Below are 57,007 nucleotides of genomic sequence, written 5' to 3' on the forward strand. Positions count from 1 at the left end.
CGGCGCCACCGACGTTCAACACCCGACCAGCGAATCGGCGCCACTGACGTTCAACACCCGACCAGCGAATTGTGCACCGACGTTCAACACCCGACCAGCGAATTGTGCACCGACGTTCGACACTCGACCAGCGATTTGTTGCAGCGACCTCGGGCAGCAGTAATCGGATGGCGCCGAATCGGGATGCCTCAGAAGCGGATCGTCGTGGTCCCGCGTCGGCGTGCACGGTAGGTGAACCGCCGCTCGGTGATGTCGCCGTGGCCATCGGCGCCCACTCGCAACACGGTCGACGCGCGCGTGCCGTAGCCGCGCACGTCGATGAACATCGGCGAGAGGTCACGTTCGCGCTCGATTGGCACTCCTGTGCTGGGCAGAGCGTCGTCGGCCGGGCGATCGCGGTCGGCAAGCAACTCGAGATACGGATCGACGGACTCCGGATCATCGAGCAGTAACTCCGACAACGCATCCCGCCCACGGTCGACCTTGGGCCAGTGACTGTCTAGCAAACCGTTGGACAATCCGTGAACGCCGTCGGGAACCTGCTGTAGCCGGGGCCGCGGCCAGTTCGTCGCCCACCAGAACTCCTCGGCATCGCCGATCAACACGTTCACCGGCGCATAACCCTGTGCACGGGTGAGGAGTTCGCCGGCGAACTCTGCCGGACTCATCGCACCGAGCAGGAACTGCACCGGCAGTTCCCCACGCGATCTCGGACCGGTAGCGGGTATTCCGTCGCGAACATTGGTGACCATGGCCACGCGGGAAGGGGTCTCGGCGTTGACGCCCATCCAGGTGCCGCCCGCCTCCCCGTCACGACCTCCGATGATCGGTGCGTCCGGCCATCGCGACAACGCCCGGGTGCGTCGCGCGTGGAACTCGTCCCGGTTGGCCGCGACCACCAGTGGCGTGTCGGGCAGGACGTTCCAGCCGAACAGGATCAGGCACATGACAGCTCAGTCGGCGACCGGTAGATAGTGGCTCATGTTGGTCATCTTGCGCTGTACACCGGCGATCTCGCGAACCGCCTGCGCAACGAGGCTGCGATCGAGCGGCGAGAGTCGTTTCATGTCCAGGGTGTCGCCCACCGGCTCGCCACGATCGAACTGCGCCACCTGGTAGGTGAGGCGCACCCGTTGCAGCACGTCGAACACCTCGACGAGTTCGGACGCCTGCGCTTCGCTGAGCATCGTGCTGCCTGCCGCCGCACGCAGCCGCGCACGGGTGTCGAGTTCGGTGGCTCCCACGCTGAGCGCCGCCCAACGCGCAATGTTCACCAGCGGGGTGAGAGCGTGCTCCTTGATCTCGAAGGTATCGGCCCGACGGGTCAACACATCGCGCATAGACCGCAACCGGGCCTTGTACGACAATGCTTCGGCCAGCAGCAATCCCACTGTGCCGGGATGGTTGCGGAGCTCGGCGAACAACCCACCGAGCGCGTCTGCGCCCAACACTCCCCAGATCGGCCGACTGTCCAGCAGCAACGAGGTGAAGATCATGCCCTTGTTCTCCAGCGGCGCCTGCACCCAGCCCTGCGCAGCAGATCGCCACTGCGACCGGGTGCGAGCAAACAAGGGCTTGGAGGCGATGGCACCGTTCTCGTCGATCCGGCGCCCTGCACCCAGGAGTACCTCGTTGACCTCACCGAATGCGATTCGGTAGGAATCGATCTGCTCATCGGGGACGGCGTCGTCGAGTGCCACGGCGGAGTCGATGTCGGAGGTGAGAACCGGCTCACGCCGGGCGTTGCTGCCCAAGGACAGCCAGGTGAGCGCGCCGGGGTCGAGTTCCGGGTGCCGCTCGAGTACCAGGTCCAGCGCCCGCCGGACCACGGCGTCGTGGATCAGCGCGCCGATCGCGGTCACCTCGTGAACGGGTTGTTCCCGTCGCACCATGTCGGCCATCAGATACGGGATACGACGTGCACGGGCCGTCAGATCGCCGATATTGCCTGCCCGGGACACCTGCGCACGCAGTGACATTCCCGGTCCTGCCGGGGCCGCGATGAAGTCGACCGCGGCCACCACCCCGACCACTGCGCCGGCGGGATCCACCACCGGCATGGCCGTCAGATCACGGTCGAACAACACGGTGAGCGCGTCCACCGCAGCGGTGCCCTGAGGCACCACCGGAACCGGCCCGGCGACCAGTTCACCGACCGGCGTGTCGATGTCTCGACCGACCGCGACGACCCCGGCCCGAATGTCGGCGTCGGTGAGCAATCCGTACGTGCCTCCGGTCAGCGGGATCACAAGATGATCCTGGCCTCGCTCGGTCATCAACGCCGCTGCCTCACGAACGGGCATGTCTGCTGAACCGATGATCGGCCGGGTGACCAGCAGATCGTCGACGATTCCCGGGCCGGAACCACTTCGATCGCGTCGACGTGCGACGGTGAGCTTGTTGCCCGATGCGCCATCCGGATCGGACACGGCGTATTCCCTCCCTGACTCGACGAATCTCATTGCTTAGATTAGCCGTGAGACGGGCGTGACCCGTCGCCCGGAATCGGGTGACGGGTCACGCAGTGTGTCCGATGATCAGGCGTCGGCGGTGGCGTCTGCCTTCTCGTCGCTCGTGGCCGTGTCGGCCTTGGCTTCGTCGTCGACCGGCACCAGGCTGATCTTGCCGCGGTCGTCGATGTCGGCGATCTCCACACGGAGCTTGGAGCCAACGTTGACGACGTCCTCGACCTTGTTGATCCGCTTGCCCTTGCCGAGCTTCGAGATGTGCACCAGGCCGTCGCGACCCGGCAGCAGCGACACGAACGCACCGAAGGCGGTGGTCTTGACGACCGTGCCCAAAAACCGCTCGCCCACCTTGGGCAGCTGCGGGTTGGCGATGGAGTTGACCTTGTCGATCGCGGCCTGCGCGGACTCGCCGTCGGAGGCGCCGATGAACACGGTGCCGTCATCCTCGATGGAGATGTTGGCGCCGGTGTCCTCGGTGATGCCGTTGATCGTCTTGCCCTTCGGGCCGATCAGCTCACCGATCTTGTCCATCGGGATCTTGATGGTCGTGATGCGCGGTGCATACGGGCTCATCTCGTCCGGCTCGTCGATGGCCTCGGCCATCACGTCGAGGATGGTCAGCCGGGCGTCCTTGGCCTGGCCGAGGGCACCCGCAAGCACCTTCGACGGGATCCCGTCGAGCTTGGTGTCGAGCTGCAGCGCGGTCACGAAATCCTTCGTGCCGGCCACCTTGAAGTCCATGTCGCCGAAGGCATCCTCGGCACCGAGGATGTCGGTCAGCGCCACATAGCGGGTTTCGCCGTCGACGGTGTCGGACACCAGACCCATCGCGATACCGGCGACCGGAGCCTTCAGCGGCACGCCGGCGTTCAGCAGCGCCATGGTCGACGCACAAACCGAACCCATCGAGGTGGAACCGTTGGAGCCCAACGCCTCCGAGACCTGACGGATGGCGTAGGGGAACTCCTCGACGCTCGGGATCACCGGCACCAGGGCACGCTCGGCGAGGGCACCGTGGCCGATCTCGCGACGCTTCGGCGAACCGACACGACCGGTCTCACCGGTCGAATACGGCGGGAAGTTGTAGTGGTGCATGTAACGCTTGGACGTCTCGGGTCCGAGCGAGTCGATCTGCTGCGCCATCTTGACCATGTCGAGGGTGGTCACGCCCAGGATCTGGGTCTCACCGCGCTCGAACAGGGCACTACCGTGTGCGCGCGGGATCACCGCGACCTCGGCCGACAACGACCGGATGTCGGTGATGCCACGGCCGTCGATCCGGAAGTGGTCGGTCAGGATGCGCTGACGCACCAGCTTCTTGGTGAGCGAGCGGTAGGCCGCACCGATCTCCTTTTCGCGGCCCTCGAACTGCTCGCCGAGCTGGGCGAGGATGTCCGCCTTGAGCTCGTCGGTCTTGTCGTCGCGCTCCTGCTTGCCCGCGATGGTGAGGATCTCCGAGAGACGATCCGAACCGGCGGCGGCGACGGCGTCGTAGGCGTCCTGCGCATACGGCGGGAACAGCGGGAACTCGCCGGTCTCCTTGGCCGCCTCGGCTGCGAGCGACTTCTGTGCCTCGCAGAGGCGTGCGATGAACGGCTTGGCGGCCTCGAGTCCCTCGGCGACAATCGCCTCGGTCGGTGCCTGCGCACCGCCGGCGATGATGTCGATGACGTTCTCGGTGGCTTCGGCCTCGACCATCATGATCGCGACGTCGGCGCTGTCTCCTTCACCGGAGACGATCCGCCCCGCGACGACCATGTCGAACACGGCACCCTCGAGCTGTTCGACGGTCGGGAACGCAACCCATTGACCGGCCTTGTTCTCCTCGGTCGGGATCAACGCGACGCGCACGCCGCCGACCGGCCCCGAGAACGGCAGTCCGGCGAGCTGGGTGGACGCCGATGCCGCGTTGATCGCGACGACGTCGTAGAGGTCCTTGGGATCGAGCGACATGACCGTCACGACGACCTGGATCTCGTTGCGCAGGCCGTCGACGAACGACGGACGCAGCGGACGGTCGATGAGGCGGCAGGTCAGGATCGCGTCGGTGGAGGGGCGTCCCTCGCGACGGAAGAACGAGCCGGGGATGCGGCCCGCAGCGTACATGCGCTCCTCGACGTCGACGGTCAGCGGGAAGAAGTCGAAGTGTTCCTTCGGCTGCTTGGATGCCGCGGTCGTCGAGAGCAGCATGGTCTCGTCGTCGAGGTAGGCGGTGACGGAGCCGGCGGCCTGCAAGGCAAGGCGGCCGGTCTCGAAACGGATGGTGCGGGTGCCGAAGCTCCCGTTGTCGATGACGGCGGTCGCTTCGGTGATCGTGTCGTCATAGTCGGCGTCGGTGTCGACGCCGGGGGTGGTCACATCTGACATGTGGTCGGAAGAATCCCTTCGTGTAGCCACCGGTGACCGGCGGCCGGTTGGTCGGATGCGGATCAGCTCTTCGCCGAACCCACCACACATTGCGGTGCGCGTGCACCACAGAGGTGGCGACGTCTGCGACAGCAGAGTCGACCCGGAACGGAGCCATGAGAGAAGTGCCGGTCGTGCGGATGCGCATCCGGAGCGCATCCTGAAGTAGCGCAGACGGCCTTCGATCGAAGCGGCCGGAATCAGGTCGGAACAGGTTCCGGCGGCCACTACCGAGGACCGATCTGCTCGAGTGTCACGTCCAGCAGGACTTCACGGCAACGATCAGTGGCCAGCCTATCATTACGGGCTGGCCTGCAGAAACGACTCGGCCGCCCCCGGGATGCGGAGGCGGCCGATCATCGGAGAATCGTCGATCAGCGACGCAGACCCAGACGCTCGATCAGCGAACGGTAGCGGTTGATGTCGACCTTCGCGACGTACTTCAACAGACGGCGACGGCGACCCACCAGCAGCAGCAGACCACGACGGCTGTGGTGATCGTGCTTGTGCGTCTTGAGGTGCTCGGTCAGATCGGTGATGCGCTTGGTGAGCAACGCGACCTGCGCCTCGGGCGAACCGGTGTCGGTCTCGTGCAGCCCGTACTCGGCGAGGACGTCCTTCTTTTCGGCGGCAGTCAGTGCCATGGAGATACTCCTGGATTCTCAGTCCCGCGTTCTTCGGTTACCGCCGGACACCTACCCCGGTACCGCGACAGTCGGCGCGCCACCGCGGACCGCAGCAACGCCGATCGACAATTTTACCAGCGCAAACGAACGCGGCCAAAATCGCCGACGGTCAACCCCGCTCGGCCAGCACCCGGCGGGTGTCCTCGACGTCGGTGGCGATGGCGGTGATCAGGTCTGCCACGTCGGGGTAGTTCTCCATCCCGCGCAGTCGGCCCACGAAGTCGATCGCGACGTGCTGCCCGTAGAGGTCGGCGCTCTTGTCGAGGACGAACGCCTCGACCGTCCGGGTCCGACCCGAGAAGGTCGGGTTGGTCCCCACCGACACCGCGGCCTGATACCGCTGTCCCGGCTCGACCTGTCCGACGACGGGTCCGACCCCCAACACCGAGAACCACGCGGCATACACCCCATCGGCGGGAATGGCCGCGTACATCGGCGGGGCGACGTTGGCGGTCGGAAATCCGAGCTCTCGACCGCGTCCGTCGCCGCGCACCACAACGCCTTCCACCCGGTGCGGACGCCCGAGCGCCTCGGCAGCGGCCTCGACGTCGCCGGCCGCGACACACGAACGGATGTAGGTCGACGAGAAGGTCACCGCATGCTCACCGAACAACGAGATGGCCTGCACCTCGAACCCGAACATCTGCCCGAGCTCGGCGAGTTTGGTGACGTCGCCGGCCGCCTTCTTACCGAAGGTGAAATTGTCGCCGACCACGACATCAGCCGCGTGCAGGGTCTCGACCAGGATGTCGTGGGCGAAGTCCTTGGGGGAACGCGACGCCAGTTCCGGCGTGAACGGCATGACGCAGAAGACGTCGATGCCGAGCTGTTCGGCCAGCTCCGCCCGCCGGGTCAGCGTGGTGAGCTGCGGCGGATGCGTGCCGGGCCGCACCACCTCGGCCGGGTGCGGGTCGAAGGTCATCAGCACGGCGGGCACGCCGCGTTCTTTCGCCGCTGTGGTCGCGGCATGGATCAACTGGGCATGGCCGCGGTGCACTCCGTCGAACACACCGATCGTGACCACGCATCTACCCCAGTCCGCGGGGATGTCCTCGAGACCTCGCCAACGCAACACGCGCACCAGCCTACGGCCCGCCGCGACGACAAACCACATCCGGCCGTCGGTGGTGAACAGCGTGTTTCACCGGACCTCGGATGGTTGAACGCAGCGGGAACTGCCGACGACGCGACGGCTGCTGTCGCCGGCCGGGCGGGCACACCCTAAGCTCGAAGAATGCCCCAGTCCCGCGCGGCCCGAGCCGACATGCCCGCATCGGGCGGAGATGTCGACGCCCGAACCACGTCGGCCGAGCGACCGGTGACCGAACTGTCCAATGTCACCCAGGACTACCTGAAAGTCATCTGGACGCTTCAGGAGTGGGCAGACGTGAAGGTCACCACCAAGATGCTCGCCGAACGTCTCGGGGTGTCGGCATCGACTGCATCGGAGGCCATTCGCAAACTCGCCGATCAGGGTCTGGTGTCGCACGAACGGTACGGGTCGGTCACCCTCACCGACGAGGGGCAGTCCGCGGCGGTGCTGATGGTCCGCCGACATCGACTCATCGAGACCTTCCTGGTGCGCGAACTCGGCTACGGCTGGGATGAGGTGCACGACGAAGCCGAGGTGCTCGAGCACGCGGTATCGGACCGGCTGATGTCCCGGTTGGACGCGAAACTCGGCTTCCCCAGTCGGGATCCGCACGGCGATCCGATCCCGGCCCTCGACGGTTCGGTGCCCAGCCCGGACGCCAGGCTGCTCTCCGAGCTCGAGGTCGACGAATCGGGCACGGTGGCACGGATCTCCGACGACGACCCGGAGATGCTGCGCTACTTCGACGAGGTCGGGGTCGCCCTGGACCGCGTGGTCACGGTCGTGGAGAAACGACCGTTCGCCGGCACGATTTCGATCTCGGTGGACGGCAGCGAGCAGATCGACCTCGGTGACATCGCCGCCCGGGCGATCTTTTTGGTGACGCCGCCATGATCGTGGGGCGGTCGCTGACCCCGGGGTCAGCGTAGCGTCGCCGGCCGCACCACCATCACCGAACTGGCGCGGCGCCCCTTCTCCTGTACGAGTGCGATAGCCCGACCGTCCGGGTCGATCACCACGTAGGTCTCCTTGCGGCCGATCGGGGTCAACCATCGCCCCTGACTGATCGACTCCGCTTCGTCGGCATCGATGTCGCGGTGCGGGAAGGACAGTTTCGCAGCCTCATCGATCGTCAGCGACAGACCGGGGCCTTCGCTCAGCATCTCCAGCGTGCGAGCGTTCTCGAGAGTGAACGGCCCGACGGCCGTGCGGCGCAGCGCCGTCAGGTGGCCGCCGACCTCCAGTGCGGAACCGAGATCGCGAGCCAGCGAGCGGATGTAGGTGCCGGCCGAACAATCGACCTCGACGTCCACATCGACGAAGCCGTCGTCGGTTCGCCGGATGCCGACGATGTCGAACCTGCTGACCGTCACCGGCCGGGCCGCGAGATCGAACTCCGCGCCGGTACGCACCAGGCTGTGTGCGCGTCTGCCGTCGACCTTGATCGCACTGACCCGGGCCGGAACCTGTTCGATGTCACCGGTCAGGGCCGCGATGCCGGCGGCGATCTCGTTGTCGGTCAGATGTGCCGCATCAACACGCGAGATCGTCTCGCCCTCACGATCGTCGGTGTCGGTGGCCGCACCGAGCCGCATGGTCGCCACGTAGGACTTGGTGGTCAGCGAAAGCAGTCCCAGCAGCTTGGTGGCCCGTTCGATACCCACCACCAGCACGCCGGTGGCCATCGGGTCGAGCGTGCCGGCGTGTCCGACCCGCCTGGTGTTGAACAGCTTTCGGCATCTCGACACGACATCGTGGCTGGTCATGCCGGGGTCTTTGTCGACGACGATCAGGCCGGCGTTCTCAATCGATGCATCGGCCATGTCAGAGGTGCGCAATCGTCGTCGTGATGAGTCCCTGGTCGATCAACCATCGTCCGCGGAGTTCCACCAGCGGCGCCCCACCATCGACCGCGGCTGGATCGATGAGGATTGCCGAAGTGAACGTGCCGGCCCGTTCGGACGTCTGGTCAAACGTGATGTGGGCGTCCTCGAAACCGAGCCACCGCTGCGTCAGCGGGAACCACGCCTTGTAGGTGGCCTCCTTGGCGCAGAACAGCAACCGATCCCAGTGCACTCCGGCCGGGCGGGTGGCGAGCACCGCACGTTCGGCCTCCAGGCTGGTGTGCTCGAGAACTCCGGCGGGCAGGCGATCGTGTGGTTCGGCGTCGATACCGAGAGACCGGACCTGCAGCGCGTAGGCGACCACGGCCGCCCGATATCCGTCGCAGTGGGTCAGACTTCCCACGACCCGGTCGGGCCAGACCGGCATCCCGCGCTCACCGCGCATTATGGGAGCGGGTTCGATTCCCAACTGCCCCATGGCCTGTCGCGCACAGTACCGCGCGGTGGTGAACTCGCGCCGCCGCTTCTCCACGGCCCGTTCGATCAGGGACCGTTCGGCGGGCAGCGGTTCGATGCCCGGTGGGTCCTCGAACGCCTCGGCCGCGGCGACACCGCTCGGCACGAGCTGTTCGATCATCTGTCGCCCTCCTGGGGACGTGTGGTGGGTCGTGCGGCCCGACGCTCGCGCCGCTCGGCGATGCGGCGCGCGAACTCGGCGGCCCGTTGCTCGTAGTCCGGCGGCAGTTCGAACCGTGCGCCGTGACCGGGCAGGTCGTCCTCGGTGAGCCCTGGGTCCGGGATGATCGGCCGCAGCAAGGGATCCGGTAGCCCGCGGCGCTTCCATTCGCGCGGATACCCGACCGACACCTCTTCGAAGCGTACGCCGTCGTACCAGGTGGTCCGCGGGATGTGCAGATGGCCGTACACGCAGCACGCTGCGTTGTACCGGGTGTGCCAGTCGGCAGTGAGTTCGCTTCCGCACCAGAGCGCGAACTCCGGGTACATCAGGGCGTCGGTGGGTTCCCGACGCAACGGCCAATGGTTGATCAGCACAGTGGGTTCGGCGGTATCCAGTGCATCGAGGCGCCGGCGCGTCGACTCGATGCGCGCCCGACCCCACGCATCGCGGGTGGGGAACGGCTCCGGCGAGAGCAAGAACTCGTCAGTGGCGACGACGTTTCGTTCGCGGGCCAACGCCAGCGCGGTCAGCGTGGTGGTGGTGCCCTCGGGACGGAAGGTGTAGTCGTAGAGCAGGAACATCGGCACCACCCGAACGCCCGGCGATCCGTCGCCGGGGTCGAACAACGGGTAGATGTCCTCCGGCGTCACGACACCGATGTCTCGGCAGGCCTGCACCAGATAGTCGTAGCGCGCGACGCCGAAGATCTGCAGCGGGTCCTTCGCGGTGGTGTAGAGCTCGTGGTTGCCCGGCACCCACACCACGGTGTGAAACCTCGTTCGCAGCCGCCGCAACGTGTCGATGATGTCATCGGTGCGTTCGGCGACATCGCCCGCGACGATCAGCCAGTCATCACTGCTCTGCGGCCGGATCTGGTCGACGATGTGCTCGTTGCCCCGATGCGCGACATGGAGGTCACTGATCGCCCACAACGTCGCCATCCGTTCAGCCTAACGATGTGGCCGCGGTCACCTCGGAGCAGCCCGACCGCCGCGCCTCGGTCAGCGGACCGGCGCCCCGGGGAGTGCGGACTTCTCGTAGGTGAGCACACCGTCGGGCTCGGTGACGTACTCGCCGACGCAGCGTCCCGTGATGGCCGCGACCGTGACGTCCCAGATCTTGGGGTCGAACGGTTCGAAGGTGTGCTCGAGCCCGAGCGCCGGCAGCGACTCGTTGGCCGGGATCGGAGTGACCCGGCACTGACCTCCGTCGAGGTGGCCGTCGACCCACTCGCGGGCGCTGCGGACGCCGTAGTACTGCGTGGAGCCCGGGGTGTCGTCGCCTTCGTTCAAAGCTGTCAAGAATGGGGTTCCAGGGCACACCTCGGGGGCGGCCGGTTGGCCACAGGCGCCCGGCGAGCCGTACTGCGGGCTGCCGAACGCGAGGTAGGTGGACACCTTCTGGTGTCCACCCATCTCCTTGAGATACAGGCGGGAGCTGACACCGCCGATGCTGTGACCGACCAAGGCGACCCGGACCCCGGGATGCTCGCGGTGAAGTCTGTCCACCGCGGCGCCGATCTGCTTCGCCTCGGCGGTCATGTCGGCGCCCGGGAGGTCGAGGACCGTGGTGGGATATCCGCGCGCCGTCAGGTTCTGGGCCATCGGCTGATACGGCAGGGCCCCGAGGTACTGCCCCGGGACGATCAGGACGTGCGTCGTCGCAGCCGGCGCGGCGCCGGCCGGAGCGGCGCCGGTGGACAGACACATCGCGAACACGCCGCACACGACGGCGACGAGGAATCGGATCGACATGAGGTAAGGGTAACCGAAGCCGCGGCACGAACTTACCCTTTGGTCAGGTCTGCATGCCCGTGCGGCGCCAATGACCCGATCGCACACGATGGGCGACGGCGACCAACCGGAGAACCATGAACACCACCAGGCCGCTCCAGATGCCGGCGAGACCCCAATCGAACACCAGCGACAACCAGATCAGTGGCAGGAATCCGCCGAGCGCAGCGGCCAGCGTGGCAGTGCGCAGGAATCGGGCGTCACCCGCCCCGAGGAGCACCCCGTCGAGCGCGAACACGACGCCCGCGATGGGCAACATCGCGACGAAGAACCACCACGGCGTCTCGATCGCGTCGAGGATCGCCGGGTCCGAGGTGAACAGCCGCGGGATCAGTGCCGCGCCGAGCGCGAAGACCGCCGCCGCTGCGCCGGCCGCGGCCACCGACGCCACGGTCACGCGACGCGCCGTACCCACCGCGGAGCCGACGGCTCCCGCACCCAGCGCAGCCCCCACCAGCGACTGCGCGGCGATGGCGAGCGAGTCGAGAAACAGCGACATGAACTCCCACAGTTGCAGCACCACCTGGTGGGCCGCGACGGCGTGAACGCCGAACCGTGCTGCCACCGCGGCAGCAGAGAGGAAACACACCTGGAAGGACAGACTGCGCAGCACCAGATCCCGCGCCATCACCAGTTGCGCCCCGATCACCCGTCGATCCGGGGCGATCCGTGGCGTGTCCGACCGACGGACCGCACGAACCACCCGGATGGCGAACAGCAGCCCCGTCAGGCCCTGTCCCACCAGGTTCGCCACGGCGCTCCCAGGCAGGCCCATCCGGGGAAACGGGCCGACACCGTGGGTCAGACCGACCACCAACACCGCCGCCACCGACAGCCCGACCACGACGTAGACAACCGGTCGCCGGGTGTCCTGCACCCCACGCATCCAGCCGTTGCCGGCCATCGACAACAGGATCAGCGGAACGCCGAACATGGCGATCCGCAGCCAGCCGGCCCCGTCGGCGACGACCTGTTGCGAATCCGCCGAGCCGGTACCGACGAGCACCCGCATCACCACCGGCGCCAGTGGGTACATCACCGCCACCAGCGCAACACCGACTCCGAGCGCGATCCAGCTCGCCTGTACCCCTTCGGATATCGCACCCGATCGGTTGCCTGCGCCGAATCGACGGGCCGACCGCGCGGTGGTTCCGTAGGAGAGAAAGGTGAGCTGGGTGCTGATCACCGACAGCACCAACGTTCCCACGCCGAGCGCAGCCAGTTCGTTGCCGCCGAGGCGACCGACCACGGCGAGGTCGAGAAGCAGATACAGCGGCGGCGCGATGAGTACCGCCAGCGCCGACACGGTGAGCACCGCGATGCGCCCACCGCTCGGCGTCGACGGCGGCACGCTCGTGACGTCCGACTCTCTCAGAGGGACTCCACCAGTCGCGCGACGACGGCGTCGGCGGTGCCGGTGTCGCTGTATCCCGATGCGTGCCGATGGCCACCACCACCGCGTGCCGCGACGATGGGAACGAGGTCCACGGCGCGTTTGGATCGCAGCGACACGGCCCATTCTCCGGGCGCGGTCTCTTTGAAGACTGCGGCGACCTCGGCCTCGACGGCCGTGCGCACGATGTCGATGACGCTCTCGGATTCCTCCCAGCTCATCGCGGAGAGTACGTCGTGACCCACCACCGCATAGACGATCCCCTCGCCGTTGCAGGCGTGCGGGTCGAGACGCGCGGTCGCGAGCACCTGCGACACCAGGGAGAACCAGGCGAACGGGTGACTGTCGATCAGTGCGCGGCTCCACGCCCGTCCGTCGACTCCGGCGTCGAGCAGCCGTGCGGCCACCCGGAACGACTCGGGCCGGGCCCAGCGGAACGAGCCGGTGTCGGTGACGATGCCCGCGTAGAGGCAGGTGGCGATGTCGACGTCGAGTTCGACACCGAGTTCGTCGAGCACCGCCAACACCAACACAGCGGTACAGTCTGCCGCCGGATCGATCAGGTCGTGGTCGCCGAACCCGTTGTTGGAGGCATGGTGATCGATTGTCACCGAGCACTCCGCAGCCGAGAACACCGGCGCCAGCTCATCGAGCCGCCCCAGGCTGGCTGCGTCCACCGACACCACCACCGGATGCCCCACCACCTCGGCCGCCGGCACGAGCAGCTTGCTACCGGGAAGCTCGCCCAATACCGCCGGCAATGCCACGGTGTCGGGAAACGCGACCTCCACCTCGGTGCCGAGGCGGGTCAGTGCCAACCCCAGCGCCAGCCCGCTGCCGATGGTGTCCGCGTCCGGGCGCACGTGGCAGAGGATTGTCACGGCGGATACCCCGGTGAGAGCACCGGCGACCGCCGTGCTGGTCGCGGCCGTCACTCCGGCGAACCGTCCTCGTCGCCGGGCTCGTCGTCGCGGCTGCGGTAGGGGTCGGCCTCACCCGCGGGGGTCGCGGTCGCCGCCTGACGCGCCACCAGCTCATCGTTGGCGCGGGCGCGCGCCACCAGTTCCTCCATTTGACGCGCCGCATCGGGCACGGTGTCGAGCGCGAAGGTCAGCGTCGGGGTGAACCGAACGCCGGTGCCCGCACCGACTTTGGATCGCAGAATGCCGGTGGCCTTGGCCAAGCCGGCTGCAGCGGCGTCGTAGTCCGGTTCGGCGTCTATGGATTCGCCCATCACGGTGTAGAAGATCGTCGCATCGTGCAGATCGTTGGTGACACGTGCGTCGGTGATGGTCACGTGTGCGAGCCGCGGATCCTTGATCTCGGTGCCGATCGCCGATGCGACGATCGACGAGATGCGCTTCGCCAAACGGGCGGCTCGTGCCGAATCAGCCATCTGTCGTCCTTTCCACTGGGAAACTACTCCCCTTCGGTCTGCGCGCGCAGCGGCACGCAGACCGAAGGGGAGGTGGGTTGTCGCGGCGGACTCAGTCGCGCGGCTTTTCCTGCAATTCGTAACTCTCGATGACGTCGTCGACCTTGATGTCGCTGTAGGTGAGCGTGAGACCACATTCGTAGCCTTCGCGGACCTCGGTCGCGTCATCCTTCTCGCGCCGCAGTGAGGCGATCGACAGGTTCTCGGCGATCACCACGTTGTCGCGGAGCAGGCGGGCCTTGGCATTACGCCGCATGATGCCCGACTGGACCAGACAGCCGGCGATGTTGCCGACCTTCGACGACTTGAAGATGGCCCGGATCTCGGCGCGGCCGAGCTCCACCTCTTCGTAGATCGGCTTGAGCATGCCCTTGAGCGCGCTCTCGATCTCGTCGATGGCCTGGTAGATGACCGAGTAGTACCGGATGTCGACGCCCTCGCGGTTGGCCAGCTCGGTGGCCTTGCCCTCCGCACGCACGTTGAACCCGATGATGATCGCGTCCGACGCTGCCGCGAGGTTGACGTTGGTCTCGGTGACACCACCGACACCGCGGTCGATTACCCGCAGCGAGACCTCATCGCCAATGTCGATCCCCAGCAACGCCTCTTCGAGCGCCTCGACGGTACCCGAGTTGTCGCCCTTGAGGATGAGGTTGAGCTGGCTGGTCTCCTTGAGCGCCGAATCCAGGTCTTCCAGACTGATCCGCTTACGGCTGCGCGCGGCCAGCGCATTGCGCTTGCGCGCGTTGCGCCGGTCGGCGATCTGCCGGGCGGTGCGGTCCTCTTCGACGACGAGCAGGTTGTCGCCCGCGCCGGGCACCGACGTGAATCCGATGACCTGAACCGGACGCGACGGTAGCGCCTCGGCGACGTCGTCGCCGTGCTCGTCGACCATGCGGCGGACACGTCCGTAGGCGTCACCCGCGACGATCGAGTCGCCGACCTTGAGGGTGCCGCGCTGCACGAGCACGGTCGCCACCGGTCCGCGACCACGGTCGAGGTGTGCCTCGATCGCGACACCCTGGGCGTCCATGTCCGGGTTGGCCCGCAGATCCAGCGAGGCATCCGCGGTCAGCAGGACCGCTTCGAGCAGCGCGTCGATGTTGTCGCCCTGCTTGGCGGAGATGTCGACGAACATCGTCTCGCCGCCGTACTCCTCGGGGATCAGGCCGTACTCGGTGAGCTGACCACGGATCTTCGCCGGGTCGGCGCCCTCCTTGTCGATCTTGTTGACCGCCACCACGATCGGCACATCCGCCGCCTGCGCGTGGTTGACCGCCTCCACCGTCTGCGGCATGACGCCGTCGTCGGCCGCGACCACGAGGATCGCAATGTCGGTGGCCTTCGCGCCACGGGCACGCATGGCGGTGAACGCCTCGTGACCCGGGGTGTCGATGAACGTGATCAGACGATCGTCCCCGTTGAGGTGGGTGTTCACCTGGTAAGCGCCGATGTGCTGGGTGATGCCACCGGCCTCCGCCTCACGGACATTGGCCTTGCGCACGGTGTCGAGGAGTCGGGTCTTGCCGTGGTCGACGTGACCCATGACGGTGACCACCGGCGGACGCTGCTCGAGATCCTCTTCGCCGCCCTCGTCCTCGCCGTAGGACAGATCGAAGCTCTCCAGGAGCTCGCGATCCTCGTCTTCGGGGCTGACGACCTGGACGGTGTAGTTCATCTCCGAGCCGAGCAGCTCCAGCGTCTCGTCGTTGACCGACTCGGTCGCCGTGACCATCTCGCCGAGGTTGAACAACGCCTGGACCAGCGATGCCGGGTTGGCATCGATCTTGTCGGCGAAGTCCGACAGCGAGGCACCACGAGCGAGACGGATGGTCTCGCCGTTGCCGCGCGGCAGCCGAACGCCACCGACGGCCGGAGCCTGCATGTTCTCGTACTCGGCGCGTTTTGCCCGCTTCGACTTGCGTCCTCTGCGCGGGGCACCGCCGGGACGACCGAACGCACCCGCGGCACCGCCGCGACCGCGACCGCCGCCGCCACCTGGGCGTCCGCGGAAACCGCCGGGCGCGCCGCCGCCACCGCCGGGTCCGCCACGGAAGCCGCCACCACGGCCGCCGCCACCGCCGGGTCCGCCGCGACCGGGACGTCCGGCGTCCGGACGCGCGGCACGGCTCGGCATCGCGCCCGGGCTCGGACGTGGGGGCATGCTACCGGGGCTGGGACGGGGTCCGCCCTGACCGGGAGCGGGACGACCGCCTCCCTGACCTGGGCGTCCACCGGCTCCGGGCCGACCGCCGCCGGGACGCGGGCCACCCTGCCCCGGACCGGGACGAGGACCCTGCGGCCGTGGAGCGGGCGCCGGCGCGGATGAGTACGGGTTGTTGCCGACACGCGGTGCGCGCGGGCCGGGCTTGGGACCGGGACGCGGGCCGGGTCGGGCCGCGGGAGCGCTGCCGGCGTCTTTCGCGGCCGGAGCTTCCGGCTTGGGAGCCGGGGCGGGCTTCGGCTTCGCCGGGGACGGCGTGGGGGCCGGGGCCGGAGACGGAGACGGAGTCGACGACGGGGCCGGGGTGGCGTCGGCCGCCGCGGCCGGGGACGGGCCCGGGGTCGGTGCGCCGGGCTTGGGGCCGGGCCGTGCCGGTCCGGGTTTGGCGCCGGAGCCGTTGGCGCCGGGCTTGGGTGCACCGCCGGGCTTGGGCGCCGACTTGGCGCCTTCCTTGGACCCGGAGGACTTGGGGAATGATTCGCGGAGTCGACGGGCCACTGGGGCCTCCACCGTCGACGACGCAGATTTGACGAACTCGCCTTGCTCCTTCAGTCGCTCGAGCACCTGCTTGCTCGTCACGCCGAGTTCTTTGGCCAGTTCATGCACGCGGGCCTTGCCTGCCACTGCTCTCCTCACTTGTGAGGTCGAACGGGCTGCCCGCTACGACCTCGGTTTACGTCCGATACGCGCTCATCGTGGGTACTTCACGGTGTGCTCATAGTCTTCTGCTACCTGTTCCGGCCGCTACGGCCATCTTCTTCGGTGATCTCGCCGATCGCTTCGGCGAGGTCGTCGGGGTCCACGGTCAGACCGGGAGCCCGTAGCGCCGAGGGAAACGCCTTGCGTCGCACCGCGGCGGTCACACAGTCCCTCCGCGGGTGCAACCAGGCACCTCGTCCCGGCACGGTTCGCGCGACGTCCACAACCAGTTGTGGCGTGTTGTCGTCCTGTCGGACGGCAACCCGGACCAGATCGGCTGCTTCGGCGCGCTTGCGACAGCCGACACACATCCGGACCGGCCCGAGGTGGGCGAAACCGTCCTGCTCGCTTCGATCCGGGGGTGGCGTCAACAGTCTTCGCTGAACCATCGATCAGTCTAGCGCGCCGTAGGTGTTCTCGGGCAACCGGCTGCTCAGTCGGCGTGCGACAGGCCCGGACGGCCGCTGTGCGCGGCCGGTGGCGCCGGATCGGCGTCGGACCGAATGTCGATCCGCCAGCCGGTCAGCCGGGCAGCGAGTCGAGCGTTCTGGCCTTCCTTGCCGATCGCCAGAGACAACTGATAGTCGGGTACCACGACTCGTGCGGCCTTGGCGGCGAGGTCGACGACCTCCACCGACACAACCTTCGCCGGCGACAATGCATTCCCGACGAACACCCCCGGATCGGTGTCGTAGTCGATGATGTCGATCTTCTCGCCGGCCAGTTCGCTCATCACGTTGCGCACACGCTGCCCCATCGGTCCGATGCACGCGCCCTTGGCGTTGAGTCCGCTCACCCCGGTGTGCACCGCGATCTTCGAGCGATGTCCGGCCTCCCGGGCGACAGCGACGATCTCCACCGATCCGTCCTCGATTTCCGGGACCTCGAGCGAGAACAACTTGCGCACGAGATTCGGGTGCGTGCGCGACAAGGTGATCTGCGGCCCACGCGGTCCACGAGAAACGCCCACGACGTAGCACTTGATGCGGTCGCCGTGCTCGTACGTCTCGCCCGGCACCTGCTCGGCGGTCGGGATGACCCCCTCGGCGCTGTTCGCGTCGCTGCCGATCTGCACCACGATCATCCCGCGGGCGTTGGCGCGGGCGTCCGCCTGCACGACGCCACCGACGATCTCACCCTCGTGGGTGGCGAAGTCGCCGAAGTTCTTCTCGTTCTCCGCGTCGCGGAGGCGCTGCAGGATCACCTGACGTGCGGTGGTGGCGGCGATCCGGCCGAAACCCTCCGGGGTGTCGTCCCACTCGTGGACCACATCGCCGTTGTCGTCGAGCTCCTGCGCGAGCACCCGCACCGCACCGGTCTTGCGATTCACGTCGATGCGGGCGTGCGGCGCGAAGCCGTCGGTGTGCCGGTAGGCCGTCAACAAGGCGGTCTCGATCGCGGTGATCACCGTCTCGATGGAGATGCCCTTGTCGGCCTCGATCATCCGCAGCGCATTGATGTCGATGTTCATCTGGCAGTTCTCCTATTCATTTGTGGCTCCTATTCACTTGTCTGGGCTGTTCACTTGTCTGGGCTGTTCAATTGCTTGGGCTGTCCACTTGCTTGGGCTGTCCGCTTGCGTTCGGGCGTTCTGTTGTCCGATTTGATTGTGCGCAGTTACACGCGATTTGTGAATGCGTCGGTGGTGGTGTGTCCGCTCAGGGCGCCTGGCGACGCCGCGCGATTTCGTCGGCCTCGAGGCCACACAGCTCTAGTTCGGCGGAACTCGGGCGGGAGAAGTCCACGCCCACCACGGCGTTGGTCACCGACTCCAGCATCACCCGCATGGCACTCAGGCGACCACGGTTGTTGACGACGATCTCCACCGCGTCCTCATCGACCGATCCGACCCGACCATCGAGGTGCGCCGGGGCACCGGCGGCATCGACGTAGTCAACCGACACCTTGCGGCCGGTGGCGCGCCGCCAATGCCGGCGCAGGGTGAGGGGGCGGTCCACACCGGGCGAGGTGACCTCGAGCACGTAGGCGGCGTCAGCGGTCTCGGGCGCCGCGTCGAGAACGTCGGAGATCTGTCGACTGAGGTCGGCGAGGACGTCGAGTTCGCCGCCACCATCGCGGTCGACGACGATGCTGACGTCGGTCCGGCCGGTGGAGCCGGTGACATGTACATCCTCGAGGTCGAAGCCCTCGGCGGTGACGACCGATTCGACGAGTCGGTGCACCTGTTCGGCGGTGAGCGGCACAAGCGCCTCCTCGTCTTCAGTTGTCGCGACGATGCTGTGGACTGATGGTCACGGCGGTGATGGACCGCTCGTGTGCAGTGGCCCATCGTAGACCATCGTGATGGCACCGACGACCAGCCGACCGGCTCGTGCTCTAAAGCGGGAAGTCTGCTGGCATCATGTCTCGCGTGACCACACCCCTCCCCCGCCGTTCGGTCCTGCGCGGCAGTCTGGTCGTCGTAGCCGGAGGTGTCGCGACATCCATGGTGGTGGCCTGCGACCGAGGCCCGACTGCCGATCAGATCACCGCCGCCGCCCTGGCACCGCTCGCCGATGCTGCGCTGGCCGATCAGGCTGCCGCGCAGGCATTGGCTCCGCAGGTGCCGGAGTACAGCAATGCCCTCGGGGTGGTCGCGAACCAACGCGGTGAGCACGCCCAGGCCCTGCGCGAGGAGATCACCCGACTCGACGAACGCACCGCCGCACGCCTCGGCACGGCGGGAGCTGCAGGATCGGGGTCGACGCCGGGGACTCCGACGTCGGGGACGGCCCCGGCTCCGTCGGCGCCTGTTCCGACCGTCTCCACGGTTGCCGGGATGCGCGGGCTGCTACAGCAATCGGCACGCACCTCCGCGGACGCGACGGTGTCATTGACCGGTTACCCGGCCGGACTCGCCGGCGCGATCAGCGCCTCGGTGACGAGCATGGTGGAGGTACAGCTCGCATGACCGCCCCGACTGACGCACTTGCTGCCGCCGTCGATGCCGAGGACGCCGCGATCTTCACCTACGGCGTGTCGACCGCCTACGTTTCCACTGCACGGCGTTCGATGGTGGCGGAATACGTTGCCGCCCATCGAGTTCGACGCAACGAACTGGTGACTGCGCTGACTGCGGCCGGCGCGACGGCACCGCAAGCGGCCGCCGGCTACACACTGCCCGTGGATGTCGATGATTCGGTGACGGCGGTCCAGGCGCTCCTCGCCGCCGAAGTCGACTGCACGGTCGCCTATCGCGCGCTCATCGAGCAGAGCGAGGATGCCACGGCGCGCCGCATGGGACTCGACGGACTCACCGAATCATCGGTGCGCGCGGCCAATTGGCGTGTGGCACTGCGTGAATCACCGGTCACCGTCCCGTTCCCCGGACGCGCCGGCTGAGCCGATTGAAGGCTCGGGCCAACCACGACGCGCAGCCGCGCATGTCGCGAGGTGCGCGGATGCCGATCGCGTGCGCGGATCGATCCGTCGTCGGCGATCACCTGACCCCGCGACCGTGCCCACCGCCTATCGGGCAGCCTCGGTCACCCGTACCACGGCGTCGTCGACCGGCACCTCGGTGGCCTCCCCGGTGAAGCGGTCGCGGATCTCGATGGTGCCGTTGGCATATCCGCGGCCAACCACGACGACCACGGGCATCCCGAGCAGTTCGGCGTCCTTGAACTTCACGCCCGGCGAGGCCTTGCGATCGTCGAGCAGCACCGACAACCCTGCCGCGTCGAGATCCTCGGCCAACTGGTGGGCGCCGGCGATGGCGGCCTCGTCCTTGTTTGCGATCACGAGGTGGACCGCGAAGGGTGCCACCGACCGAGGCCACCGCAGACCCTTTTCGTCGTGGCACTGTTCGGCGATCACGGCGACCAGGCGCGAGACCCCGACGCCGTAAGAGCCCATGGTGAGGCGCACCGGTTTTCCGCTCTCGCCCAGCACATCCACCTCGAAGGCATCGGTGTACTTCTGACCGAGCTGGAAGATGTGGCCGATCTCGATGCCCTTGGCCGAGACCAGCGGCCCCTTGCCGTCCGGAGACGGGTCCCCGTCGCGGACCTCGGCTGCCTCGATCGTGCCGTCCGGGGTGAAGTCGCGTCCGGCGACGAGGTTCACGAAGTGCTTGCCAGGCTGGTCGGCGCCGGTGATCCAGGAGGTGCCGTCCACCACCCGCGGGTCGACCAGGAAACGGACGCCGTTGGCCGCCAGTGCCTTCGGTCCTATGTATCCCTTCACGAGAAACGGGTTCGCGGCGAAATCCTCGTCGGAGAGGATCTCCACCTCGGCCGGTTCGAGCGCCGCCTCGAGACGCTTCATGTCGACCTCACGGTCGCCGGGCACACCGATACCGGTGATCTCCCAGTCGCCGCCCGGTTGGCGCACCTTGACCAACACGTTCTTCAAAGTGTCGTGTCCGCCGAACGTGCCGTCCAGAGTGGCGTTGGCCCACTGCACGAGTGAGTCGATGGTCGGGGTGTCCGGGGTGTTGTAGATCTCGGCCTCCGGCAGACCGTCGAACGGGATCGGTTCGGGAGCCGGGGTGACCACCGCTTCCACATTGGCGGCGTACCCGGACTCGATGCACCGGACGAAGGTGTCCTCGCCCACCTCGCTCTCGGCGAGGAACTCCTCGGACGCGCTGCCGCCCATCGCCCCGGAGGTGGCCGCGACGATCACATACTCGACCTCGAGGCGACGGAAGATCTTCTGATAGGCCTCGCGGTGGGCGGAGTAGGCCCGCTTCAACCCGTCGTCATCGAGGTCGAACGAATAGGCGTCCTTCATGACGAATTCGCGCCCACGCAGGATTCCGGCACGCGGCCGCTCCTCGTCGCGGTACTTCGTCTGCACCTGATACAGGATCACCGGCAGATCCTTGTAGGAGGAGTACTCCCCCTTGACCAGCTGGGCGAACAGCTCCTCGTGGGTGGGTCCGAGAAGCATGTCGGCGCCCTTGCGGTCCTTGAGCCGGAACAGGTTGTCGCCGTACTCGGTCCATCGCCCGGTGGATTCGTAAGGGTCGCGCGGCAGCAGCGCCGGCAGCAGGATCTCCTGCGCCCCGATCGCGTCCATCTCCTCGCGCACCACCTGCTCGACAGCGCGCAGCACCCGCAGACCCAGCGGCAGCCAGCTGTACACCCCGGGCGCCGCTCGGCGGACATAGCCGGCCCGGACGAGGAGTTTGTGGCTGGGGACCTCCGCGTCGGCCGGGTCATCACGGAGTGTGCGCAGGAACAGCGTGGACATGCGAGTGATCACAGGTGACCAGCTTAGACGTGCCGATCTGCGGCTCGTTATGGTGTTGCGGTGCTCGTCATCCTGCCTCCCTCCGAGACCAAATCCGACGGTGGGCGTGGTGCGCCGCTCGACCTGGACACCCTGGTGTTTCCGGAGCTCAATCCCATCCGCAAACGCATCGCCGAGTCGCTCGTCGAGTTGTCGGCAGATCTCGACGCCAGCCGAGCCGCCCTCGGGTTGGGCCGTACCCAGCTGGCGGAGGTGGACCGCAACGCGGATCTGTGGCTCGCCCCCACCCGACCGGCGATCGAGCGCTACACGGGGGTGCTCTACGACGCACTCGACCACGGTGCCATGACCCGCGCACAGAAGACCAAAGCCGGCGAACGCCTCGCCATCGGCTCGGCATTGTTCGGCGTGGTCCGTGCCGGCGACATGATTCCGGCGTACCGACTGTCGGGCGGCTCCAAGTTGCCCGGCATGTCGACGCTGGCGTCGGTCTGGAAGCCGGAGTTGTCGAACAGTCTCGCCGCTGTGGACGACTTCATCGTCGACCTACGGTCCGGGGTGTATCAGCAACTTGGCCCGGTTCGCGACGCCGTCACCGCCACCGTGGTGACCGAGGCCGCCGACGGCAGCCGGAAAGTGGTCAGCCACTTCAACAAGCACTACAAAGGGCTGATGGCCCGCGCCCTGGTGCACACTCGCCGAAACGTGCGAGACATCGACGGTCTCGCCGCCGTGTTGTCCGACGCGGGCCAGCGGGTCGAGATCGAGGGCTCCGAGCAGATCGTGGTTATCACCGACTGACCGCAGCACTCCGCCGCCGGGCCAGCGGCCTCAGTGCTGGGTGCGCTCGTCGACGTCGAGGTTGGCGTTGGCGGCTTCCTGCGCCGCCTGACCTTCGGCCACTTCCTCCGGGGTGAACCGCATGAACAGCACCACCACGGCGGCGAGCACTGCGATCCCGGCGCAGCAGGCGAAGGCGAGACCGTAGCCGCTGGCCTGCGCGGCGAGTTCGGTCGGGTTCATCTCCTCGACGGGCCGGGTGGTGCCACCCTCCGACAGCGCCCGCGAGGTGACTGCGGCGCCCACGGCCACCAGACCGATCGCACCACCGAGGTTCTGCGCCACCTGGGCGAGCGCGGTCAGCGGGCCGATCTCGGTGGGGCCCACTCCGGCGACGACCGACAGGGTGAGCGGGATGACGGCGAAGCCGACACCGAAACCGATCACCACCACGGGCAGGCCGATGCTCGGGAAGTATCCGGGACTGCCGGTGGCGATCGACGATGCGTACAGGCAGCCGGCCAGGATGATCGCGCCACCGAGCAACACCAGCCACCGAGGCTGGATGATCAGCGCCAGCTTCGAGGCGATCGCGGCCGCGATGCCGAGGCCGAACGCGAAGGGCACCACGGCCATCCCGCTCTGGATCGGCGAGTACTTGAGAATGCCCTGCAGATACAGCGAGATGAACACCGCCATGCACATCATGATCATGCTGGCGAAGAAGATCGCGACGAGCGCGGCGACACGGCTGCGATTGTCGAACAACACAAACGGCAGGATCGGATTGGCGGCCTGTCGTTCGACGATGACGAAGGCGGTCAGGGCGAGGCCACCGAGAATGAACGATCCCACCACCAGCGGGCGCGCCCACCCGTCGGGTCCCTCGTTGACCGCCAGCACCAGCAAGGTGCAACCGAGTGTGCCGAGGATCGCGCCGGGAATGTCGAGCGACAACCGCTCACCCTGCGACTCGCGCAGTACCGCGACCGCACCGACGGCGACGAGCACCCCGATGGGCACGTTGATGAGGAACACCAGCCGCCACGACACCTGGGTGAGGACGCCACCGAGAATGAGTCCGGCGACCGAGCCGACGCCGGTCATCGCCGCATAGATGGCGAACGCCTGACTGCGCGCCTTTCCGGGTGCGAAGGTGGTCGCGACCAGCGCCATCGCCGTCGGCGCGGCGATCGCCGCCGAGGCCCCCTGCAAGGCGCGCCCGACGATGAGACTGGCCTCGTTCCATGCGACACCGCACAGCAGCGAGGTGACGGTGAAGGCCACCACACCGATGACGAACATCCGCTTTCGCCCGAACGCGTCGCCGAGACGGCCGCCGAGCAACATCAGCCCGCCGAATGCGAGGACATAACTACTGATGATCCAGTTGGCACCGGACTCCGAGAGCGACAGCGCATCGCGGATCTTGGGCAACGCGAGGGCGGCCACGGTGCCGTCGAGCACCATGAGCAGCTGCATTCCGCTCAGCACCAGGATCGCGGGCCCGAAGACGTTGCGGTAGGCCGGCACGCCGGCGTGCGCGGGGCTCGACGTTTCGGGGGCTGACATAAAGTTCGACGGTACCGTCCGGCGCCCCGAATATGCCAATCGCCGTTGGCCCGTTTCGGTCGGTTGTGCCGGCGCTACGTAGCCAGGCCGGTGAATCCGGCCACGTCGCCGATCACGACGATCGCCGGCGGCCGCAATCCGTGCTCGTCGGCGGTGGCCGCGGCATGCTCCAGGTCGGTACGCAGGACACGCTGCGTGGGCAGCGACCCGTTCTCGATCATCGCGACCGGGGTGGCAGGCGGTTTGCCGCCGGCCAGGAGCGCATCGGCGAACACGTCGACGCGTTCGACCGCCATCATCAGCACCAGCGTCCCGCGCAGTTTACTGATCGCCGGCCAGTCGATCAGCGAATCGGGATGATCCGGGGCGACATGACCGGAGGCGATGACGACCTCGTGGGTCACGCCCCGATGGGTGACCGGGATGCCGGCCGACGCCGGGGCGGCGATCGGGCTGCTGATGCCGGGGACCACCGTCACCGGCACGCCTGCCTCGACACACGCCTGCACCTCTTCGAAGCCGCGTCCGTAGACATAGGGGTCGCCGCCTTTGAGTCGCACCACGAACTTGCCCGCCTGCGCGCGCTCCACCAGCACCGAGTTGATGGCGTCCTGTTTCATGGAGCGGCCGTAGGGCACCTTCGCGGCGTCGATGATCTCCACCTGCGGGCCGAGTTCGGCGAGCAATTGCGCGGGCGCCAACCGATCGGCGACAACGACGTCGGCCTGAGCCAGCAGTTTCTGGCCGCGCACGGTGATCAGGTCGGGATCGCCGGGACCACCGCCGACGAGCGCCACCCCCGCGGCATGCGGTGCGTCGTCCTCGACACGCAGCGACCCGTCGGCCAGCGCCCGGCCGATCGCGGCCCGCAACGCCGCCGACATCCGGTGGTCGCCACCGGCGAGCACACCGAACTGCAGATCCCGATGTCGGCCGGACGCCGGGGTGACCGCGGTGCCGAAGCGCGCGTCGTCGGCGCGGACACAGAAGGTGTGGCGGGCCTCGGCGTCGGCCACGACCTGCGCGTTGACCGCCGGGTCGTCGGTGCAGGCCATCACGTACCACGCCCCGTCGAGGTCGCCGTTCTCATAGGCTCGGTGCGACACCGAGATCCCGACGGTGGACTCGACCGCGGGTGTCGGGTCGATGGCGATCACGTGGACGTCGGCGCCGGCAGCGATCAGATTGGGCAGTCGGCGCTGGGCCACCGACCCACCGCCCACCACGACCACCCGGCGACCGACCAGGTCGAGACCGACCAGGTAGTGACCGCCGGAGCTGTCGTTCGGCGACCCGGGGGTCGGGGACGTTTCGGTTGCGGGACGGGCACCATCGGCACCGTCGGACACGCCTGAGGACATGACCCACGAGCCTACCGACCCTCCATCGGTCGGGCCGACCAGTGCCGGTCTCCCTTCCTCGCCGCCCGCTCAGGCCACCCGGTCAGCCCGGCAGCCGGCCGCTCCGCCGGGCGAGTTCCCACACGTCGGCGACCGGAACTCCGAGACGGTGAGCCGATGACCGCAGCAGCTCCGCGAGCAGCACCGATGTCGCGTACTCGCCGAGCGCCGGATCCTCGGGTTGCATACGGATCGAGTTCCACCAGCTCACGTTGCCGCAGCTGGCCGCCTCGGCCATGGCGATGGCGGTGTCGAAGCCGGCGATCGGGGCCTCGGCGATCGGGGCCGCGGTGTCGGTGTCGGTCACAGCAGCGCGTCCGAATCGACCCCGCGTGCCCGCTGTCGCTGCAAGGCCCGCTCACGCGACTCCTCGAACCTGCGGACCTTGACGTCCATCTCGTCGAGGAACCGGCCCAGCAGGTCGCGGTAGTGCTCGCCGAGCGGTCCGAAGTCGTCGCGCTCGAAGATCCGCCACTTGCGCAACACCGGCATCACTACCTCGGACAGGTGTTGCGGGAGGTCGTAGATGCCACCCTTCGCGATGAGCACGGCGTTGCGTCGGAAGTTCGGCATCGTGGCACCGGGCATCTGGAAGTTGGCGACGATCCCGTAGATCGCGGCCATCGTCTGATCGGGCAGCAGGTCGAGCGCACCGGCGACGATGTTGCGGTAGAAGAGCATGTGCAGGTTCTCGTCGGCGGCCACCCGCGCCAGCATGCGGTCGGCGACCGGGTCACCGCACGCCTTGCCGGTGTTGCGATGTGACACCCGCGTCGCGAGTTCCTGGAAGCTGACGTAGCTGACCGCATAGAGCATGTCGTAGCTGTGGTCGCGTTGCCCGTCGTCAGCGGGCAGCGGGTTGAACCCGTGGGTCATGTGGGCTATCCGGGTGTTCTCCAGCTCCACCGGATCCACCCCGCGGGTCACCACCAGGTAGTCGCGCATGACGACCGAATGCCGCATCTCCTCGGCGGTCCAGCGTCCCACCCAGAATCCCCACGCGTCGTCGAGGCTGAAGTTCTCGGCGATGACGCGGTGATACGAGGGCAGATTGTCCTCGGTGAGCAAGTTGGTGATCATCGCGGCCTTGGCGGTCTCCGACAGCTGCGATTGCGACGGGTCCCAGTCCACCCCGCCCAGCGCGGCGAAGTTGCGCCCGTCGTCCCATGGCACGTAGTCGTGCGGATGCCAGTCCTTGGTCATCTTCATGTGCCGGTCGACCTCGGTCTCGCACACCGGCAACAACTCTCGGAGCAGATCCGACCCGGACATCCGGTTGTCGGTCACCGCGGGTGGATCGATCAGACTGGTCATCGCTCTCCTCGGGGTCACACGGATATGACGCGATCAACTCTGCTCGCGGGTGGCCGTGCGTCTCGTGGGCCGAAAGTCCCGACTGCGCTGGGTCGCAGGTCGCCGGATCGGGCGACTGCCCCGGCGGGGGCGCTGCGGTACCGTCAGACCATGCCTCCCGAGGTTCCGACAGAGGGCGCCACCCGGCCGACGCCGACCCGCGTCTATCTGGTCGACGACCACGAATTGGTGCGACGCGGACTTCGCGATCTGTTGAGCACCGCCGACGATCTCGAAGTGATCGGTGAGGCGGCGACGGTGGGTGAGGCGAGGGTCGGGATCCTCGCTGCCGTGCCCGACGTCGCGGTCCTCGACGTCCGCCTCCCCGACGGCTCCGGCGTCGAACTCTGCCGCGACGTCCGGGCCGCGCAACCGTCGATCGGGTGCCTGATGCTGACCAGCTACGCCGACGACGACGCGCTGCTCGCGGCGGTGCTCGCCGGGGCGTCGGGGTTTGTGCTCAAGCAGATCCTCGGCCACAACCTGATCGAAGCGGTCCGCACCGTCGGTGCGGGTGGATCGCTGCTCGACGACCGCAGCACATCGGCGCTGCTGGCCAAACTCCGCAACCGCAGTGCCCCCGCCCACGATCCCCTCGCCGAACTCACCCATCAGGAGCGCGAGGTGTTCAAGCTGATCGGTGAGGGGCTGACCAATCGACAGATCGCCGAGCGAATGTTCTTGGCGGAGAAGACGATCAAGAACTATGTGTCGCGCATCCTGACCAAACTGGACATGCAACGCCGCACCCAGGTGGCGGTCATGGCGACCAAACTGCGTGACGGCCGGGCGCCCTGAGGCTCACCCGGTGAGCGGCACTGTCCAAGTAAGTGTGGTGCCACCGGCACCGCCGGGCGCCGTCGCGACCTCGAACACGCCATCACAGTCCTCGGCTCGGCGGGTGAGGTTGTCCAGACCGCGGTAGACCACGTCGGTTCCGATCCCGACGCCGTCGTCGCTGATCGCGACGGTGAGCACGCCGTCGTCGGCGGTCACCGACACGTCGATGTGGTCAGCGTCCGCATGTCGCAACGCATTCGACAACCCCTCCCGGAGCACCGCATCGATGTGTGGGGCCAGCCGTTCGGGGACGACGGTGTCAACCGGGCCGGCAAATGCCACGCTCGGCGCGATCGGCGCCTGCGCGGCTAGTTCGGACACGATGTCGAGCACGCGCCTACGTAGCGTCGCGGTGTCGTGGTGGCCAGAAATGGTCTGCAGATCGAAGATGGACGTGCGGATCTGGGCGATGGTGCGGTCGAGGTCGGCCACCACCTGCTCCAGCCGTGCACGGGCGGCGTCGTCGGTAGCGGCCCCGGCCAACATCGTCTGCACCGACATCCCGATCGCGAACAGTCGCTGAATGACGTGATCGTGCAGATCCCGCGCGATCCGATGCCGGTCCTCGAGCACCTCGAGATCGCGAGCCACCTGCTGCTGTTCGGCGTAGGCGACCGCGAGCGAGGTCACCTCGGCGACACCGGCGAGGCCTGCCGCGTCCTCGTCATCCCATCGTGGCCGGTCGGCGTGGGTGATGACGAGGCGGCCGAAGGTTCCGGCCGCGCGTTGCAGTGGCTGCACCGTCACCCAACGGGCAGCGCGCCGGATCAGCGACGAACCGATCTCGTCTGCGGGCACCACGGACCGCGTCGGGAAGGCGGTCACCCCGAGGTCGCCGCCGGCGATCGCTGCCCCGGTGTGTCCGACCACCTCCACCCCACCGGGTGCTCCGGTCAGCACGAAGACGTCGACGGCGGCGGTGAGGTCGGCGACGTCATCGCACAGGCGTGCCAGGGTGTCCTCCAACGCGATACCCGCCATCGGTTCCGAACCGCGCCGGGCGATGACCTGCATCCAGCGATGCCGGGTCCGGGCCTGCTCGAACAGTCGGGCGTTGTCCACCGCGACCCCTGCGGCCACGGCCAACACCGCCACCAAGGTTTCGTCGACCTCGGTGAATTCCGGGGCCGACCGTTTCTCGGTGAGGTAGATGCTGCCGAACACGGATCCGCGGATGATGATCGGCGCACCGAGGAACGTAGACATCGGCGGATGGCCGGGCGGGAATCCCACCGATGCCGGGTGGTCGCCGAGCGCGGGAATCCGCAACACCTGCGGTTCGTCGATGAGCAGGCCGAGCACGCCGCGACCCACCGGTAGGTGATCCATCTGTGATCGCTGGGCCGGGGTGATGCCGGTGTAGACGAAGGCGCTGAGTCCGCCGTCGGGTCCCCGCACGCCGAGCGCGCCGTAGCGGGCGCCGACGACCTGCGACGCGACATCCACGATGCGCTGCAAAGCGCGGTCGAGTTCGAGACCCCGGCCGACGACGAGCACGGCCTCGAGGAGGTCACTCAGCACGCGGGGGTCGTCGACGCCGTGGCGCGCCAGCGCGTCGAGCGCCTCGCTCAACCCACGATTCATCCCGCGCGCCCCGTACGTTCCGTGCGTTCGGCGTGCGCTCGGGCGTGCTCCACGAACCGCACGACCGCCGCCGGCGAACCCGCCGGGTGCACATGTAGATAGGACGCATGGACCGCACCGGAGGCGAATCCGTGGCTGCCCGGGTGACCTCGGTGATCGCGCCACGCCCACGCCGGATCGGGCGCGTGCACCCCTGCGTGGACCGTCGAGCGGTGGAATTCGTGACCGGTCACCCGTTCACCGGCGGCGAAGGCAACTGAATCGGTGACCGCCACCGCATCGCGGTATCCGAGCGTCAACGTCGGACCGAACCGGCCCGCCACATCCAGCACCCCGGCCATCGGATGGCCGTCGAGTTCGCTTGCGAGGTAAAGCAATCCGGCACATTCGGCGACGATCGGACGACCCGACCGCGCGTGCGCCGCGAGCCCGCTGCGCAACGGTTCGTTGGCCGACAGCGCCTCAGCGTGCTCTTCCGGGAATCCCCCGCCGATCACCACCGCGTCGGTGTCCGCCGGCAGGGGGTCGACGAGCGGATCGAAACCCACCACATCGGCACCGGCGGCGGTCAGCAGTTCTCGGTGCTCGGCGTAACCGAAGGTGAACGCCGCGCCGCCGGCGACGGCCACGCGCGGTCGTGCCCCGACGTCGGCGACCCGACAGTGAGCGGCCACCGCGTCATCGGCCGACCACGGCGTCACCGCAGGCCGCAGACTGCTCTGTGCGGCCGCCACGATCGCCGGGAGATCCAGGGCCGCACCCAGGGTGGCGGTCATCGCGGCCACCGCGCGCACTGCGTCGTCGCGCCGTTCGGCCGCCGGGATGAGTCCGAGGTGACGCGACGGCACCTGCAGCCCGGGGTCTCGGCGCAGCACGCCGACCACCGGCAGCCCGACCCGACTGCACGCCTGTCGCAACACGGTCTCGTGGCGGTCGGAGCCGACCCGGTTGAGGATCACACCGACGATGCGGATCGACGGGTCATACCCGATGAACCCGTGCAACACTGCGGCCAGCGACTGACTGTGACCGGCGGCGTCGACGACGAGCACGACCGGCGCGCCGATGAGCCGGGCGACATGTGCCGTCGACCCGAAAGCCGCGGGGTCCTCGGCACCGGTCTCTTCGGGCAGGATGCGGCCGTCGAACAGGCCCATCACCCCCTCGACCACCGCGATGTCGGCACCGGCCGCCCCCGCGGCGAACAACGGTCCCACCAGCTCCGGACCGACCAGGTTCGGGTCCAGGTTGCGTCCCACCGTGCCAGCGGCGACAGCGTGATATCCGGGATCGATGTAATCGGGCCCCACCTTGAACGGCGCCACCCGATGACCCGCAGCCCGCAGGGCGCCGATCAGACCGGTGGACACCGTCGTCTTGCCGCTGCCCGAGGCAGGCGCGGCGATCACGACAGCCGGGACTGCACTCATCCGACGTTCCCGCGGCGGTGTGTCACCTGGTCACCATTCGATGCCCTTCTGTCCTTTGCGGCCGGCGTCCATCGGGTGCGCGATCTTGTGCATCTCGGTGACGAGGTCGGCGGCGTCGATCAGGGTGGCCGGCGCTCGGCGGCCGGTGATCACCACATGTTGGCGTCCGGGCCGTGCTCGCAAGGTCGCCACCACCGCGTCGGTGTCCACCCACCCCCAATGCAGCGGATAGGTGAACTCGTCGAGGACGTAGAAATCGTGCTCGTGCGCCGCCAGTCGCCGGGCTATCTCGTCCCAACCGGCGCGTGCCGCTACGGCGTGATCGTCGTCGTGATCGGCGTTGGCTCGCAACCACGACCAGCCCTGGCCCATCTTGTGCCACTCCACCGGACCTCCGCGCCCGGTCTGTGCGTGTACCTCGCCGAGCGCGGTGAGGGCGCTCTCCTCGCCGACCCGCCATTTGGCACTCTTCACGAACTGGAAGACCGCCACCCGCATGCCGGCGTTCCAGGCCCGCATCGCCATGCCGAACGCCGCGGTCGACTTGCCCTTGCCCTCGCCGGTGTGCACCGCGAGCACCGGCTGGTTACGCCGCTGCCGGGTGGTCAGCCCATCGTCGGGGATGGTGTCGGGCACTCCTTGCGGCACGCTGCCTCCTGCCGGTCGCGGTCTGGTGCGAACAGTGTCTCAGGCGGCCCGGCCGTCGCTGCGCAGCACACCCGCCGTCAGCTCGTCCATCGGCAGGCACCGCGCACCCATCGTCGCTGCCAGTTCGGCGGCCAAGCCGAGCCGGATCATCCCCTGTTCGCAATCCACGACGACGGAATCGATCCCACGTCGGCCGATTGCGCCGGCGACCGCGCGGGCTCGTGCCGAGGCGTCGGGGCCCGCGGTGGCCCGGCCATCGGTGAGCACCACCACCAATGGTCGCCGGTGCGGCTCGCGGCGAGCGGCTCGGTCGATCAGTTCGGTGGCCGCGATCAGACCCTCGGCCAGTGGCGTGCGTCCGCCGGTCCGGATCTCGGCGAGCCGACGGACCGCGATGTCCACCGATCTCGTCGGCGGCACCGCCACCTCGGCCGACGAACCGCGCGCCACCACCACCGCCACCCGATCGCGTCGGGTGTAGGAGTCGCGCAGCAGATCGACACAGATACCGGTCACCGCCGACAGTCGACGGCGAGCAGTCATCGAGCCGGAGAGGTCGACGACGAATACGACGAGGTTGCCTTCCTGACCGATGCGCTCGGCGCCGCGCAGATCGTCGGGTGCCACCCGCACCGTGCCACCGGCCGCCCGATCGGCGGCCGAGAGCACGGTCCCGAACAGGTGCACCGGTTGGCCGTGCGTGAAATCGATTGCGCGCGTGGTCTGCCCGCGACGCGACCGGGCACGCGACCGGCGCCCTGGGTCGCCTTCACCGATCCCGCGCACATCCAGGCGCGTCATGCGCGGTGCCGTCGACGTGGAGGGTACGGAACCGAAGCGCGGACCTGGCGCCGGTTCGGAGGGCTGCTCACTCTCGGACGTCGTCTCGCCCTCGGACGTCGTCTCGCCGGAGGATTGATCGACATCGGACGCCGTGGTGTCGCCCGGCTCGTCGCCACCGTCGCCGTCGTGGCCACCACCACCGCCCGGGTCGGTCGGGTCGGGGTCGGTCGGGTCGGGCGTATCGCTGCGGGCGGCGTCGGCACCGGCATCCATCGCGTCGTCGAGTTGTTGGTCGGTGAGCCCGGACTCGTCGAACGGATTGCGCCGGCGCCGATGCGGCAGCGCGAGTTCGACTGCGACGCGGACGTCGTCGGCGGTGACCTCGTCGGCGAGCCGCCACGCGGCGTGCGCCGCCGCGGTCCGGGCCACCACGATGTCGCCGCGCAGACCGTCGACCTCCAGATGAGCACAGACCCCGGCGATCCGGCGCAGCTCCACCTGCGGGATGGTCACCTCGGTCAGCTGTGCACGAGCGTCGGCGATCCGTTGCGTCAGTTCGGCTTCGGCAGCCGCATGGTCGGCCACGAAGGCCTCTGGATCGGCGTCGAAGGCCATCCGGCGCGAGACGATGGCCACCCGCTCGTCGATGTCGCGGCCGGCGGCGACGTCGACGGCCAGACCGAAGCGGTCCAGCAACTGCGGGCGCAGTTCGCCCTCCTCCGGATTCATCGTGCCGACGAGGACGAAGTCGGCGGCCTGTGTGTGCGACACCCCGTCGCGTTCGATGGTGACCCGGCCGCTGGCGGCGGCGTCGAGGAGGACGTCGACGAGGTGGTCGGCCAGCAGATTGACCTCGTCGATGTAGAGGACGCCACCGTCGGCCGAGGCCAGCAGCCCGGGGGTGAACAGGGTGCGGCCCTCACTGAGCACCGCGGTCAGGTCGAGCGATCCGATGACCCGGTCCTCGGTCGCGCCGATCGGCAGCTCGACGACCCGGCCACGCACGCCGTCTCCGCCACCGGGGCGCGAGCGATCCGACTCGTCGCCGGTGTGCAGCAGCGGGCCGAGTCCACGCACGATGGTCGACTTGGCGGTACCCTTCTCACCCCGGATCAGCACCCCGCCGATACCCGGTGCGATCGCCGACAAGATCAGCGCGAGCTTGAGCCGTTCCTGCCCGACGACCGCGCTGAACGGGTAGCGGACAGGTCCGTCGATCTCGGCGCCGCGATGGTGCCGGCCGCTCATCGCGGCCCGTCGACGGTCGCCGCGGGCACGGCCGGGTCGCGACGCATGGTCACGTGCGGGATGCCGTCCTCCAAGTACTCGTCGCCCTGCACCACGAACCCGAATTTGGCATACATCTCCACGAGGTAGGCCTGCGCTTCGATGAGGCAGACATGATCGCCGATCTCGGAGAGCGCAGCGCTGATCAGCCGCGCGGTCATGCCCTGACCCCGGTGGCCGCGTTCGGTACACACGCGGCCGATCCGGAAACTCGGCTGCTCGTCGGCCGACGCGGGTTCGGTGAGCAGACGCAATGTCGAGACCACCACGCCGTCGTCGACGATCCAGAACTGACGGGTGCCCGCCTCCAGGTCGCGGCCGTCGAGTTCGGGGTACGGACAAGCCTGCTCGACCACGAAGACGTCCACCCGCAACCGCAGGATCTGGTAGAGGGTGGACGCATCCATCCGGTCGGCCGGACTCTGATGCAACTGCCCTGCCGAAGTCATGGTCTCGTGAGTATCACACCGGTGTGGGCCTGCACCAGATGGCCGCTCAGAGGGCCGGCGCGGTCGCGCGCTCGGCGTCGACCTGTGGGGCGACGGCCCCACGCTTGAGCTGCAGGCTCGCGCTGGTCCAGTCCCACACCTGCCGGAACAGGTCGCGGTTGTCGGAGAGCTTCTGCCCGAACGACGGGATCATCTCGGTGAGTGCCGGCTTCCACCCGGCGTACTCCTTCGGGAAGCACTTCTCCAGCACGTTGAGCATCGCGGGCACCGCGGTCGACGCACCGGGCGAGGCGCCCAACAGGCCGGCGATGGTGCCGTCGTCGGCGGTCACCACCGCTGTACCGAACTCCAGCGAGCCGCCGACGCCGGTCTTGCGGATCACCTGGACACGCTGTCCGGCGGTGATGATCTCCCAGTCCGCGCCGTCGGCGCGCGGGACGAACTCGCCGAGGGTGTTCACCCGGTCGGCGCGGCTGGCGGCCAGCTCGCTGATGAGGTACTTGAGGAGACCGAACTCCTGGGGCGCGATGGACAGCATCGGCAGCAGGTTGTTCGGCTTGACCGAGAACGGGAGGTCGGTGATCTTGCCGCTCTTGAGGAACTTCGGCGACCACCCGGCGTAGGGCCCGAACAGCAGTCCCGGCTGATGGTTGATGACGCGGGTGTCGAGGTGCGGCACCGACATGGGCGGAGCGCCGACCGCGGCCTGGCCGTACACCTTCGCCTGGTGGTCGGCGACGAGGTCAGGGTTGGTGCAGCGGAAGAACTCCCCGGACACCGGGAAACCGCCGAAACCCTTCGCCTCGGCGATACCGGACTTCTGCAGCAGATGCAGCGCTCCGCCGCCGGCGCCGACGAAGACGAACTTCGCGTGCACGGTCACTTTCTGCTTGGTCCGCAGGTTGCTGACCTTCATGATCCAACTGCCGTCGGACTGCTTGGTCAGGTTGGTGACCGAGTGACCGAAGTACACATCGGCACCGGTTTCGCCGATGTGGTTGAGCAGCTGCTGGGTCAATGCGCCGAAGTCGACGTCGGTGCCGTCGGTGAACCAGTTCAGCGCCACCGGGTCGGAGAAGTCGCGTCCGGCCGACATCAGCGGCAGACGCTCGCTGAAGGTCGCCTCGTCGTCGATGAACTCCATGCCCTCGAACAACACCTGGCCGGCGAGACGGTCATAGCGCTTACGCAGGTAGTCGACGCCGTCGCTACCGTGGGTGAAACTCACATGCGGGATCGGATTGATGAACTCGCTGGGGTCACCGAGGATGCCGTTGTCCACGGAGTAGGCCCAGAACTGACGCGACACCTGGAACTGCTCGTTGATGTTGATCGCCTTGTCGATGTTGACATCGCCGTCGGCGGTCTTCGGGGTGTAGTTCAGCTCGCACAGCGCCGAGTGCCCGGTGCCGGCGTTGTTCCACGGATCGCTGCTCTCCGCGGCCGCGGCGTCGAGCCGTTCGAAAACACTGATCGACCAGGTCGGCTCGAGTCGACGGATCAGGGCGCCGAGAGTGGCGCTCATGATTCCGGCACCGACCAGCGCGACGTCCGTCTTGATCACCGAGTGAGACACGAGGAGCTCTCCTTCGCACGGGTTGGACGATCGAGGCTGTCGCGGTGTGCCGCGAGGGTCTGCCACCATCGGTCGTCCCTGTCAACCGCCATTGTTCCCCATTCCGGCGCAAACAACGGAATCGCCTGGGCCAAAGTGTGGGCTGGGCGACAGTCACCGCCGCGCCCGACCCCCCGCACGATATCTAGAGTGGACCGTGTGACCGCATCCTCGAGCGCCGCCCGTGATGGCGGCCGATCAGCTGCGACCTGGCAACCCGATCATCTGTTGGATCGCTACGAAGTCCTCCCCCTGCCCCTGGGTCCCGACCCGGACGGCGAGGACCCGATCACCGCGACCCTGGTGCGTAAGGCCGGCCCCGAACCGGCCGTACACGGCGCGGTGCTCTACATCCACGGATTCACCGACTACTTCTTCCACGAACCTCTCGCCGACTTCTTTCACGAACGCGGCTACGCCTTCTATGCGCTCGACCTGCGCAAATGTGGACGCTCACTGCAGCCGCAGCACACCGCGCACTTCACCACCGACCTGCGCCAGTACGACGAGGAACTCGGCCACGCACTGGAGGTGGTCATCGACGAGACGCGAGCCGCCGGTGGCCCGCAACGGGTGATCGTGGCCGCCCACTCCACCGGGGGCCTCATCACCTCGCTGTGGTTGGACCGGCTTCGGTCCGGATCGCCGGATCTGCATGCCGCGGTCTGCGGTCTGCTGCTCAACAGCCCCTGGTTCGATCTGCAGGGCAGTCCGATCCTGCGGACCCTGCCGGTCTCGCTGCTGTTGCGTGGCCTCGCCGCCGTCGGCCCGAAGGCGGTACTCCCCCAAGAACTCTCCGATGGCTACGGCCGAAGCATCCACGAGACCACGGGCGGCGAGTGGGCCTTCGACCTGGCCCTGAAACCGATGGGCGGATTTCCGGTCACCTTCGGCTTCCTCAATGCCGTGCGGCGTGGGCATGCGCGACTGCATCGGGGTGTCGACGTCGGGGTGCCGTCGTTGGTGCTGCGCTCGGACAAGACCCTGTTCAACCGGGCGCAACCGGGTTCGGTGGACGACGCCGATGTGGTTCTCGATGTGCGTCACATGTCGCGGTGGAGCGGATGTCTGGGTGACCGGGTGGCCGTCGTCCCCATCGCCGACGCCCGCCACGATGTGGTGCTGTCGGTGCCACACGCACGTGAGCACGCCTATCGTGAGATCGACAACTGGCTGCAGGGCACGCTCGGCGTGCCGGCCGCGGCACAGTCGGATTCGACCGCGGGGCCGGCATGACCGCCACCCAGATCGTCGACCTGGCGATCATCGGCACCGGCAGCGGCAACTCCATCCCCGACGAGCGTTTCGACGACAGATCGATCGCGATCTTCGAGGAGGGCGTCTACGGCGGGACCTGCCTCAACGTCGGCTGCATCCCCACGAAGATGTTCGTCTACGCCGCAGAGGTCGCCGACAACGCGGCGCACGGAGACCGGCTCGGCGTGCACAGCCGTGTCGACTCGGTGGACTGGCCCGCCATCGTGAACCGGGTGTTCGGTCGCATCGATCCGATCTCGGCCGGCGGCCGGGAGTATCGCGAACAACGGTGCGACAACATCACCGTGTACTCCACGCATGTCGAGTTCGACGGACGCGACGACGACGGCCGCTACCGCCTGGTCACCGCCGACTCGCTGGTCCTCGCCGACGAGGTGGTGATCGCCGCGGGATCACGAGCGACCGTCCCGCCCGCGATCAGCCAATGCGGCGCACCGTATTACACGAACAACGACGTCATGCGTCTGGACCATGTCCCCGATCGACTCATCATCGTGGGCGGCGGCTACATCGCAGCCGAGTTCGCGCATGTGTTCGGCGCGCTGGGCAGCGCGGTGTCGGTCATCGCACGTGGCCCCGCGCTGCTGCGCAAACTCGACACCGACATCTCGACACGGTTCACGACGGTGGCCGCGGAAAAATGGGATGTACGACTGAATACCGACGTGACGAACGTGGTCGAGCTCGACGGTGGCGGCGTCCGGGTCAGCCTCGGCGACGGCACGCATCTCGACGGTGACGCGCTGCTGGTTGCGACCGGACGTCGTCCCAACGGCGACCGGCTCAATCTGGCCTCGATCGGGGTCGATCTCGACGATCACGGTCGGGTGGTGTGCGACCCGCACGGCCGGACCGCGGCCGCACACGTGTGGGCGCTCGGAGATGTGAGTTCGCCGTATCAGCTCAAGCATGTCGCCAATCACGAGCAACGGGTGGTGCAGGCGAATCTGCTCAAGGGCTGGGATGCCGACGACCTGGTCTGGTTCGACCACCGGTACGTGCCGGCCGCGGTGTTCACCCATCCGCAGATCGCCACCGTCGGACTCACCGAGGACGAGGCGCGGGACATGGACCTCAACATCACCGTCAAGGTGCAGGCCTACGGCGATGTGGCCTACGGGTGGGCCATGGAGGACACCACCGGTTTCTGCAAGGTGATCGCCGAGCGGGGTACCGGTCGGCTACTCGGCTGCCACATCCTCGGACCACAGGCACCCACGGTGATCCAGCCGATCATCCAGGCCATGTCCTTCGGGCAGACCGCGCACGAAATGGCGCGCGGCCAGTACTGGATACATCCGGCGATGCCCGAGGTGCTCGAAAACGCGCTGTTGGGGCTCGAGATCTGATCGGCCGGTAGGATTTCCGGCATGGCGATCGTCAACCGCGGCTTTGTCGGCAGACGTGATCGAGATGCCGACCGTTTGCCACCCGGGCAATACCGGACGTTCGACTTTCCGGTGCTGTCGGCCGAACCGACGCCGACGGTGTCGCTCGACACGTGGTCGCTGGCCGTCCAGTCCACGCGACATCGAATCCACAAGTGGAACTGGACCGAGTTCCAGGAGCTGCCGCATGAGGACATAGTCACCGACATCCATTGTGTGACCCGCTGGTCGAAGTTCGAAACCCGCTGGCGGGGCGTGTCCTTCGACACGATTCTGGCCGAACTGCCGTGGGACGCCGACGACTTCGTGATGGCGCATTGCCATGGCGGCTACACCACCAACGTCGCTCTGGCCGATCTGGTCGATGGTCGCGGCTGGATCGCCGACTCCTACGACGGTGAACCACTGGCCGCCGAACACGGCGGTCCGGCCCGATTGCTCGTGCCGCACCTGTACTTCTGGAAGAGCGCGAAATGGGTGTGCCGCCTACGGTTCATGTCGAGCGACACCCCCGGATTCTGGGAGAGCAACGGCTATCACATGCACGGCGACCCCTGGACCGAACAGCGCTACTCATGACCGCGCGGACCTGGTCATGAACGACTGGCAGGTGAGCACCGTCGTCTCGCAGACGCGGCACAGCGACAGCGCACGATCACTCCGGCTCGCCCTGTCCGAACCGTTCCGCGCGGTGCCCGGCCAGCATCTCGACATCCGCCTCACCGCCGAGGACGGCTATTCGACCGCACGCACGTACTCGGTGTCGGATGCCCGCGAGTCACGCACTATCGAGGTCACCGTCGAACGGGCAGACGACGGCGAGGTGTCACCGTATCTCGTCGACGTCGTGGAGGTGGGTGAACCGCTCGAGGTGACCAGGCCGCATGGCGGGTGGTTCACCTGGGACGGCAGCCGATCGGATCCGGTGCAGCTGATCGCCGGCGGTTCGGGGCTCGGCCCCCTAATGTCGATGCTCCGACACCGCGAAATCGCTTCCCCCACATCGGTTTTCAATCTCGTGTACTCTTTGCGCTCACCGGATCGCATGCTTTTCGCCGATGACCTCCGCCAGCTCACCCAGCATCGACGGTTGCCGGTCCATCTGGTCTACACCCGACGTGGCCCCGAAACGGACCCCCGTCCGACCGGTCGACTCGGGGCCGCCGAGATCGCCGAACTCACCATCGGGCCGGAGGAGGCACCGACCGTGTTCATCTGCGGTCCCACCGCTTTCGTGGAGCATTGTGCCGCCGCGATGATCGACGCCGGCCATGCGCGCGAGCGGATTCGGACCGAACGGTTCGGCTAGCCCGACCCCGGTCGCGGGGCCCCGGTCCGATCAGAACACCGTGGAGCGCAGCGCGATCTCCGAGGCCAGTGCGGCAGCGGCGTGCTGCGGAACCCAGTGGTCAACCCCGGGCAGCTCGCAGAAACGGAAGTCGGAGTACGCGTAGCGTCCGCTGAGTTGCGCCTGTTCACGGCCGAGCGCATCGTCGGCGTCACCCCAGACCATGGTCGTAGGGATCTCGACCGGCGGGCACGCCAGAGTGGCCGCGATGTCGCCGGTGAAATTGGCGCGGTACCAATTCAGCGGTCCGGTCAGAGCGCCCGGTTCGGTGAGCGGAGCGAGTTCCTCGGCAGTCACCCCGGCGGCGCGCAGTGCGGCCCCGTCGTCGGCGAGCAGCTTGCCCTCGGCGTCGTCTGCGATGAAATCCTTGATGTAGCGCGAACGTTCACGCTGGTCCGAGGACTCCAGGGCGTCGCGCATCGCAGACGGGTGTCCGGTGCTCGCAGCCACCAGGCCGGTGAATCGGTCCGGGTGCTTGGCCGCCAGGTGCCAGGCGACGATGCCGCCCCAGTCGTGGCCGACCAGCATCGAGTACTGGACACCGAGCGCGTCGAGCAGGCCGATCGCGTCACCGACGAGCAGTTCCAGTCGGTAGGCGTCCACCCCGTCCGGGCGAGCGCCGGGACTGTACCCGCGCTGATCGAAAACGATTGTGCGCAGACCACTCTCGTGCAGGCGGGGAACGACGGTGTCGTAGCAGGAACTGTTGACCGGGAATCCGTGCAGCAGCAGCACCCATTTTCCGTCTTCGGGGCCACTGATCCGGGTGTCGAAAGTGTGCTCGCCGACCTGAACGGCGCGGTGTTGCGTGTCCACGCGCTCAGGATAGGCGACGACTCGTGGGCGTGGTCGGCCGCCGCACACACCGTCCACCGCTGAGCCGACACCCGAGGGCCGACGACGCGCGGCTCAGTGCTCGGGCAGCGTGAGGATCTCTGCGCCGTCCTCGGTCACCACCAGGGTGTGTTCGAACTGGGCCGTCCACCTCTTGTCGGTGGTCACGACGGTCCAGCCATCGTCCCAGATCTCATAGCCGAGCCCACCGAGGTTGATCATCGGTTCGATGGTGAACACCATGCCCGGCTCGATGACCGTGTCGACGTTGGGCTGGTCGTAGTGCAGGATCACCAGACCATTGTGAAATGTCTCACCGATGCCGTGGCCGGTGAAGTCGCGGACCACGGTGTACCCGAAGCGGTTGGCATAGGCCTCGATCACACGCCCGATGACGTTCAGTTCGCGTCCCGGTTTCACCGCCTTGATGGCCCGTTCGGTGGCGATCCGGGTCCGGTCGACCAGATCGGCGGCCTCGGCGGACACGTCACCGGCCAGAAAGGTGGCGTTGGTGTCGCCGTGCACCCCGTCGATGTAGGCGGTGACGTCGATGTTGACGATGTCCCCATCGGCGATCACGGTCGAGTCCGGGATGCCGTGACAGATGACCTCGTTCAGCGAGGTGCAGCACGACTTGGGAAACCCTTTGTAGCCCAGGGTCGACGGATACGCGCCGTGATCGACCATGTACTCGTGCGCGATCCGATCGAGTTCATCGGTGGTGACCCCGGGCGCCACCGCCCTGCCCGCCTCGGCGAGCGCGTTGGCTGCGATCCGGCCGGCCACCCGCATCTTCTCGATGGTCTCCGGGGTCTGCACCCACGGTTCGTGTCCTTCATTGACGGTGTCCCGCCACGCGTACTCCGGCCGTTCGATGGAATCGGGGACGGGACGCGTCGGCGAGAGGGTGCCGGGACGCAGGGCGGCGCGAACGGTCATGGTGCCAGCTTATCGAGTCCGGTTTCACGCCGGAGGCGGCGTGGGTCGCGGGTGCGAGGCGAACTAAGGTGAGACTAAGGGCAGATGAAGCGCCGACCAGGTCGGGCGGTGGGAGGAATCGTGGCGCAGGTGAGCGGGTGAGCAGGATCGGTACGGTGCGTCCGGCGCTCGCGGTGCTCGTCGTGCTCATCATCGGAACCCTGTCCGCATGTTTCGTGGAACCCATCGAGCAGCCGGCCGCGTCGGTGGCGCCCACCGCGCACTTGGCCGACGGGCCGCAGACCGCGGAGCTACCCGCCACCGACGTGACGCCGATCGCGACCGATCCGACCCCGACGCTGCCGGTCACCGTCGACTCCACGGGGCACGGGCCGGTCACGGTCACCGATGTCGACCGGATCATCGCCGTCGACATCAACGGCACTCTCGGCAACATCGTGTTCTCGCTCGGTTTGGGTCCGAACGTGGTCGGGCGCGACACGTCGACGGCGTTTCCGAGCGCGGTGGACCTACCGGTGGTCACCAACCGCGGGCACAGCCTCAACGCCGAGGCGGTCCTGGCGCTGTCGCCCACCGTCGTACTCGTCGACGAGAACACCGTCCCCGCGGCGGCCGTCGATCAGATCCGCGACTCCGGCATCCCGGTCGTCGTGTTCCCCGGTACCCGAAGCCTCGACGCCAACGACTCCCTGATGCGTTCGGTCGCCGACGCGCTCGGTGTGCCCGTGCAGGGTGAACAGCTGGTGGCCCGCACCGACCGCGAGGTCGCAGCGGCACGTGATCTCGTCCCGTCCCCGTCCGGGGACCCGGTGATGGCCTTCGTCTACATCCGAGGCCGCAATCTGATCCTGCTGGCGGGACCGGGATCCGGTGCCGACGACCTGATCGAGAACCTCGGCGGGCGCGATGCCGGCCGCGAGGCCGACCTCAGCGGGGCATTCACCGCGATCAGCGCCGAGGCGATGATCGAGGCGGACCCGAACGTGTTGCTGGTGATGACGCAGGGCGCCGACACCGTCGGTGGGCTCGATGGAGTTCTGGAGTTGCCCGGTATCGCCGAGACAGATGCGGGGCGCAACCGGCGCATCGTACAGATGGACGAAACCGAGATCCTGGCGTTCGGCCCCGACGCCGGCAAGGTACTCGGCGCCCTGGCTGAGGCGATCTACGCATGAGTGCCCCCACGTCCGAACGGGTGACGCCGGTCGCGGCCGACCACCGCACCCGCCATCGCACCCGAAACATCGTCGTCCTCGCGGTCCTGCTCGTGTCGACCGCGGCGCTCGTCGTGCTCTCGGCCGGTATGGGCCGGGTGGGTGTCCCACCGATCGAGGTGCTCGGCAGCCTCGCCCACCATTTCCACCTCGAGATCGGTCCCCTGCCGTCGCACCCCAACGGTGAGGCCGCACTATGGAACGTCCGGTTCCCGCGGATCGTGTTGGGCCTGTTGGTGGGCGCCGCGCTCGGTGCCGGCGGCTGCCTGCTGCAGGGTGTGCTGGCCAACCCGCTCGCCGAACCGGGCATCATCGGGGTGTCGTCGGGCGCGGCCGTCGGCGCATGTCTGATGATCGTGCTCGGCGGCGGGGCCACCAACGACTGGGCGTTGGCCGGTGCGGCCTTCGTGTTCGCCCTGTTCACCGCCGCGTCGGTGTACGTACTGTCCCTGCGCGACGGCTCCACGTCCGCGATCATGTTGGTGCTCACCGGGATCGCGGTGAACGCCTTCACCCTCGGCATCATCGCCTATCTGACCTTCGTGGCGTCCACGGCCGCACGCGAACAGATCGTGTTCTGGCAACTGGGTTCGCTGGCCGGCACCACCTGGGATGAGGTGTGGGTGGCCGTTCCGCTGATCATCGCGGCGCTCGCTGCGTCACTGGTCCTGGTGCACAAGCTCGACCTGCTGGCCCTCGGCGAGATCCAGGCCGCGTCGTTGGGGGTCAACGTCGAGGTCGTCCGCCGTCAGGTGATCGTGCTCGTCTCCATCCTGACCGGCGCTGCGGTCGCCTTCTCCGGGATCATCATGTTCGTCGGCTTGGTGGTGCCGCACGTGCTGCGGCTCATCGTGGGTCCACGCCATGCGATCCTGCTACCTGCCAGCGTGGTCGGGGGCGCGCTGGTGATCACGGCCGCCGACCTGGCGGCCCGCACAATGCTCGGCGACGCCGACCTCCCGTTGGGGATGTTCACCTCACTCATCGGTGGACCGGTGTTCTTCCTGCTGCTGCGCCGTAGCCGACGGGCGGGGGCGGGCTGGTGACCGGGTCGGCCGGTGTCGTAGCCGATCACATCACCGTCACCCTGGGGGATCGCGATGTGGTGCGCGACGTCTCACTACGAGTCGAACCCGGCTCGCTGCACGCGCTCGTCGGGCCCAACGGCTGCGGCAAGTCGACATTGTTGTCGGTGCTGGCCGGTCTACGCACCCCCGACCGCGGCACCGTCCACATCGACGACCGGCCGATCGCGAAGGTCTCTGCTCGGGAACTTGCCCGCATGCGGTCGTTCGTTACCCAGCACAATCGCACCGACACCCCCTTCTCGGTGATCGAGGTCATCGAAATGGGCCGCTTCCCCTGGCTGCGTACCGACGCCGCACGCCGGTCACCTGAGATCATCGACGACGCGATCCGCGCGTGCGATCTGCACGACATCACCTATCGCCCGTTCGCGCAGTTGTCCGGCGGCCAGCAGGCACGGGTGTCGATCGCGCGGGCGCTGGCCCAGCAGGCACCGGTGATGCTGCTCGACGAACCGACCGCCGCGCTCGACATCCACCACCAGGAGACCGTCCTCGACATCCTGCGGGCCGCCCGCGACGACGGCTGCGCCGTCCTGCTGGTGGTGCACGACCTCTCCCTGGCGGCCGCCTACGCCGATCGCGTCGCCTTGATGAAGGACGGCCATCTGTTGGCCGATGGACCGACCCGCGAGGTGATGACCGCGCAGTTGCTGTCGGACACCTACGACCATCCGGTGGAGATCTGGGATCATCCCGAGTCGGGACAGCCGATCATCGTGCCGCGCCGGACCTGACCGGCCGGCCCGGTTGGCCGGTCAGGACCGCGCGCCGACCGCGTATCCCGGTGGCAGTCCGGCGAAGAAGTCGCGCGTCACGCCCACGGCGTTGTTGGAGTCGCCACCGCGCACCACGAGGGTGGCGAACGCCAGATCTCCGCGGTAGCCGGCGAACCAGGCATGCGAACCGCCGGCGAACTCGGCCTCACCGGTCTTGCCGAGCACTTCGCCCTCGCCGTCGATGACCGTCGCCGTGCCCTGGGTGACCACAGCGCGCATCATCGGGCGTAGTTCTTCGACCACTTTCGGGTCGAGCGTCGGTTGCGGACCTTCCACCGTGGTCTGTTTGCCCAGGATCAGCTGTGGGACCGGCGCGGTGCCGTTGTTGGCCACGGTCGCTGCGACCGTGGCCAACCCGAACGGACTGACCAGCACCTTGCCCTGACCGAAGCCATCCTCGGTACGCGCGACCAGTTCCGGAGCGATCGGCACCGACCCGGACACCACGTCGAGACCGGCGATGTCGTAGTTCTGGCCGATTCCCATCGCCGCCGCGGTGTGCGCGAGATCTGATGGGCCCATCTTGCTGGCCAGGAAGGCGAAAGTGGTGTTGCAGGAACTGGCGAAGGCTTTCAGCATCGAGACGGTGCCCAGCGAGAAGCCGTTGTAGTTCGGGATTCGGCGCGGACCGATCTCGATCTCACCCGGACACGGCACCATCGAACCGGGATGTGCGAGATCGCGGCTGATGGCCGAGGCCGCGGTGACCATCTTGAAGGTCGATCCGGGCGGGTACAGACCGGTGGTGGCGATCGGCCCGTCCCGGTCGGCCGCCTTGTTCTGCGCGACGGCCAGAACCCGGCCGGTGGACGGCTGGAGAACCACCATGGCGACCTGGAAGCGGTTGGTGGCGTCCACCGCCCGCTGCGCGGCATTCTGCACGCGCCGCGACAGGCTGAGCGAGATCGCCGGCGCGGGTTCCGGGGCGTGATCGGCGAGGACGTCGGCGTCGAGGCCGTTCGGGTTGACGGTGACGACCCGCCATCCGACCCGACCTTCGACCTCACTGTCGACGACCTTCTTCACCTCGGTGAGCAGTGCCGGGGCGAAATCCGGGTTCTTCGCGACCAGTTCGGCCTGTTCGTTGTGAACGACGCCGGGGATGGCGAGTTGATCGCGCAGGCGATCGAAATCGCGTTCCGACAGCCGGGTGATCGGGTACGGCTCGCCACTGGCCGTGGACTCCTCGGCGATCTTCTGCGCCGACAGCGACGGCGCATAGGGCCGCAGTGCCGACACCAGGCGGGTCACCGAATCGGCGACCGACCCGTGCGCCGCCGCCTCGGCGGCGTCGAAGTTGATCCCGATGACCGTGCCGTTGACCATCACCTCCGACCCATCGGACTCGTTGACGGTCGCCCGCGGGGCCTGCAACAGTCGCAACGAAAGCCGTTGGTTGGCACCGAGGTCCGGGTGGATGTCGGTGGAGGTCCAGCGCACCGACCACCCAGCATCGCTGCGGGCGAGTTTGACCCGGGCGGGATAACTCCACTCGCGGTCGCTCGGCAGATCCCAGTGGTAGGTGACGTCGATGTCGGCGATGTCGCCGGTCACTCGCGCTTTGCCGGTGCTCGCGGTGAGTTTCTCCGCGGCCAGACCGTCCCACGCGGCGTCGAGGTCGTCGCGTGCGGCCTGCGGGTTGTCGGTGAGGGCGGCGGCTGCGGCGATGTCGCGGGCGCCGTATGCAGCGAGGAAACGCTCGACCGCCTGGCGCGGACCGTCGTCGGCGGTGGCGCAACCGGCCACCCCGAGCGTCAGCGCAGCACTCAGCGACACACACGCCACACTGACTACTCGTCGTCTCATCCGCAACATCGGTGTCGATCATATGGGCGGACGAGTCGAAATCCGGTGCGCCACGCGGTGGATTCGCCGACTGTCGTCGGCGGATTCAGTCGACGAGGATGGTCGCGAAGGTGCCGACTTCGCGGAAACCGATCTGCCGGTACACCTCTCGCGCGGGAAGGTTGAAGCTGTTGACGTACAGGCTCGGGGTACGACCGAAGGCCATCACCGCGGCGGCGACGGCGGCGGTACCGGCCGCGCCGAGCCCCTCGCCGCGCCGGTGCGGCGCCACCCAGACGCCCTGGATCTGGCCGACCCGACGGGACAGCGAACCGATCTCGGCCTTGAACACGACCTCACCGCGATCGAATCGGGCGAACACCCGTTGCGCGGTGATCAGCGAGGCCAGGCGGCGGCGATAGGACCGGCCTCCGTCGCCGGCACACGGGTCCACCCCCACCTCGCCGATGAACATGTCGATCGCAGCCGGTAGATAGGCGTCGAGATCGTCGAGGGTGACCAGGCGAACCAGCGGATCGGGCGCCACGGCGGGCGCGTCCGTCAACGCCATCAGCGGTTGCGAGTCGCGCACCTCCCGCGCCGGACCCCAGCATGCGCCGATCCGATCCCAGAAGGCCAGCACCATCTCGGCCCGTCCGACGATCGACGAACACACGCGCGGCGCGGCGGCCGCGCGGTCGGCGAACGCCTCCATCGAGTCGGTGGACCCGACCAGAGGGATGAGGTTGGCCCCGGAAAAGCACAATGAGCTGGTCGGATCGTCGACGGTCCACAATTCTCCGCCCAACAGGCGCGGGTTGATGCCGTGCGACTCGAACCGGGCCGCGACCATGCACATCGCCACCGGATCCGACGACAGCACATGCTCCACCACCGGCGCATCGCGTGCGCCCAGCGGGCGATCACCCAGTAGCTTCAGCACCACCGCTCCCTCTGCCGTTCTCGGGCGGGATGCAGACCGCGACGCGGCCGACGGTCATCGACGTCGTGATCAGCTGACCGTGACGACCGGTGAACCCGCTTCCCTGTCACCAGTGTCGCCTGATTCACCCGCGATCCGCAGCGCTTCTTCGATCAACGTCTCCACGATCTGCGCCTCCGGCACGGTCTTGATGACCTCACCCTTCACGAAGATCTGTCCCTTGCCGTTGCCCGACGCGACACCGAGATCGGCCTCACGGGCCTCGCCCGGCCCGTTCACGACGCAACCCATGACGGCCACCCGCAGCGGCACCTCCATACCCTCGAGGCCGGCGGTCACCTCATCGGCGAGTTTGTACACGTCGACCTGGGCGCGCCCGCACGACGGACACGACACGATCTCGAGCTTGCGCGGACGAAGGTTGAGCGACTGCAGGATCGCGTCGCCCACCTTGATCTCCTCGGCGGGCGGCGCCGACAACGAGACCCGGATGGTGTCGCCGATCCCCTCGGCCAGCAGCGCCCCGAAGGCGACCGACGACTTGATGGTGCCCTGGAATGCGGGTCCTGCCTCGGTTACTCCGAGATGCAGCGGGTAGTCGCACTGCGCGGCGAGCTGTCGGTAGGCCTCCACCATGATCACCGGGTCGTTGTGCTTGACCGAGATCTTGATGTCGCCGAAACCGTGCTCCTCGAAGAGCCCGGCTTCCCAGAGCGCGGACTCGACGAGTGCCTCGGGAGTCGCCTTGCCGTACTTCTGCATGATGCGTTTGTCCAGCGAGCCGGCGTTGACCCCGATGCGGATGGGGATGCCGGCGGCGCCGGCGGCCTGCGCGACCTCTTTGACGCGGCCGTCGAATTCCTTGATGTTGCCGGGATTGACGCGCACGGCCGCGCAACCGGCGTCGATCGCCGCGAAGATGTACTTCGGCTGGAAGTGGATATCGGCGATCACCGGGATCTTCGATTTCTTGGCGATGATCGGCAGCGCTTCGGCGTCCTCGGGGCGTGGGCACGCGACGCGCACGATGTCACAGCCGGAGGCGGTGAGTTCGGCGATCTGTTGCAGGGTCGCGTTGATGTCGTGGGTCTTGGTGGTGGTCATCGACTGCACCGAGATCGGGTGGTCGCTGCCGACGCCGACCGAACCGACCTGGATCTGGCGCGTCGTGCGGCGCGGGGCCAGCACCGGCGGCGGTGGGGCGGGCATGCCGAGCCCGACTTGAATCGGGTCGGACGATGTGGGGGCGTTCATCTCGTTCACCTCGTCTGTAAGGAGATCTTGATGGGGCTGTGGTCGTGGGTCATACGGGTGTGGTCAGAAGATCTTGATGGGGTTGATGATGTCGGCGGTCAGTGTCAACACCATGAATCCACCCATGACGACGACGACCGCGTAGGTGATCGGCATCAATTTCAGGTAGTCGACCGGTCCGGCGGCCGCCCGCCCGAACCAGCGGCGCACGGTGTTTCGCCCCTTCTCGTAGCCGACTATGGCCATGTGCCCGCCGTCGAGCGGCAGCAGCGGCACCAGGTTGAACAGGCCGAGGAAGAAGTTGATGCTGATCAGCAGCATCAGGAACATGCTCCAGGCACCACGTTCGGCAGCCTGCCCGCCCATCACCGATGCACCGTAGACGCTCACCGGGGTGTCGGCCGCGCGCTCACCGCCGGTCACCGCGGTCCACAGTGCGCTGACCTTCGACGGCAGTGACAACAGGGCGTCCCAGGTGGCCACGAACAGGTCGCCGGTGAACACGAACGCACCGGGGATGACAGCGAGACCGTCGTAGTGGGTGAGCGCGGGCGGCGGCGAGAAGGTGATGCCGACCTTGCGGGTCTGCTCGGTGGTCGTGGTGCCGTCGGACTGGTTGATCACCACGGTCGACGGTTGCGGATCGAGGGTCATGTCGACCGATTGGCCGGCCCGGTCGACCGTGAGCGCGACCGGTCCCGTCGCCTCGGTGATCAGCGTCGACACCTCGGAGTAGTCGGAGACGGATTGGCCGTTGACGGCCACGATGGTGTCGCCGGCCTGCATACCCGCAGCCCCCGCCGGCCCCGTCCCCGAACAGGGCGTCGACACTGGCTCGGCGTCGGCGGAGTAGGTGGTCTGGTCTGGTACGCAGGTGACCTGCGAGACGGTGGCCGGTACGGGATCCTGGCTGATGTTCGGCAGCCCCCAGATGGCTCCGACGACCACCACCAGCGCGAAGCCGAGGATGAAGTTCTGCGCGGGCCCCGCGAACAGCACGACGAGCCGCTTCCACGGCTTCTGCAGGTACATGGCGCGCGGCCGGTCTTCGTCGGCGATCTCGTCATACGGGGTCATACCGGCGATGTCGCAGAAACCGCCCAGCGGCAGTGCCTTGATCCCGTATTCCGTCTCGCCCTTGCGCGTGGACCACACCGTGGGGCCGAAGCCGACGAAGTAGCGGCGCACCTTCATGCCGGTCGCCTGTGCCGCCCACATGTGACCGCACTCATGCCAGGCCACCGACAACAGCAGCGCCGCGGCGAACAGCACCACGCCGAGGGCGAAACTCACTGATTCACTCCATCCGAATATGCCGTGACCAGACGCGATGCCTGTGCGCGTGCCCACTGGTCTGCGGCCAAGACGTCCTCCACAGTACCTGGCTGAGCACGCCACTGATCGGCCTCGCCGAGCACCTCACCGATGATCTCGACGATGCGCGGAAACCGGATGGCGCCGGCGAAGAAACCCGCGGCGGCCGCTTCGTTCGCGGCGTTGTACACCGCGGTCAGCGAACCGCCGCCGCGTCCGGCCTCGCGGGCCAGATCGATGGCCCTGAACACTGTGGTGTCGACGGGTTCGAAGGTCCAGGCGGATGCGGTGGAGAAATCGCACGCCGTCGACGAGCCGGGCACCCTGTCCGGCCAACCCAGCGCCAGCGCTATCGGCAGTTTCATCGACGGCGGGGACGCCTTGGCGATGGTCGCTCCGTCGACGAAGGTCACCATCGAATGCACGATCGACTGTCGGTGCACGGTGACGTCGATGCGGTCGTAGTCGACGCCGAACAGCAGGTGCGCCTCGATGACCTCGAGTGCCTTGTTGACCAGGGTCGCAGAATTGAGGGTGATCATCGGACCCATCGACCAGGTGGGATGGTGACCGGCCTGCTCCGGGGTCACGTCGAGGAGGGCTTCCCGGGTCCAGCCAAAAAAAGGACCACCCGAAGCGGTGAGCACGAGGCGGTCGACCTCCGCGGCGGTGCCGCCACGCAGGCACTGGGCGATGGCCGAGTGCTCGGAGTCGACGGGGAGGATCTGCCCGGGTGCCGCCGCATCGAGGACCAGCGATCCGCCGGCGACCAGCGACTCCTTGTTGGCCAACGCGAGGCGGGCCCCGGTCCGCAGCGCAACCAGGCTGGGTCGAAGCCCGATCGAGCCCACCACGGCGTTGAGCACCACGTCGGAGTCCACCGAGGCGATGAGGTCGCACATCGCGTCGGCGCCGCCCAACACCGTCGAGCCGAGGTCGTCGGACAGGGTCCGCGCGGCAGCCGGGTCCGCGACGGCCAACCGATCCGCAGAGACCCCGAATGCGCGGGCCTGCTCACGCAGGAGATCGAGGTTGCCGCCCCCGGCGCCGAGTCCCACGACCTGGAACCGCTCGGGATGCTCGGCGATCACCTCGAGGGCTTGGACGCCGATAGAGCCGGTCGAGCCGAGGATGAGTACGCGCGTCGTCACCGGGCCATTGTCCCGCTTCGATCGACTGTGCCCCAAATCCCGCGGAGTGGGTCCGCCGCCGCGGTCAGCTCGGTGGATGCACCGACCGCCAGTGCTCGGCGATGTCGATGCGCCGGGGGATCCAGACGCCTTCGTGTGACTGGATGTGATCGAGGAAACGTTCGAGCGCGGCGAGGCGAGCCGGACGGCCGACGAGACGACAGTGCAACCCGACCGACAGCATCTTGGGTGCGCCCTCGACGCCTTCGCGGTAAAGGACGTCGAAGGCATCTCGCAGGTGGGTGAAGAACTGCTCGCCCGACGGGAAACCGCCCGGTGAGGCGAATCGCATGTCGTTGGTGTCCAAGGTGTAGGGCACCACCAGGTGGTCGACGAGCCGCTCGCCGCGACGCACCTTCACCCAGTAGGGCAGATCGTCGGCATAGCTGTCGGAGTCGTAGACGAATCCGCCTTGCTCGACGACGAGCTGGCGGGTGTTGGGCGAATCGCGGCCGGTGTACCAGCCCAGCGGTCGTTGTCCGGTGATCTCGGTCAACAGCTCGATACCCGCCTGCATGTGCTCGCGTTCGATGTGGGTGTCGACGAGCTGATAACTGAGCCATCGGTACCCGTGACAGGCGATCTCGTCGCCGCGTTCGACGAATGCGGCGGCGGCATCGGGGTTACGGGCCATCGCCTGGGCGACCGCGAAGATCGTCAGCGGCAACTGACGCCGTCCGAAGGTGCGCAGGATGCGCCACACGCCGGCCCGCGATCCGTACTCGTAGAGCGACTCCATGCTCATGTGCCGGTTCGGGAATGCCTGCGCACCGATCATCTCCGAGAGGAATGTCTCGCTGGCCCGATCGTTCTCGAGGACGTTGTTCTCCGAGCCCTCCTCGTAGTTGAGGACGAACTGCACCGCGATCTTCGCCCCGCCCGGCCACTGCGGATCCGGCGGCGCGGCACCGTAACCGATCATGTCGCGGGGGTAGTTCTCGCCGCGGTAGTCGGCCAGCTTTCGGTGCGGGGTGTCGGACATGGCGGCATTGTTTCACCCCGACGGGGTCTGCGCGTGGTGGCGCCGCGCCGCCATCGGCGCCCTACCGTTATGCTTGTCGCGTACTACTACCGGTCGTCAGACTTCTGACCGCCGGCACGCAGCGACCGGCACGCACAGTGAGGAGCCACCGTGGCAAGCACCGAGGTTGAGCAGATCGACACCGGCTGGGTTCGCGAGCCCGCGGATGCGCCGTCGGCCCGCTTCGGGTGGCACGGACAAGCCCGCAAGACGTTCATGATCGCCGGATGGTTCTGCGTGTTCGCCCTGCTGGCGATGTTCATCGGTAACCACACCGGCCACGTCGAGGACATCTACCTCGCCGCATTCGCCGCCGTTCTCGCGTTCTTCCTACTCAAGCCGATCTGGACCAGCCGCGGTCGTTGGAAGAACTGACGCCGGTCAGCGTTCTCCGGCGGCCAACTGGCCGCAGGCTGCGGCGATCTCCTGGCCGCGGGTGTCCCGGACGGTGCACGACACACCCTGTTCCCGTACCCGCCTGACGAATTCGCGCTCCACCGGCTTCGGGCTCGCATCCCATTCGGACCCCGGTGTGGGATTCAACGGGATCAGATTCACGTGGACCAGCGATCCCAGTGCCCGACGCAACTTCTCCCCCAGCATGTCCGCTCGCCACGGCTGATCGTTGACGTCGCGGATCAGGGCGTACTCGATCGAGACACGACGGCCGGTGGTGTCGGCGTAGTAGCGGGCCGCGTCCAGCACCTCGGCCACCGACCATCGGTTGTTGACCGGCACCAGCGTGTCGCGCAGTTCGTCGTCGGGTGTGTGCAGCGACACCGCGAGCGTCACCGCCAACCCCTCGTCGGCCAGGCGTCGGATCGACGGGGCCAGTCCGACCGTGGAGACGGTGACCGATCGCGCGGAGATCCCGAGTCCGTCGGGCACCGGCGAGGTGATCTGCCGCACCGCACTGACCACGCGCTTGTAGTTTGCCAGCGGCTCCCCCATACCCATGAAGACGACGTTCGACAGCCGGCCCGGTTCCCCGAACTCCCCGTCGCGCAATGCGCGCGCTGCCGCACGCACCTGGTCGACGATCTCGGCGGTCGACAGATTGCGGTCCAGACCGCCCTGTCCGGTCGCGCAGAACGGGCATGCCATGCCGCAACCGGCCTGACTCGAGATGCATAGTGTGTTGCGATCGGAGTAGCGCATCAGCACGCTCTCGAGCAGAGTGCCGTCGTGCAGTCGCCATAACGTCTTGCGGGTGTCGCCGTCGTCGCAGGCGATGTGGCGCACCGGCGACAGCAGCGGCGGGAAGAGATTCTGCCCGACGGCATCGCGGGCCGCCGACGGCAGATCGGTCATTTCGGCCACATCACCATTGAGTCGGCCGAAGTACTGCCGGGCCAACTGATTTGCGCGGAACTTCGGTAGACCGAGTGCGGAGAGCGCGGTCACCCGGCCTGCGGTGTCCAGGTCGGCGAAGTGGGTGGGCGGACGCCCGCGCTTGGGCGCGTCGAACACGAGCGGCAATGACGTCATACCGTTATTGTCGCATGTCATGATGGCTGTATGACGACACCGGATCCGCAGCCGCACCGGCCCGTCGGCGCGGGCGAGCCGATCGAGCATCCCACCACGCCGGAGCCCGACGGCGAGCATCAGGCGCTGTTGGCCGAGCGCGATGAGCTGCGCACCAAGATCAAGAAGGTGGAGCACACCCGGACTCGGGCGACGTTCTACGGTCTGGTGATCGGCGCTGTGATCACCATCCTGCTGCTCATCTTCATCCTGCAGAACCTGGAGAGCCAGACGATCATGCTGATCTTCTGGGAGGTCAACCTGCCGCTCGGGGTGAGTCTGCTGATCGCCGCCATCGCCGGTGCGTTGATCGTGGCGTTCGCGGGCGGGCTCCGCATGCTGCAGCTCAGCCGGGCGTTGAAAAAGGCCAAACGCTGACGACGGGGCTGCTCACAGCAACGCCGTCAACACCGCCCAGACGATGAAGGCCGACGGCAGCAGCGAATCGAGACGATCCATGATGCCGCCGTGGCCGGGCAACAGCGTACCCATGTCCTTGATTCCCAGGTCGCGCTTGACCTGGGATTCGACCAGATCACCCAGGGTGGCGCAGACCACCAATACCGGCCCCAGGATCATGCCGACCCACCAGTGGGCGTCGAGCAGGAACACCCCGCAACACACCGCTCCGCCCGTGCCCACCAGGAACGACCCGACCAGGCCTTCCCAGCTCTTCTTCGGGCTGATCGCCGGCGCCATCGGATGTTTGCCGAACAGCACACCGAAGCCGTAGCCACCGACGTCGGAGCAGACCACCACCACCATCAGGGTCGCCACCCGCGCGGCGCCATGGTCCTGGACCACCAACTGCGCACCGAAGGATGCCAGCAGCGGCAGCCAGGCGAGGATGAACACGCTGGCGGCGAGGTTGCGCAGATAATTCTCCGGCGCGTGGTGAATTCCTTGCGCCAGCAGCATCCAGACCATCAGCACCAGCACGGTCGCGACGAAGGCGGTCAGGACACCGGTGGGACCCCAGGGCCACCCGGACCAGATGATGACCTGCCCGCCGATGACCAGTGGCCAGAACGCAATCTGATAGCCACCGTCGCGCAGTCGCTTGAAGACCTCCCATGTGGCGATCGCGAATGCGACCGCCACCACCCCGTACCAGATCTTCGGCGCGAAGATCAGGATCAGGATGATCGAGATACCGAGCGAGAATCCGACCGCGAGCGCAGCCGGGAGATTGCGTCCGGCGCGCGACTTCGTGGTCTTCGGCGCGTCCGGGGTCTCCGGGCTCTCGGTCGATTCGGTGGCCATCGGCTGCGGTGACGATGCGTGGGGGCGGTCGGTGCTCACACCTCGAGCAATTCGTTCTCTTTGTGCTTCACGAGTTCGTCGACCTGGGTGACGTAACCGGCGGTCGTCTTGTCGAGTTCCTTCTCCGCGCGGTTCACCTCGTCCTCGCCGGCCTCGCCATCCTTCTGGATGCGTTTGAGCTCGTCGACGGCCTTGCGCCGCACGTTGCGGATCGCGACCTTGGCGTCTTCGCCCTTGCTCTTGGCCTGCTTCACCAGCTCCTTGCGACGATCCTCGGTGAGCTGCGGGATCGCCACCCGGATGACGTTGCCGTCATTGGTCGGGTTCACACCGAGATCGGAGTTGCGGATGGCGGTTTCGATGTCCCGCAGGGTCGAGGCCTCATAGGGCTTGATCACCACCAGGCGCGCCTCGGGGGTGTTGATGCCTGCCACCTGGGTGATCGGCGTGAGAGCGCCGTAGTACTCGATGTGGACCTTGTTGAACATCGCCGGGTTGGCGCGACCGGTACGGATGGAGCCCATGTCGTCTTTGGCGACACTGACCGCCTTCTCCATTTTCTCTTCGGCGTCCAGGAGCGCATCGTCGATCATCGTCGTCCTATATCTACTCGGTGCGGTGTGCGTGTGGGATGAGTGTCGGGTCGATCAGGTGGCGACCAGGGTGCCGATCCGTTCGCCCGCGACGGCCCGGGCGATGTTGCCCTGCTCGAGCAAATTGAACACCAGGATCGGCATTTTGTTGTCCATACAGAGACTGAACGCGGTCGCGTCGGCGACCTTGAGCTCTTTGTCCAGCACCTCGCGGTGGGTGATCTCGGTGAACAGTTTCGCGTCGGGCACCGTGCGCGGGTCGGCGTCGAAGACCCCGTCGACGCCCTTGGCCATCAGCACCACCTCGGCCTTGATCTCCAGGGCACGCTGCGCGGCGGTGGTGTCGGTGGAGAAGTACGGCATCCCCATGCCGGCACCGAAGATCACCACCCGCCCCTTCTCGAGGTGTCGCTGCGCCCGAAGCGGCAGATACGGTTCGGCCACCTGCCCCATCGTGATCGCGGTCTGCACACGCGTGGAGACGCCCCGCTTCTCCAGGAAGTCCTGCAGCGCGAGACAGTTCATCACTGTGCCGAGCATGCCCATGTAGTCCGAGCGGGCGCGGTCGAGGCCGCGTTGCTGCAGTTCGGCACCGCGGAAGAAGTTTCCGCCGCCGATCACGACCGCGACCTGCACACCCGATCCGACGACTTCGGCGATCTGGTCGGCGACAGTACCGACGACATCGGGGTCGAGTCCGACTCCGCCACCTCCGAACATCTCACCGCCGAGCTTGAGGAGCACCCGGGTGAAGCCGTGACGCTCGGACTCGTGCGGGGCCGGGGTTTCGCTCATCCAACTTCCTCCACTGGTCGATTCGGTGAATATCGTACGTCCCGGCGTGAGGTGTTCGATGACATGCGGCGTCACAAACCGTTCACAAGGGCACCGAAGGACCCCGACCTGCTGTTCGGTGGCGGGCCGCGGGGTGGAGGCGGCGCGGCGTCAGCGACTGCCGACGGCGGCCAGGACGGTCCGCATGGGTGGCCGGTCGTCGAGGACCGGATACGACCGACGGATGGTATGACTGCCGTCGGCCATCACGAACTGGGTCAAGGCACTTCCCGAATCCTCGACACCGACGCGAGCGAGTAGCGTCGCGACGATCTGTCGAGCCATCGGCCCGAGTTCGTGCAGGGGGCGGTTGCGATGGATGCGGGTGCCGAGGTCGATCTGACCGATGGCGTCGATGCCGAATTGCTCCACCGTGTCGAGGATGATGCCGATCTCCACCCCGTACCCGGCTGCAAACGGGATCGAGGTCAACAGTTCACGTGTGCCGGCGTACTCCCCGGCCAGCGGCTGGATCAGCGCGCCGAGCTCGGGCCGCAGCGCGGCGAGCAACGGCCGTACCACGAGCTCGGTGACCCGACCGCCTCCGGCGGGATCGACGCCTGCCGCGCTCAGCAGCGGCCGACGGTAATAGCCCTTGACGAGATGCAGTTCGGGCACCATCAGCAGCGGCGCGACCAGACGAGGGACGTACCCGGGGTCCGGCGAGACGAGGTCGCTGTCGACAAACACCACCAGGTCGCCACAGGTGGTGGCCAACGACCGCCACAAGACCTCACCCTTCCCGTCGAGCACCGGGACAT

At 67.7% G+C, this 57,007-nt stretch carries 54 protein-coding genes (1 of these 54 cut by a window edge); 14 read left to right on the forward strand and 40 right to left on the reverse strand.

Features of this window, described 5'->3' with window-relative positions; all coding sequences use genetic code 11:
* Window positions 1-188: 188 nt before the first annotated feature.
* The 5 genes from OSB52_RS18145 to OSB52_RS18165 all read right to left on the reverse strand — a co-directional run bounded on the left by OSB52_RS18145 (window position 189) and on the right by OSB52_RS18165 (window position 6,635).
* On the reverse strand, window positions 189-947 hold the full coding sequence (locus tag OSB52_RS18145) for an NRDE family protein (protein ID WP_266062987.1): 759 nt from the start codon (window positions 945-947) through the stop codon (window positions 189-191).
* Between the two features lie 6 nt (window positions 948-953).
* Entirely contained in the window at window positions 954-2,462 is a 1,509-nt protein-coding gene (locus tag OSB52_RS18150) for a putative nucleotidyltransferase substrate binding domain-containing protein (RefSeq protein WP_372512449.1), read from the reverse strand.
* Between the two features lie 75 nt (window positions 2,463-2,537).
* Window positions 2,538-4,835: a polyribonucleotide nucleotidyltransferase gene (locus OSB52_RS18155; protein WP_266062989.1), complete on the reverse strand. Its 2,298-nt coding sequence runs from the start codon at window positions 4,833-4,835 to the stop codon at window positions 2,538-2,540.
* Between the two features lie 413 nt (window positions 4,836-5,248).
* A complete protein-coding gene (rpsO, locus tag OSB52_RS18160) occupies window positions 5,249-5,518 on the reverse strand; it encodes a 30S ribosomal protein S15 (protein WP_235722223.1) in 270 nt (89 codons plus the stop codon).
* 151 nt (window positions 5,519-5,669) lie between these two features.
* Window positions 5,670-6,635, reverse strand: a complete 966-nt coding sequence (locus tag OSB52_RS18165) for a bifunctional riboflavin kinase/FAD synthetase (protein WP_235722224.1) — start codon at window positions 6,633-6,635, stop codon at window positions 5,670-5,672.
* 189 nt (window positions 6,636-6,824) lie between these two features.
* Here OSB52_RS18165 and OSB52_RS18170 point away from each other — a divergent pair, with 189 nt between their 5' ends.
* Window positions 6,825-7,547: a metal-dependent transcriptional regulator gene (locus OSB52_RS18170; RefSeq protein WP_235722383.1), complete on the forward strand. Its 723-nt coding sequence runs from the start codon at window positions 6,825-6,827 to the stop codon at window positions 7,545-7,547.
* Window positions 7,548-7,573: 26 nt separating this feature from the next.
* Here OSB52_RS18170 and truB read toward each other — a convergent pair whose 3' ends face one another.
* The 11 genes from truB to rimP all read right to left on the reverse strand — a co-directional run bounded on the left by truB (window position 7,574) and on the right by rimP (window position 18,924).
* The gene (gene truB / locus OSB52_RS18175) at window positions 7,574-8,476 is read right to left on the reverse strand and encodes a tRNA pseudouridine(55) synthase TruB (protein WP_266062990.1); all 903 of its coding nucleotides are present in this window, start codon (window positions 8,474-8,476) and stop codon (window positions 7,574-7,576) included.
* Between the two features lies 1 nt (window position 8,477).
* On the reverse strand, window positions 8,478-9,134 hold the full coding sequence (locus OSB52_RS18180) for a 4'-phosphopantetheinyl transferase family protein (protein ID WP_235722226.1): 657 nt from the start codon (window positions 9,132-9,134) through the stop codon (window positions 8,478-8,480).
* On the reverse strand, window positions 9,131-10,117 hold the full coding sequence (locus tag OSB52_RS18185) for a metallophosphoesterase family protein (protein ID WP_235722227.1): 987 nt from the start codon (window positions 10,115-10,117) through the stop codon (window positions 9,131-9,133). Before OSB52_RS18185 ends, OSB52_RS18180 begins: the two co-directional genes overlap by 4 nt.
* Before the next feature lie 60 nt (window positions 10,118-10,177).
* Entirely contained in the window at window positions 10,178-10,930 is a 753-nt protein-coding gene (locus tag OSB52_RS18190) for an esterase/lipase family protein (RefSeq protein WP_266062991.1), read from the reverse strand.
* A gap of 43 nt (window positions 10,931-10,973) precedes the next feature.
* Complete coding sequence (locus OSB52_RS18195) at window positions 10,974-12,320, reverse strand: MATE family efflux transporter (protein ID WP_266062992.1); 1,347 nt, start codon at window positions 12,318-12,320, stop codon at window positions 10,974-10,976.
* Between the two features lie 20 nt (window positions 12,321-12,340).
* On the reverse strand, window positions 12,341-13,297 hold the full coding sequence (locus OSB52_RS25040; protein ID WP_266062993.1) for a DHH family phosphoesterase: 957 nt from the start codon (window positions 13,295-13,297) through the stop codon (window positions 12,341-12,343).
* Window positions 13,294-13,758, reverse strand: coding sequence for a 30S ribosome-binding factor RbfA (rbfA, locus tag OSB52_RS18205; protein ID WP_266062994.1), 465 nt, complete (start codon window positions 13,756-13,758; stop codon window positions 13,294-13,296). Before rbfA ends, OSB52_RS25040 begins: the two co-directional genes overlap by 4 nt.
* 91 nt (window positions 13,759-13,849) lie before the next feature.
* A complete protein-coding gene (gene infB / locus OSB52_RS18210; RefSeq protein ID WP_266062995.1) occupies window positions 13,850-16,645 on the reverse strand; it encodes a translation initiation factor IF-2 in 2,796 nt (931 codons plus the stop codon).
* A gap of 104 nt (window positions 16,646-16,749) precedes the next feature.
* Window positions 16,750-17,109, reverse strand: a complete 360-nt coding sequence (locus OSB52_RS18215) for a YlxR family protein (protein WP_308203679.1) — start codon at window positions 17,107-17,109, stop codon at window positions 16,750-16,752.
* Between the two features lie 44 nt (window positions 17,110-17,153).
* Window positions 17,154-18,191, reverse strand: coding sequence for a transcription termination factor NusA (nusA, locus tag OSB52_RS18220; RefSeq protein ID WP_235722233.1), 1,038 nt, complete (start codon window positions 18,189-18,191; stop codon window positions 17,154-17,156).
* Window positions 18,192-18,378: 187 nt separating this feature from the next.
* Window positions 18,379-18,924 carry a ribosome maturation factor RimP gene (gene rimP, locus OSB52_RS18225; protein ID WP_266062996.1) on the reverse strand — a complete coding sequence of 182 codons (546 nt, stop codon included), beginning with the start codon at window positions 18,922-18,924 and terminating at the stop codon, window positions 18,379-18,381.
* 158 nt (window positions 18,925-19,082) lie between these two features.
* Between rimP and OSB52_RS18230 the strand changes: the two genes are divergently transcribed.
* Complete coding sequence (locus OSB52_RS18230; RefSeq protein ID WP_266062997.1) at window positions 19,083-19,631, forward strand: hypothetical protein; 549 nt, start codon at window positions 19,083-19,085, stop codon at window positions 19,629-19,631.
* Window positions 19,628-20,062: a ferritin-like domain-containing protein gene (locus OSB52_RS18235; protein ID WP_266062998.1), complete on the forward strand. Its 435-nt coding sequence runs from the start codon at window positions 19,628-19,630 to the stop codon at window positions 20,060-20,062. The genes OSB52_RS18230 and OSB52_RS18235 overlap by 4 nt, the downstream gene beginning before the upstream one ends.
* Before the next feature lie 126 nt (window positions 20,063-20,188).
* Here the strand turns inward: OSB52_RS18235 and OSB52_RS18240 are convergent, their stop codons facing one another.
* A complete protein-coding gene (locus OSB52_RS18240) occupies window positions 20,189-21,916 on the reverse strand; it encodes a proline--tRNA ligase (RefSeq protein ID WP_266062999.1) in 1,728 nt (575 codons plus the stop codon).
* A gap of 60 nt (window positions 21,917-21,976) precedes the next feature.
* Between OSB52_RS18240 and yaaA the strand changes: the two genes are divergently transcribed.
* Complete coding sequence (gene yaaA, locus OSB52_RS18245; RefSeq protein WP_266063000.1) at window positions 21,977-22,717, forward strand: peroxide stress protein YaaA; 741 nt, start codon at window positions 21,977-21,979, stop codon at window positions 22,715-22,717.
* A gap of 30 nt (window positions 22,718-22,747) precedes the next feature.
* On the opposite strand, the gene OSB52_RS18250 is transcribed toward yaaA, so the two are convergent.
* From OSB52_RS18250 to OSB52_RS18265, 4 genes are all read right to left on the reverse strand, one after another.
* On the reverse strand, window positions 22,748-24,268 hold the full coding sequence (locus tag OSB52_RS18250) for an MFS transporter (RefSeq protein ID WP_266063001.1): 1,521 nt from the start codon (window positions 24,266-24,268) through the stop codon (window positions 22,748-22,750).
* A 74-nt stretch (window positions 24,269-24,342) separates the two neighbouring features.
* Window positions 24,343-25,629 carry a uroporphyrinogen-III C-methyltransferase gene (cobA, locus tag OSB52_RS18255; protein ID WP_266063002.1) on the reverse strand — a complete coding sequence of 429 codons (1,287 nt, stop codon included), beginning with the start codon at window positions 25,627-25,629 and terminating at the stop codon, window positions 24,343-24,345.
* 82 nt (window positions 25,630-25,711) lie between these two features.
* Window positions 25,712-25,975: a hypothetical protein gene (locus OSB52_RS18260; protein WP_235722240.1), complete on the reverse strand. Its 264-nt coding sequence runs from the start codon at window positions 25,973-25,975 to the stop codon at window positions 25,712-25,714.
* A complete protein-coding gene (locus OSB52_RS18265; protein ID WP_266063003.1) occupies window positions 25,972-26,982 on the reverse strand; it encodes an acyl-ACP desaturase in 1,011 nt (336 codons plus the stop codon). The genes OSB52_RS18260 and OSB52_RS18265 overlap by 4 nt, the downstream gene beginning before the upstream one ends.
* Window positions 26,983-27,132: 150 nt before the next feature.
* On the opposite strand from OSB52_RS18265, the gene OSB52_RS18270 reads away from it, so the two are divergent.
* Window positions 27,133-27,819, forward strand: a complete 687-nt coding sequence (locus tag OSB52_RS18270) for a response regulator (RefSeq protein WP_266063004.1) — start codon at window positions 27,133-27,135, stop codon at window positions 27,817-27,819.
* 3 nt (window positions 27,820-27,822) lie between these two features.
* Here OSB52_RS18270 and OSB52_RS18275 read toward each other — a convergent pair whose 3' ends face one another.
* Genes OSB52_RS18275 through mqo form a run of 6 tightly spaced genes read right to left on the reverse strand, consistent with a single transcriptional unit; the run spans window position 27,823 to window position 35,618 of the window.
* Complete coding sequence (locus OSB52_RS18275; protein WP_266063006.1) at window positions 27,823-29,445, reverse strand: GAF domain-containing sensor histidine kinase; 1,623 nt, start codon at window positions 29,443-29,445, stop codon at window positions 27,823-27,825.
* Window positions 29,442-30,875 (reverse strand): cobyrinic acid a,c-diamide synthase CobB, encoded by a 1,434-nt coding sequence (locus tag OSB52_RS18280; protein ID WP_235722244.1) that lies wholly within the window; start codon window positions 30,873-30,875, stop codon window positions 29,442-29,444. Before OSB52_RS18280 ends, OSB52_RS18275 begins: the two co-directional genes overlap by 4 nt.
* Before the next feature lie 30 nt (window positions 30,876-30,905).
* Window positions 30,906-31,523 carry a cob(I)yrinic acid a,c-diamide adenosyltransferase gene (cobO, locus tag OSB52_RS18285; RefSeq protein WP_266063007.1) on the reverse strand — a complete coding sequence of 206 codons (618 nt, stop codon included), beginning with the start codon at window positions 31,521-31,523 and terminating at the stop codon, window positions 30,906-30,908.
* Window positions 31,524-31,562: 39 nt separating this feature from the next.
* Window positions 31,563-33,554, reverse strand: a complete 1,992-nt coding sequence (locus OSB52_RS18290; RefSeq protein WP_266063008.1) for a VWA domain-containing protein — start codon at window positions 33,552-33,554, stop codon at window positions 31,563-31,565.
* Window positions 33,551-34,042, reverse strand: coding sequence for a GNAT family N-acetyltransferase (locus OSB52_RS18295; protein WP_266063009.1), 492 nt, complete (start codon window positions 34,040-34,042; stop codon window positions 33,551-33,553). The genes OSB52_RS18290 and OSB52_RS18295 overlap by 4 nt, the downstream gene beginning before the upstream one ends.
* Before the next feature lie 46 nt (window positions 34,043-34,088).
* Window positions 34,089-35,618 (reverse strand): malate dehydrogenase (quinone), encoded by a 1,530-nt coding sequence (gene mqo / locus OSB52_RS18300; RefSeq protein ID WP_266063010.1) that lies wholly within the window; start codon window positions 35,616-35,618, stop codon window positions 34,089-34,091.
* A gap of 198 nt (window positions 35,619-35,816) precedes the next feature.
* Between mqo and OSB52_RS18305 the strand changes: the two genes are divergently transcribed.
* The 4 genes from OSB52_RS18305 to OSB52_RS18320 are packed head-to-tail and all read left to right on the forward strand — an operon-like array spanning window position 35,817 to window position 39,632.
* The gene (locus OSB52_RS18305) at window positions 35,817-36,893 is read left to right on the forward strand and encodes an alpha/beta hydrolase (protein WP_266063011.1); all 1,077 of its coding nucleotides are present in this window, start codon (window positions 35,817-35,819) and stop codon (window positions 36,891-36,893) included.
* A complete protein-coding gene (locus OSB52_RS18310; RefSeq protein WP_266063012.1) occupies window positions 36,890-38,284 on the forward strand; it encodes a mycothione reductase in 1,395 nt (464 codons plus the stop codon). Before OSB52_RS18305 ends, OSB52_RS18310 begins: the two co-directional genes overlap by 4 nt.
* Before the next feature lie 21 nt (window positions 38,285-38,305).
* Window positions 38,306-38,902 carry a molybdopterin-dependent oxidoreductase gene (locus tag OSB52_RS18315; protein WP_266063013.1) on the forward strand — a complete coding sequence of 199 codons (597 nt, stop codon included), beginning with the start codon at window positions 38,306-38,308 and terminating at the stop codon, window positions 38,900-38,902.
* A 16-nt stretch (window positions 38,903-38,918) separates the two neighbouring features.
* The gene (locus tag OSB52_RS18320) at window positions 38,919-39,632 is read left to right on the forward strand and encodes an FAD-binding oxidoreductase (RefSeq protein WP_235722252.1); all 714 of its coding nucleotides are present in this window, start codon (window positions 38,919-38,921) and stop codon (window positions 39,630-39,632) included.
* 30 nt (window positions 39,633-39,662) lie between these two features.
* Here OSB52_RS18320 and OSB52_RS18325 read toward each other — a convergent pair whose 3' ends face one another.
* Both OSB52_RS18325 and map read right to left on the reverse strand, forming a co-directional pair.
* Window positions 39,663-40,487, reverse strand: a complete 825-nt coding sequence (locus OSB52_RS18325; RefSeq protein ID WP_235722253.1) for an alpha/beta fold hydrolase — start codon at window positions 40,485-40,487, stop codon at window positions 39,663-39,665.
* 93 nt (window positions 40,488-40,580) lie between these two features.
* Window positions 40,581-41,444: a type I methionyl aminopeptidase gene (gene map / locus OSB52_RS18330; protein WP_235722254.1), complete on the reverse strand. Its 864-nt coding sequence runs from the start codon at window positions 41,442-41,444 to the stop codon at window positions 40,581-40,583.
* Window positions 41,445-41,590: 146 nt separating this feature from the next.
* Here map and OSB52_RS18335 point away from each other — a divergent pair, with 146 nt between their 5' ends.
* From OSB52_RS18335 to OSB52_RS18345, 3 genes are read left to right on the forward strand one after another with little or no spacing between them, the layout of a single operon-like run.
* Window positions 41,591-42,619 (forward strand): heme/hemin ABC transporter substrate-binding protein, encoded by a 1,029-nt coding sequence (locus OSB52_RS18335; RefSeq protein WP_235722386.1) that lies wholly within the window; start codon window positions 41,591-41,593, stop codon window positions 42,617-42,619.
* Window positions 42,616-43,704, forward strand: a complete 1,089-nt coding sequence (locus OSB52_RS18340; RefSeq protein WP_235722255.1) for a FecCD family ABC transporter permease — start codon at window positions 42,616-42,618, stop codon at window positions 43,702-43,704. The genes OSB52_RS18335 and OSB52_RS18340 overlap by 4 nt, the downstream gene beginning before the upstream one ends.
* On the forward strand, window positions 43,701-44,480 hold the full coding sequence (locus OSB52_RS18345; RefSeq protein WP_235722256.1) for a heme ABC transporter ATP-binding protein: 780 nt from the start codon (window positions 43,701-43,703) through the stop codon (window positions 44,478-44,480). The genes OSB52_RS18340 and OSB52_RS18345 overlap by 4 nt, the downstream gene beginning before the upstream one ends.
* Before the next feature lie 21 nt (window positions 44,481-44,501).
* Here the strand turns inward: OSB52_RS18345 and OSB52_RS18350 are convergent, their stop codons facing one another.
* The 6 genes from OSB52_RS18350 to puuE all read right to left on the reverse strand — a co-directional run bounded on the left by OSB52_RS18350 (window position 44,502) and on the right by puuE (window position 51,990).
* Complete coding sequence (locus tag OSB52_RS18350; RefSeq protein WP_235722257.1) at window positions 44,502-46,337, reverse strand: penicillin-binding transpeptidase domain-containing protein; 1,836 nt, start codon at window positions 46,335-46,337, stop codon at window positions 44,502-44,504.
* A gap of 76 nt (window positions 46,338-46,413) precedes the next feature.
* A complete protein-coding gene (locus OSB52_RS18355) occupies window positions 46,414-47,250 on the reverse strand; it encodes a GNAT family N-acetyltransferase (RefSeq protein ID WP_235722258.1) in 837 nt (278 codons plus the stop codon).
* A 69-nt stretch (window positions 47,251-47,319) separates the two neighbouring features.
* Window positions 47,320-48,504 carry a flavodoxin-dependent (E)-4-hydroxy-3-methylbut-2-enyl-diphosphate synthase gene (gene ispG, locus OSB52_RS18360; RefSeq protein WP_235722259.1) on the reverse strand — a complete coding sequence of 395 codons (1,185 nt, stop codon included), beginning with the start codon at window positions 48,502-48,504 and terminating at the stop codon, window positions 47,320-47,322.
* 63 nt (window positions 48,505-48,567) lie between these two features.
* Window positions 48,568-49,797: a M50 family metallopeptidase gene (locus tag OSB52_RS18365; protein ID WP_235722260.1), complete on the reverse strand. Its 1,230-nt coding sequence runs from the start codon at window positions 49,795-49,797 to the stop codon at window positions 48,568-48,570.
* On the reverse strand, window positions 49,794-50,969 hold the full coding sequence (gene dxr / locus OSB52_RS18370; RefSeq protein ID WP_235722261.1) for a 1-deoxy-D-xylulose-5-phosphate reductoisomerase: 1,176 nt from the start codon (window positions 50,967-50,969) through the stop codon (window positions 49,794-49,796). The genes OSB52_RS18365 and dxr overlap by 4 nt, the downstream gene beginning before the upstream one ends.
* Window positions 50,970-51,033: 64 nt before the next feature.
* Window positions 51,034-51,990 carry an allantoinase PuuE gene (puuE, locus tag OSB52_RS18375; RefSeq protein ID WP_235722262.1) on the reverse strand — a complete coding sequence of 319 codons (957 nt, stop codon included), beginning with the start codon at window positions 51,988-51,990 and terminating at the stop codon, window positions 51,034-51,036.
* Window positions 51,991-52,140: 150 nt separating this feature from the next.
* Between puuE and OSB52_RS18380 the strand changes: the two genes are divergently transcribed.
* Window positions 52,141-52,404 (forward strand): DUF2631 domain-containing protein, encoded by a 264-nt coding sequence (locus OSB52_RS18380; RefSeq protein WP_235722263.1) that lies wholly within the window; start codon window positions 52,141-52,143, stop codon window positions 52,402-52,404.
* 6 nt (window positions 52,405-52,410) lie between these two features.
* Here the strand turns inward: OSB52_RS18380 and rlmN are convergent, their stop codons facing one another.
* On the reverse strand, window positions 52,411-53,517 hold the full coding sequence (gene rlmN / locus OSB52_RS18385; RefSeq protein WP_235722264.1) for a dual-specificity RNA methyltransferase RlmN: 1,107 nt from the start codon (window positions 53,515-53,517) through the stop codon (window positions 52,411-52,413).
* 30 nt (window positions 53,518-53,547) lie between these two features.
* Here rlmN and OSB52_RS18390 point away from each other — a divergent pair, with 30 nt between their 5' ends.
* Complete coding sequence (locus OSB52_RS18390) at window positions 53,548-53,934, forward strand: LapA family protein (protein WP_235722265.1); 387 nt, start codon at window positions 53,548-53,550, stop codon at window positions 53,932-53,934.
* A gap of 12 nt (window positions 53,935-53,946) precedes the next feature.
* Here the strand turns inward: OSB52_RS18390 and OSB52_RS18395 are convergent, their stop codons facing one another.
* The 4 genes from OSB52_RS18395 to OSB52_RS18410 form a co-directional block, all read right to left on the reverse strand.
* Complete coding sequence (locus OSB52_RS18395; RefSeq protein WP_266063046.1) at window positions 53,947-54,819, reverse strand: phosphatidate cytidylyltransferase; 873 nt, start codon at window positions 54,817-54,819, stop codon at window positions 53,947-53,949.
* Window positions 54,820-54,854: 35 nt separating this feature from the next.
* On the reverse strand, window positions 54,855-55,412 hold the full coding sequence (gene frr / locus OSB52_RS18400; protein ID WP_235722267.1) for a ribosome recycling factor: 558 nt from the start codon (window positions 55,410-55,412) through the stop codon (window positions 54,855-54,857).
* Between the two features lie 54 nt (window positions 55,413-55,466).
* Window positions 55,467-56,207 carry a UMP kinase gene (gene pyrH, locus OSB52_RS18405; protein ID WP_235722268.1) on the reverse strand — a complete coding sequence of 247 codons (741 nt, stop codon included), beginning with the start codon at window positions 56,205-56,207 and terminating at the stop codon, window positions 55,467-55,469.
* Window positions 56,208-56,357: 150 nt separating this feature from the next.
* Window positions 56,358-57,007, reverse strand: partial view of a glucosyl-3-phosphoglycerate synthase gene (locus tag OSB52_RS18410; protein ID WP_266063015.1) — the 3' portion only. 295 nt of this gene lie beyond the right edge of the window; the window shows 650 of its 945 coding nt (coding positions 296-945); the start codon falls outside the window, past its right edge — the gene reads right to left on this strand; its stop codon occupies window positions 56,358-56,360.

This window comes from Gordonia aquimaris (genome assembly GCF_026262595.1).
Classification (GTDB): Bacteria; Actinomycetota; Actinomycetes; order Mycobacteriales; family Mycobacteriaceae; genus Gordonia; species Gordonia tangerina.

What these genes read in the sequence shown, in the direction of transcription:
- OSB52_RS18270 (WP_266063004.1), top strand. Translation starts at nt 27,133, where the DNA reads ATGCCTCCCGAGGTTCCGACAGAGGGCGCCACCCGGCCGACGCCGACC.
- OSB52_RS18265 (WP_266063003.1), bottom strand. Translation starts at nt 26,982, where the DNA reads ATGACCAGTCTGATCGATCCACCCGCGGTGACCGACAACCGGATGTCC.
- OSB52_RS18275 (WP_266063006.1), bottom strand. Translation starts at nt 29,445, where the DNA reads ATGAATCGTGGGTTGAGCGAGGCGCTCGACGCGCTGGCGCGCCACGGC.
- OSB52_RS18310 (WP_266063012.1), top strand. Translation starts at nt 36,890, where the DNA reads ATGACCGCCACCCAGATCGTCGACCTGGCGATCATCGGCACCGGCAGC.
- OSB52_RS18215 (WP_308203679.1), bottom strand. Translation starts at nt 17,109, where the DNA reads ATGGTTCAGCGAAGACTGTTGACGCCACCCCCGGATCGAAGCGAGCAG.
- OSB52_RS18280 (WP_235722244.1), bottom strand. Translation starts at nt 30,875, where the DNA reads ATGAGTGCAGTCCCGGCTGTCGTGATCGCCGCGCCTGCCTCGGGCAGC.
- OSB52_RS18170 (WP_235722383.1), top strand. Translation starts at nt 6,825, where the DNA reads ATGCCCGCATCGGGCGGAGATGTCGACGCCCGAACCACGTCGGCCGAG.
- OSB52_RS18155 (WP_266062989.1), bottom strand. Translation starts at nt 4,835, where the DNA reads ATGTCAGATGTGACCACCCCCGGCGTCGACACCGACGCCGACTATGAC.
- rbfA (WP_266062994.1), bottom strand. Translation starts at nt 13,758, where the DNA reads ATGGCTGATTCGGCACGAGCCGCCCGTTTGGCGAAGCGCATCTCGTCG.
- ispG (WP_235722259.1), bottom strand. Translation starts at nt 48,504, where the DNA reads ATGAACGCCCCCACATCGTCCGACCCGATTCAAGTCGGGCTCGGCATG.
- OSB52_RS18180 (WP_235722226.1), bottom strand. Translation starts at nt 9,134, where the DNA reads ATGATCGAACAGCTCGTGCCGAGCGGTGTCGCCGCGGCCGAGGCGTTC.
- OSB52_RS18145 (WP_266062987.1), bottom strand. Translation starts at nt 947, where the DNA reads ATGTGCCTGATCCTGTTCGGCTGGAACGTCCTGCCCGACACGCCACTG.
- OSB52_RS18340 (WP_235722255.1), top strand. Translation starts at nt 42,616, where the DNA reads ATGAGTGCCCCCACGTCCGAACGGGTGACGCCGGTCGCGGCCGACCAC.
- OSB52_RS18395 (WP_266063046.1), bottom strand. Translation starts at nt 54,819, where the DNA reads ATGGCCACCGAATCGACCGAGAGCCCGGAGACCCCGGACGCGCCGAAG.
- rpsO (WP_235722223.1), bottom strand. Translation starts at nt 5,518, where the DNA reads ATGGCACTGACTGCCGCCGAAAAGAAGGACGTCCTCGCCGAGTACGGG.
- pyrH (WP_235722268.1), bottom strand. Translation starts at nt 56,207, where the DNA reads ATGAGCGAAACCCCGGCCCCGCACGAGTCCGAGCGTCACGGCTTCACC.
- OSB52_RS18295 (WP_266063009.1), bottom strand. Translation starts at nt 34,042, where the DNA reads ATGACTTCGGCAGGGCAGTTGCATCAGAGTCCGGCCGACCGGATGGAT.
- OSB52_RS18190 (WP_266062991.1), bottom strand. Translation starts at nt 10,930, where the DNA reads ATGTCGATCCGATTCCTCGTCGCCGTCGTGTGCGGCGTGTTCGCGATG.
- OSB52_RS18350 (WP_235722257.1), bottom strand. Translation starts at nt 46,337, where the DNA reads ATGTTGCGGATGAGACGACGAGTAGTCAGTGTGGCGTGTGTGTCGCTG.
- cobA (WP_266063002.1), bottom strand. Translation starts at nt 25,629, where the DNA reads ATGTCCTCAGGCGTGTCCGACGGTGCCGATGGTGCCCGTCCCGCAACC.
- OSB52_RS18290 (WP_266063008.1), bottom strand. Translation starts at nt 33,554, where the DNA reads ATGAGCGGCCGGCACCATCGCGGCGCCGAGATCGACGGACCTGTCCGC.
- frr (WP_235722267.1), bottom strand. Translation starts at nt 55,412, where the DNA reads ATGATCGACGATGCGCTCCTGGACGCCGAAGAGAAAATGGAGAAGGCG.
- OSB52_RS18230 (WP_266062997.1), top strand. Translation starts at nt 19,083, where the DNA reads ATGTCTCGCGTGACCACACCCCTCCCCCGCCGTTCGGTCCTGCGCGGC.
- OSB52_RS18150 (WP_372512449.1), bottom strand. Translation starts at nt 2,462, where the DNA reads ATGAGATTCGTCGAGTCAGGGAGGGAATACGCCGTGTCCGATCCGGAT.
- nusA (WP_235722233.1), bottom strand. Translation starts at nt 18,191, where the DNA reads ATGAACATCGACATCAATGCGCTGCGGATGATCGAGGCCGACAAGGGC.
- puuE (WP_235722262.1), bottom strand. Translation starts at nt 51,990, where the DNA reads ATGTCCGACACCCCGCACCGAAAGCTGGCCGACTACCGCGGCGAGAAC.
- OSB52_RS18320 (WP_235722252.1), top strand. Translation starts at nt 38,919, where the DNA reads ATGAACGACTGGCAGGTGAGCACCGTCGTCTCGCAGACGCGGCACAGC.
- OSB52_RS18315 (WP_266063013.1), top strand. Translation starts at nt 38,306, where the DNA reads ATGGCGATCGTCAACCGCGGCTTTGTCGGCAGACGTGATCGAGATGCC.
- truB (WP_266062990.1), bottom strand. Translation starts at nt 8,476, where the DNA reads ATGGCCGATGCATCGATTGAGAACGCCGGCCTGATCGTCGTCGACAAA.
- OSB52_RS18185 (WP_235722227.1), bottom strand. Translation starts at nt 10,117, where the DNA reads ATGGCGACGTTGTGGGCGATCAGTGACCTCCATGTCGCGCATCGGGGC.
- OSB52_RS18250 (WP_266063001.1), bottom strand. Translation starts at nt 24,268, where the DNA reads ATGTCAGCCCCCGAAACGTCGAGCCCCGCGCACGCCGGCGTGCCGGCC.
- rlmN (WP_235722264.1), bottom strand. Translation starts at nt 53,517, where the DNA reads ATGACGTCATTGCCGCTCGTGTTCGACGCGCCCAAGCGCGGGCGTCCG.
- OSB52_RS18235 (WP_266062998.1), top strand. Translation starts at nt 19,628, where the DNA reads ATGACCGCCCCGACTGACGCACTTGCTGCCGCCGTCGATGCCGAGGAC.
- OSB52_RS18240 (WP_266062999.1), bottom strand. Translation starts at nt 21,916, where the DNA reads ATGTCCACGCTGTTCCTGCGCACACTCCGTGATGACCCGGCCGACGCG.
- map (WP_235722254.1), bottom strand. Translation starts at nt 41,444, where the DNA reads ATGACCGTTCGCGCCGCCCTGCGTCCCGGCACCCTCTCGCCGACGCGT.
- OSB52_RS18390 (WP_235722265.1), top strand. Translation starts at nt 53,548, where the DNA reads ATGACGACACCGGATCCGCAGCCGCACCGGCCCGTCGGCGCGGGCGAG.